Source organism: Curtobacterium sp. MCBD17_003, from assembly GCF_003234885.2.
Taxonomy (GTDB): Bacteria; Actinomycetota; Actinomycetes; order Actinomycetales; family Microbacteriaceae; genus Curtobacterium.
In genome coordinates this window covers 900,183-956,722 of record NZ_CP126275.1, presented here as the reverse complement: position 1 = coordinate 956,722, position 56,540 = coordinate 900,183, and the positions used below count along the sequence as shown (strand labels likewise).

At 72.1% G+C, this 56,540-nt stretch carries 54 protein-coding genes (2 of these 54 cut by a window edge); 14 read left to right on the top strand and 40 right to left on the bottom strand.

Annotated elements, in window-relative coordinates; translation table 11 throughout:
* On the top strand, positions 1-118 hold the final stretch of the coding sequence (locus DEI88_RS04690; protein ID WP_111011123.1) for a class I SAM-dependent methyltransferase. Its footprint begins 494 nt before the window's first position; the window shows 118 of its 612 coding nt (coding positions 495-612); its start codon lies beyond the left edge, outside the window; the stop codon is at positions 116-118.
* A gap of 29 nt (positions 119-147) precedes the next feature.
* On the opposite strand, the gene dapF is transcribed toward DEI88_RS04690, so the two are convergent.
* The 10 genes from dapF to DEI88_RS04640 all read right to left on the bottom strand — a co-directional run bounded on the left by dapF (position 148) and on the right by DEI88_RS04640 (position 10,800).
* A complete protein-coding gene (gene dapF, locus DEI88_RS04685; protein WP_111011122.1) occupies positions 148-1,038 on the bottom strand; it encodes a diaminopimelate epimerase in 891 nt (296 codons plus the stop codon).
* On the bottom strand, positions 1,035-2,009 hold the full coding sequence (gene miaA / locus DEI88_RS04680) for a tRNA (adenosine(37)-N6)-dimethylallyltransferase MiaA (protein ID WP_111072378.1): 975 nt from the start codon (positions 2,007-2,009) through the stop codon (positions 1,035-1,037). The genes dapF and miaA overlap by 4 nt, the downstream gene beginning before the upstream one ends.
* A 98-nt stretch (positions 2,010-2,107) precedes the next feature.
* Entirely contained in the window at positions 2,108-3,631 is a 1,524-nt protein-coding gene (gene miaB, locus DEI88_RS04675; RefSeq protein ID WP_111072320.1) for a tRNA (N6-isopentenyl adenosine(37)-C2)-methylthiotransferase MiaB, read from the bottom strand.
* A 56-nt stretch (positions 3,632-3,687) separates the two neighbouring features.
* Entirely contained in the window at positions 3,688-4,527 is an 840-nt protein-coding gene (locus DEI88_RS04670) for a regulatory protein RecX (protein ID WP_111072321.1), read from the bottom strand.
* 17 nt (positions 4,528-4,544) lie between these two features.
* On the bottom strand, positions 4,545-5,615 hold the full coding sequence (gene recA / locus DEI88_RS04665) for a recombinase RecA (protein WP_111014006.1): 1,071 nt from the start codon (positions 5,613-5,615) through the stop codon (positions 4,545-4,547).
* A 253-nt stretch (positions 5,616-5,868) separates the two neighbouring features.
* Positions 5,869-6,093, bottom strand: a complete 225-nt coding sequence (locus tag DEI88_RS04660) for a DUF3046 domain-containing protein (RefSeq protein WP_111011117.1) — start codon at positions 6,091-6,093, stop codon at positions 5,869-5,871.
* A gap of 147 nt (positions 6,094-6,240) precedes the next feature.
* Entirely contained in the window at positions 6,241-6,552 is a 312-nt protein-coding gene (locus tag DEI88_RS04655; protein ID WP_111011116.1) for a helix-turn-helix domain-containing protein, read from the bottom strand.
* A gap of 152 nt (positions 6,553-6,704) precedes the next feature.
* Positions 6,705-7,241 carry a CinA family protein gene (locus DEI88_RS04650; protein ID WP_258372069.1) on the bottom strand — a complete coding sequence of 179 codons (537 nt, stop codon included), beginning with the start codon at positions 7,239-7,241 and terminating at the stop codon, positions 6,705-6,707.
* Complete coding sequence (pgsA, locus tag DEI88_RS04645) at positions 7,238-7,879, bottom strand: CDP-diacylglycerol--glycerol-3-phosphate 3-phosphatidyltransferase (RefSeq protein ID WP_111011144.1); 642 nt, start codon at positions 7,877-7,879, stop codon at positions 7,238-7,240. The genes DEI88_RS04650 and pgsA overlap by 4 nt, the downstream gene beginning before the upstream one ends.
* Before the next feature lie 5 nt (positions 7,880-7,884).
* Positions 7,885-10,800, bottom strand: coding sequence for an FtsK/SpoIIIE family DNA translocase (locus DEI88_RS04640; RefSeq protein WP_111072322.1), 2,916 nt, complete (start codon positions 10,798-10,800; stop codon positions 7,885-7,887).
* Between the two features lie 109 nt (positions 10,801-10,909).
* Here DEI88_RS04640 and DEI88_RS04635 point away from each other — a divergent pair, with 109 nt between their 5' ends.
* On the top strand, positions 10,910-12,178 hold the full coding sequence (locus DEI88_RS04635; RefSeq protein WP_111011114.1) for an ROK family transcriptional regulator: 1,269 nt from the start codon (positions 10,910-10,912) through the stop codon (positions 12,176-12,178).
* 68 nt (positions 12,179-12,246) lie between these two features.
* Here the strand turns inward: DEI88_RS04635 and DEI88_RS04630 are convergent, their stop codons facing one another.
* From DEI88_RS04630 to DEI88_RS04575, 12 genes are all read right to left on the bottom strand, one after another.
* On the bottom strand, positions 12,247-13,104 hold the full coding sequence (locus DEI88_RS04630) for a 3-keto-disaccharide hydrolase (protein ID WP_111011113.1): 858 nt from the start codon (positions 13,102-13,104) through the stop codon (positions 12,247-12,249).
* Entirely contained in the window at positions 13,097-14,275 is a 1,179-nt protein-coding gene (locus DEI88_RS04625) for a Gfo/Idh/MocA family protein (protein ID WP_111072323.1), read from the bottom strand. Before DEI88_RS04625 ends, DEI88_RS04630 begins: the two co-directional genes overlap by 8 nt.
* Entirely contained in the window at positions 14,272-15,702 is a 1,431-nt protein-coding gene (locus DEI88_RS04620) for a GH1 family beta-glucosidase (protein WP_111072324.1), read from the bottom strand. Before DEI88_RS04620 ends, DEI88_RS04625 begins: the two co-directional genes overlap by 4 nt.
* 1 nt (position 15,703) lies before the next feature.
* Positions 15,704-16,066, bottom strand: a complete 363-nt coding sequence (locus DEI88_RS04615) for a tautomerase family protein (RefSeq protein WP_111011143.1) — start codon at positions 16,064-16,066, stop codon at positions 15,704-15,706.
* A gap of 57 nt (positions 16,067-16,123) precedes the next feature.
* Positions 16,124-17,113: an aldo/keto reductase gene (locus DEI88_RS04610; protein ID WP_181441250.1), complete on the bottom strand. Its 990-nt coding sequence runs from the start codon at positions 17,111-17,113 to the stop codon at positions 16,124-16,126.
* On the bottom strand, positions 17,113-18,000 hold the full coding sequence (locus tag DEI88_RS04605) for a carbohydrate ABC transporter permease (RefSeq protein ID WP_111011110.1): 888 nt from the start codon (positions 17,998-18,000) through the stop codon (positions 17,113-17,115). The genes DEI88_RS04610 and DEI88_RS04605 overlap by 1 nt, the downstream gene beginning before the upstream one ends.
* Entirely contained in the window at positions 17,997-19,028 is a 1,032-nt protein-coding gene (locus tag DEI88_RS04600; RefSeq protein ID WP_111037299.1) for a carbohydrate ABC transporter permease, read from the bottom strand. Before DEI88_RS04600 ends, DEI88_RS04605 begins: the two co-directional genes overlap by 4 nt.
* A 1-nt stretch (position 19,029) precedes the next feature.
* Positions 19,030-20,352 carry an ABC transporter substrate-binding protein gene (locus DEI88_RS04595; protein WP_111011108.1) on the bottom strand — a complete coding sequence of 441 codons (1,323 nt, stop codon included), beginning with the start codon at positions 20,350-20,352 and terminating at the stop codon, positions 19,030-19,032.
* A 174-nt stretch (positions 20,353-20,526) separates the two neighbouring features.
* Positions 20,527-22,203 (bottom strand): ribonuclease J, encoded by a 1,677-nt coding sequence (locus tag DEI88_RS04590; RefSeq protein ID WP_111011107.1) that lies wholly within the window; start codon positions 22,201-22,203, stop codon positions 20,527-20,529.
* A 46-nt stretch (positions 22,204-22,249) separates the two neighbouring features.
* Complete coding sequence (gene dapA / locus DEI88_RS04585; RefSeq protein ID WP_375334634.1) at positions 22,250-23,254, bottom strand: 4-hydroxy-tetrahydrodipicolinate synthase; 1,005 nt, start codon at positions 23,252-23,254, stop codon at positions 22,250-22,252.
* A 35-nt stretch (positions 23,255-23,289) separates the two neighbouring features.
* Positions 23,290-23,799: a dihydrofolate reductase gene (locus DEI88_RS04580; protein WP_111072325.1), complete on the bottom strand. Its 510-nt coding sequence runs from the start codon at positions 23,797-23,799 to the stop codon at positions 23,290-23,292.
* Complete coding sequence (locus DEI88_RS04575) at positions 23,799-24,641, bottom strand: thymidylate synthase (protein WP_111072326.1); 843 nt, start codon at positions 24,639-24,641, stop codon at positions 23,799-23,801. Before DEI88_RS04575 ends, DEI88_RS04580 begins: the two co-directional genes overlap by 1 nt.
* Before the next feature lie 217 nt (positions 24,642-24,858).
* On the opposite strand from DEI88_RS04575, the gene DEI88_RS04570 reads away from it, so the two are divergent.
* On the top strand, positions 24,859-25,761 hold the full coding sequence (locus tag DEI88_RS04570) for a TIGR01777 family oxidoreductase (protein WP_111072327.1): 903 nt from the start codon (positions 24,859-24,861) through the stop codon (positions 25,759-25,761).
* A gap of 43 nt (positions 25,762-25,804) precedes the next feature.
* Here DEI88_RS04570 and DEI88_RS04565 read toward each other — a convergent pair whose 3' ends face one another.
* Positions 25,805-26,248, bottom strand: a complete 444-nt coding sequence (locus DEI88_RS04565; protein ID WP_111011102.1) for a hypothetical protein — start codon at positions 26,246-26,248, stop codon at positions 25,805-25,807.
* A 1-nt stretch (position 26,249) separates the two neighbouring features.
* Complete coding sequence (dapB, locus tag DEI88_RS04560; RefSeq protein ID WP_111011101.1) at positions 26,250-26,996, bottom strand: 4-hydroxy-tetrahydrodipicolinate reductase; 747 nt, start codon at positions 26,994-26,996, stop codon at positions 26,250-26,252.
* Between the two features lie 43 nt (positions 26,997-27,039).
* On the opposite strand from dapB, the gene DEI88_RS04555 reads away from it, so the two are divergent.
* Positions 27,040-27,513 (top strand): GNAT family N-acetyltransferase, encoded by a 474-nt coding sequence (locus tag DEI88_RS04555; RefSeq protein WP_111011100.1) that lies wholly within the window; start codon positions 27,040-27,042, stop codon positions 27,511-27,513.
* A gap of 3 nt (positions 27,514-27,516) precedes the next feature.
* Here the strand turns inward: DEI88_RS04555 and DEI88_RS04550 are convergent, their stop codons facing one another.
* Together DEI88_RS04550 and DEI88_RS04545 are read right to left on the bottom strand one after the other, a co-directional pair.
* A complete protein-coding gene (locus DEI88_RS04550; RefSeq protein WP_111011099.1) occupies positions 27,517-28,119 on the bottom strand; it encodes a histidine phosphatase family protein in 603 nt (200 codons plus the stop codon).
* Between the two features lie 10 nt (positions 28,120-28,129).
* Positions 28,130-29,467 (bottom strand): M16 family metallopeptidase, encoded by a 1,338-nt coding sequence (locus DEI88_RS04545; RefSeq protein ID WP_111072328.1) that lies wholly within the window; start codon positions 29,465-29,467, stop codon positions 28,130-28,132.
* Between the two features lie 263 nt (positions 29,468-29,730).
* Between DEI88_RS04545 and DEI88_RS04540 the strand changes: the two genes are divergently transcribed.
* Positions 29,731-30,390, top strand: coding sequence for a TetR/AcrR family transcriptional regulator (locus DEI88_RS04540; RefSeq protein ID WP_258370221.1), 660 nt, complete (start codon positions 29,731-29,733; stop codon positions 30,388-30,390).
* A 228-nt stretch (positions 30,391-30,618) separates the two neighbouring features.
* Here the strand turns inward: DEI88_RS04540 and DEI88_RS04535 are convergent, their stop codons facing one another.
* A complete protein-coding gene (locus DEI88_RS04535) occupies positions 30,619-32,880 on the bottom strand; it encodes a polyribonucleotide nucleotidyltransferase (protein WP_111011096.1) in 2,262 nt (753 codons plus the stop codon).
* A 365-nt stretch (positions 32,881-33,245) separates the two neighbouring features.
* On the opposite strand from DEI88_RS04535, the gene DEI88_RS04530 reads away from it, so the two are divergent.
* Positions 33,246-34,466, top strand: coding sequence for a coiled-coil domain-containing protein (locus DEI88_RS04530; RefSeq protein ID WP_258370222.1), 1,221 nt, complete (start codon positions 33,246-33,248; stop codon positions 34,464-34,466).
* A 25-nt stretch (positions 34,467-34,491) separates the two neighbouring features.
* Here DEI88_RS04530 and DEI88_RS04525 read toward each other — a convergent pair whose 3' ends face one another.
* The 5 genes from DEI88_RS04525 to DEI88_RS04505 all read right to left on the bottom strand — a co-directional run bounded on the left by DEI88_RS04525 (position 34,492) and on the right by DEI88_RS04505 (position 38,332).
* Positions 34,492-35,115, bottom strand: coding sequence for a CE1759 family FMN reductase (locus tag DEI88_RS04525; RefSeq protein ID WP_111072329.1), 624 nt, complete (start codon positions 35,113-35,115; stop codon positions 34,492-34,494).
* Positions 35,112-36,224, bottom strand: a complete 1,113-nt coding sequence (locus tag DEI88_RS04520) for an LLM class flavin-dependent oxidoreductase (RefSeq protein WP_111011094.1) — start codon at positions 36,222-36,224, stop codon at positions 35,112-35,114. The genes DEI88_RS04525 and DEI88_RS04520 overlap by 4 nt, the downstream gene beginning before the upstream one ends.
* Positions 36,225-36,449: 225 nt before the next feature.
* Complete coding sequence (gene rpsO, locus DEI88_RS04515; protein ID WP_111011093.1) at positions 36,450-36,719, bottom strand: 30S ribosomal protein S15; 270 nt, start codon at positions 36,717-36,719, stop codon at positions 36,450-36,452.
* Between the two features lie 187 nt (positions 36,720-36,906).
* Positions 36,907-37,734: a nuclease-related domain-containing protein gene (locus DEI88_RS04510; RefSeq protein ID WP_111037292.1), complete on the bottom strand. Its 828-nt coding sequence runs from the start codon at positions 37,732-37,734 to the stop codon at positions 36,907-36,909.
* A 157-nt stretch (positions 37,735-37,891) separates the two neighbouring features.
* Complete coding sequence (locus tag DEI88_RS04505) at positions 37,892-38,332, bottom strand: VanZ family protein (protein WP_111037291.1); 441 nt, start codon at positions 38,330-38,332, stop codon at positions 37,892-37,894.
* Between the two features lie 161 nt (positions 38,333-38,493).
* On the opposite strand from DEI88_RS04505, the gene DEI88_RS04500 reads away from it, so the two are divergent.
* A complete protein-coding gene (locus DEI88_RS04500) occupies positions 38,494-39,594 on the top strand; it encodes a glycoside hydrolase family 6 protein (protein ID WP_181441251.1) in 1,101 nt (366 codons plus the stop codon).
* Between the two features lie 12 nt (positions 39,595-39,606).
* On the opposite strand, the gene DEI88_RS04495 is transcribed toward DEI88_RS04500, so the two are convergent.
* The 3 genes from DEI88_RS04495 to DEI88_RS04485 all read right to left on the bottom strand — a co-directional run bounded on the left by DEI88_RS04495 (position 39,607) and on the right by DEI88_RS04485 (position 43,214).
* Positions 39,607-41,898 (bottom strand): HelD family protein, encoded by a 2,292-nt coding sequence (locus DEI88_RS04495; RefSeq protein WP_111072331.1) that lies wholly within the window; start codon positions 41,896-41,898, stop codon positions 39,607-39,609.
* A 108-nt stretch (positions 41,899-42,006) separates the two neighbouring features.
* Positions 42,007-42,843, bottom strand: coding sequence for an aldo/keto reductase (locus tag DEI88_RS04490; protein WP_111014022.1), 837 nt, complete (start codon positions 42,841-42,843; stop codon positions 42,007-42,009).
* Positions 42,843-43,214 carry an FKBP-type peptidyl-prolyl cis-trans isomerase gene (locus tag DEI88_RS04485; RefSeq protein ID WP_111014023.1) on the bottom strand — a complete coding sequence of 124 codons (372 nt, stop codon included), beginning with the start codon at positions 43,212-43,214 and terminating at the stop codon, positions 42,843-42,845. The genes DEI88_RS04490 and DEI88_RS04485 overlap by 1 nt, the downstream gene beginning before the upstream one ends.
* Before the next feature lie 91 nt (positions 43,215-43,305).
* Here DEI88_RS04485 and DEI88_RS04480 point away from each other — a divergent pair, with 91 nt between their 5' ends.
* Positions 43,306-44,688, top strand: coding sequence for an MFS transporter (locus DEI88_RS04480; protein ID WP_349775210.1), 1,383 nt, complete (start codon positions 43,306-43,308; stop codon positions 44,686-44,688).
* 10 nt (positions 44,689-44,698) lie between these two features.
* Positions 44,699-45,793, top strand: a complete 1,095-nt coding sequence (locus DEI88_RS04475) for a YihY/virulence factor BrkB family protein (protein WP_146244097.1) — start codon at positions 44,699-44,701, stop codon at positions 45,791-45,793.
* A 57-nt stretch (positions 45,794-45,850) separates the two neighbouring features.
* Here DEI88_RS04475 and DEI88_RS04470 read toward each other — a convergent pair whose 3' ends face one another.
* Positions 45,851-46,066, bottom strand: coding sequence for a hypothetical protein (locus DEI88_RS04470; protein WP_111011076.1), 216 nt, complete (start codon positions 46,064-46,066; stop codon positions 45,851-45,853).
* Complete coding sequence (locus DEI88_RS04465) at positions 46,063-47,319, bottom strand: inorganic phosphate transporter (protein ID WP_111013887.1); 1,257 nt, start codon at positions 47,317-47,319, stop codon at positions 46,063-46,065. The genes DEI88_RS04470 and DEI88_RS04465 overlap by 4 nt, the downstream gene beginning before the upstream one ends.
* A gap of 188 nt (positions 47,320-47,507) precedes the next feature.
* Here DEI88_RS04465 and DEI88_RS04460 point away from each other — a divergent pair, with 188 nt between their 5' ends.
* Complete coding sequence (locus DEI88_RS04460; RefSeq protein WP_111013888.1) at positions 47,508-49,196, top strand: cation:proton antiporter; 1,689 nt, start codon at positions 47,508-47,510, stop codon at positions 49,194-49,196.
* 234 nt (positions 49,197-49,430) lie between these two features.
* Complete coding sequence (locus tag DEI88_RS04455; RefSeq protein WP_146246083.1) at positions 49,431-50,738, top strand: ABC transporter permease; 1,308 nt, start codon at positions 49,431-49,433, stop codon at positions 50,736-50,738.
* Here the strand turns inward: DEI88_RS04455 and DEI88_RS04450 are convergent.
* Entirely contained in the window at positions 50,704-51,222 is a 519-nt protein-coding gene (locus DEI88_RS04450; protein WP_181434915.1) for an 8-oxo-dGTP diphosphatase, read from the bottom strand. The genes DEI88_RS04455 and DEI88_RS04450 overlap by 35 nt on opposite strands.
* Positions 51,223-51,319: 97 nt before the next feature.
* Here DEI88_RS04450 and DEI88_RS04445 point away from each other — a divergent pair, with 97 nt between their 5' ends.
* Both DEI88_RS04445 and DEI88_RS04440 read left to right on the top strand, forming a co-directional pair.
* Positions 51,320-51,670: a tryptophan synthase subunit alpha gene (locus tag DEI88_RS04445; protein ID WP_111037288.1), complete on the top strand. Its 351-nt coding sequence runs from the start codon at positions 51,320-51,322 to the stop codon at positions 51,668-51,670.
* A 73-nt stretch (positions 51,671-51,743) separates the two neighbouring features.
* On the top strand, positions 51,744-52,634 hold the full coding sequence (locus DEI88_RS04440) for an aminodeoxychorismate lyase (protein ID WP_111049606.1): 891 nt from the start codon (positions 51,744-51,746) through the stop codon (positions 52,632-52,634).
* 106 nt (positions 52,635-52,740) lie between these two features.
* On the opposite strand, the gene DEI88_RS04435 is transcribed toward DEI88_RS04440, so the two are convergent.
* A complete protein-coding gene (locus DEI88_RS04435; protein WP_111011070.1) occupies positions 52,741-53,949 on the bottom strand; it encodes an amidohydrolase in 1,209 nt (402 codons plus the stop codon).
* Between the two features lie 100 nt (positions 53,950-54,049).
* Between DEI88_RS04435 and DEI88_RS04430 the strand changes: the two genes are divergently transcribed.
* Positions 54,050-56,188, top strand: a complete 2,139-nt coding sequence (locus tag DEI88_RS04430; protein ID WP_111072333.1) for a S9 family peptidase — start codon at positions 54,050-54,052, stop codon at positions 56,186-56,188.
* Between the two features lie 99 nt (positions 56,189-56,287).
* On the opposite strand, the gene DEI88_RS04425 is transcribed toward DEI88_RS04430, so the two are convergent.
* A protein-coding gene (locus DEI88_RS04425) for a CYTH domain-containing protein (RefSeq protein ID WP_111072334.1) crosses the window boundary here: on the bottom strand, positions 56,288-56,540 show its end. It continues 1,262 nt past the right edge of the window; 253 of the gene's 1,515 nt are visible here — the last part of the coding sequence; its start codon lies off the right edge, out of view; the stop codon is at positions 56,288-56,290.

The window sequence follows — 56,540 nt, the reverse complement described above, 5'->3', positions numbered from 1 at the left end:
CCTGGGCGGCGACTCGCTGCAGCGGTGGCTGGCCGAGACGCTCGACACGGACCTCGTGGTCACGCGCGCGACGACGGACCGCGGGTACCGCGTCATCCGGGTGCACCGGACACGCTGATCGCGGCGGGTGCGTCACGGCACCGGCCGTCAGACGGTGAGGTCGCCCTCGAACACCAGGTCGGCGGGACCGCTCAGCGCGACGTGCTCGCCGTCCTCCGCAGCGGCCATCCGGACCGTCAGGACGCCGCCGGGCACGCGGACCCGCCAGGTGTCCGGCGCCTGCGGACCGGCCCAGTGGCGGACCGCCAGGGCCGCCGCGACGGCCCCCGTGCCGCACGACAGGGTCTCGCCACTGCCGCGCTCGTGGACGCGCATCGTGATGTGGCCGACGCCGTCGCGCACGAGCGGATCGCCGGGCAGGACGAACTCGACGTTCGCGCCCGCGGGCGGTGCCGGCTCGAGGACCGGCACGTAGGTCAGGTCGAGCCCCGCGAGTTCGTCGTCCGTCGCCACGGCGACGACGACGTGCGGGTTGCCGACGTCGATCGGGAGGCCCGGGCGCGCGCCGTCGAGGTTGCGGGCGCGGACGAGGACCTCGTCGCCGTCGAGACCGGCGATGCCGAGCCCCCATCGTCCGAGGTCGGCCGAGAACCCGTTGGTCGACCGCTGCAGGTCGACCACGCCCTTCCGCGTCCCGATCGCCAGGGTCTCGCCCGGCGCGAGGTCGACCAGTCCGGCGTCGGTCAGGTAGCGCGCGAACACCCGCACGCCGTTGCCGCACATCTCGGCGACGCTGCCGTCGGCGTTGTGGTAGTCCATGAACCACTCGGCCTCGGGAGCGACGCCGGCGATCGATCGGCCGTCCGGCACCGCGGCCGTCCTGACCGCGCGGATCACGCCGTCGGCGCCCACGCCGAAGCGACGATCGGCGATGGCACGGATGCGCTCCGGGGTCAGGTCCACTGTCGCGTCCGGGTCGGCGAACAGCACGAAGTCGTTGCCCGTGCCGTGGCCCTTGGTGAAGTGGAGTTCGGTCACGCCCCGATCCTAGCGAGGGCCTCGGACGCGTCCCCGCGGCCGCGGTCGGCAGCCACGGCGACGGCCACCCGCTCGAGGTCGTCGTGGCCCGCTCCGGTCACGTCGAGCGACTCCGCCTCGCGCAGCCGCCGGAACCAGGAAACCTGTCGGCGGGCGTACTGCCGCGTCGCGACCGCGGTCGACGTCACGGCGCCCTCGAGGTCCGAGCGGCCGTGCAGCACGTCGAGAGCCTGCGCGTAGCCGATCGCCGCGCGGGCGGTCCGTCCGCGCTCCAGGCCGACGTCGACGAGCCCCGCGACCTCGTCGACGAGGCCGTCGTCGAACATCCTCGCGGCGCGCTCGTGCAGCATCGGCACGAGGACCTCACGCCGCCGTTGCAGGTGCAGCACCCGCATCGGTCGCCACGGCCGCGGTGCGGACGGGAGGCGCGGGCGCACCGGATCCCGGTTCGTCGCGACCTCGACGGCGCGGACCAGACGCCGGGTGTTCCGCGGGTCGACCGCTGCCGCCGCCGCGGGGTCGAGGGCACGCAGTCGTTCGAGCAGTGCGGCCGCCCCGTGCTCGTCCGCCTCGCGCTCGAGCGCCGCGCGGAGTTCCGGATCCGTGGCGGGGAAGGACAGGTCGTGGAGCACGCTCGACACGTACAGGCCGCTCCCGCCGACGAGCACGACCGGCGCGCCCGCCCCGACCAGGGCGTCGATCGCCGCCCGGGCGTCACGCTGGTACGCCGCGACGCTCGCCTCGTCGGTCACGTCGAGCACGTCGAGCAGTCGATGCGGCACACCGCGTCGGGCGGCGATCGGGACCTTGGCCGTCCCGATGTCCATCCCGCGGTACAGCTGCATCGCGTCGGCGTTCACGATCTCGGCGGGGAGACCGTCTCGGCGGAGTGCTTCGGCGATGCCGAGCGCCAGGTCCGACTTGCCGGTGCCCGTGGCACCCACGATCGCGATGACGTCCGGGCCCTCCACGCCCGGATCGCTGGCCCGCGCCTCCGACGACGCCGACGCCGACGCCGATGCCGATGCCGATGCCGATGCCCCCGATGATGCAGGCGTCTCGAGCACCGTCAGCGGCCGGAAGGCGCGCCGACCCGCAGCGTCGGCAGCCCGAGCGACACCGGCCGGGGCCCGACCGCGGCGTCCGCCGCACCGGCGTCGGCCGGGACCGGCACGCCACACGAGGCGGCCTGCGCGCGGTCCCACGCGTCGCCCGCGCGGGTGCGGCGGACGCGCAGCGGCGCGTCCGTGTCGGCGATGAGGTACCGGGGTGCGCCGCGCGTGATCTCGAGCGTCACGACGTCGCCCGGGCGCGGAACCTCCGAGCCGGCGGGTACACCGAAGTGCACGAGACGGGCGTCCTCGGCCCGCCCGCTCAGTCGGTGCGTCGCGTCGTCCTTCCGCCCCTCGCCCGTCGCGACGAGGACCTCGACCGTTCGGCCGACCTGCCGTGCGTTCTCCTCGGCGACGATCCGGTCCTGCAGCGCCACGAGTCGGTCGTAGCGGTCCTGCACGACCTCCTTCGGCACCTGTTGCTCCATCGTCGCCGCGGGCGTCCCCGGGCGGATGGAGTACTGGAACGTGAACGCCGACGCGAACCGTGCACGCTCGACGACCCGGAGCGTGTCCTGGAAGTCGGCCTCGGTCTCGCCGGGGAAACCGACGATGATGTCGGTCGAGATCGCCGCGTGCGGGATGCGGGCGCGGACCCGGTCGAGGATCCCGAGGAAGCGGTCGCTGCGGTAGCTCCGCCGCATCGCCCGGAGGATGCGGTCCGAGCCGGACTGCAGCGGCATGTGGAGCTGCGGCATCACGTTCGGCGTCTCGGCCATGGCGTCGATGACGTCGTCGGTGAACGCGGCGGGGTGCGGGCTGGTGAACCGGACCCGCTCGAGCCCCTCGATCGAACCGGCAGCGCGGAGGAGTTTGCTGAACGCCTGGCGGTCGCCGAACTCGACGCCGTACGAGTTGACGTTCTGGCCGAGCAACGTGACCTCGATCGCGCCGTCGTCCACGAGCGCCTGGATCTCGGCCAGGACGTCGCCCGGTCGGCGGTCCTTCTCCTTGCCCCGGAGCGACGGGACGATGCAGAACGTGCACGTGTTGTTGCAGCCGACGGAGATCGACACCCACCCGCTGTGCGTGGAGTCCCGCTTGGTGGGCAGCGTCGACGGGAACACCTCGAGCGCCTCGAGGATCTCGACCTGCGCCTCGCCGTTGTGGCGTGCGCGCTCGAGCATCGCGGGCAGCGAGCCCATGTTGTGGGTGCCGAACACGACGTCGACCCACGGGGCCTTCTCGAGGATGACGTTCTTGTCCTTCTGTGCCAGGCACCCGCCGACGGCGATCTGCAGCCCCTCGTGCTCACGCTTGACCCCGGCCAGGTGGCCGAGGTTGCCGTACAGGCGGTTGTCCGCGTTCTCGCGGACCGCGCAGGTGTTGATCACGACGACGTCGGCCTGCTCGTCCACAGCCGGCACGTATCCGGCCGCCTCGAGTGACCCGCTGAGACGCTCCGAGTCGTGCACGTTCATCTGGCACCCGTAGGTCCGGACCTCGTAGGTGCGGGGGCGCGCTGCGGTGGTGGTCGCCATGGTGCTGTCAGTGTACGGCGGCGTCACCGTCGCCCAGACCGGCAGGCCCGGCCCGCCTACTCGAAGCGCACGCCAGCCCGTCGGCCGCCGCCGTCGAGTGCGATCCGGACGGCGGTCCGCACGACCGATCCGCCGTAGCCCTTGCGCATGAGGAACCCCGAGAGCCGGCGCTCCGCGGTCTCGTGGTCGAGCCCCCGCATCTGTCCGGCGCGCTTGCGGGCCAACTCGATCGCACGCTCGGACTCCGCCGCGTCGTCGTCCTGGTCCGCCAGGGCCGCGTCGATCGCCGCCTGGTCGACGCCCCGCCGCCGGAGCTCCGCCACCACGCCTTGTCGCCCCAGGCCCTTGCGGTCGTGCAGACGGTCGACGAGGTCGGCAGCGAGCCGCACGTCGTCGAGGAGACCGACCCGGGTGAGTCGAGCGATCTCGTGCTCGACGATGTCCTCGGGGAGTTCGCGCCCGAGGAGGGCGGTCCGCAGCTCGGACGTGCTCGTGCCACGGCGGCTGAGCGCCCGGATGCTGATCCGCTCTGCCTCGGCGAGCAACTCGTCCTGCGTGGGTGGTGACTCGACCGTCTCGTGCTCGGCGTCATCGTCCCGGTCGGCAGCCCGCAGTCGGCGCACCGGGGCGACGGGCCCGACGGTCTCGACGGTGGAACCCGTCACCGGAGGGAGCCACGCGTCGGAGGCGTCCGGGCGGTCGACGTCGGTCTCGTCGCGGACGAGACCGACCGGGATCGCGTCATCCCCGTCCGGACCGCCGATGCTCGCGCCGTGTGCGTCGGGCTCGGCAGACGGTGCTCCGCCTTCCGCCGGTCCGCGCCGGCACGACGTCGCCCGTGCCGACGACCGCGCACCGAAGATGTCGGTGACCGGTGCGAGGCCGTCGTCAGGCATGGAGCTGTCTCGGGAGCTCACGCGCCCTTCTTGGCGGCGAGTTTCTTCTCGAGGGACTCGACCGGCGCCGGGGCGTCAGCGGTGGCAGCGGCCGCACCGACACCGAGCTTCGCGAGGATCTTGCGCTCGATCTCGGCGGCGATGTCGCCGTTCTGGATGAGGAAGTTGCGCGAGTTCTCCTTGCCCTGGCCGAGCTGGTCGCCCTCGTACGTGTACCAGGCGCCCGACTTCTTGACGATGCCGTGCTCCACACCGAAGTCGAGCAACGAGCCCTCGCGCGAGATCCCCACGCCGTAGAGGATGTCGAACTCGGCCTGCTTGAAGGGCGGCGCCATCTTGTTCTTGACGACCTTGACCCGGGTGCGGTTGCCCACGGCCTCGGTGCCGTCCTTCAGGGTCTCGATGCGGCGGATGTCCAGCCGGACCGAGGCGTAGAACTTGAGCGCCTTACCGCCAGCGGTGGTCTCCGGGCTGCCGAAGAACACGCCGATCTTCTCGCGCAGCTGGTTGATGAAGATCATCGTGGTCTGCGTCTGGTTGAGCCCACCGGCCAGCTTCCGGAGTGCCTGCGACATGAGGCGGGCCTGGAGGCCGACGTGCGAGTCCCCCATCTCGCCCTCGATCTCGGCGCGGGGCACGAGCGCGGCCACGGAGTCGACCACGACCAGGTCGATCGAGCCCGAACGGACGAGCATGTCCGCGATCTCGAGCGCCTGCTCACCCGTGTCGGGCTGGGAGACGAGGAGCGCGTCGATGTCGACGCCGAGCTTCTTCGCGTACTCGGGGTCGAGGGCGTGCTCCGCGTCGATGAAGGCCGCGATGCCGCCGTTGCGCTGCGCGTTCGCGATGGCGTGCAGCGTCAGGGTCGTCTTGCCGGAGGACTCCGGACCGTAGATCTCGATGATGCGACCACGCGGGAGGCCGCCGATGCCGAGAGCGACGTCGAGCGCCACGGATCCGGTGGGGATGGTGGCGACGGGGGCGCGTTCGTCACTCCCGAGGCGCATCACCGTGCCCTTGCCGAACTGTCGGTCGATCTGGGCGAGTGCGGTCTCGAGGGCCTTCTCGCGGTCTGCGGGTGAGGGCATGATGCGCTCCTTCTGCTCGTGTACGGCGCCTGTAGGCTGTCGCCTTCGCGAGGACCGGTGGGGCAGGGTCCTCGGTTCACCGACAAGGCTCGGATGCTCATCCGATGGACCGAACCTACGACCGGCCACCGACATCACCACGCCGAGAGCAGACCGCTGTGGACGGTACGTCGCCACGAGCATCTGTGCAGGACGGTAGCACCGGATCGAACACCCGTTCGAGCAACACGCCGAAGACGTGTTCGAGTGGGCGTCAGTCGCGCGGAGCGCGGAGGCCCTTGCCGTGCCGCCGTCCGACGGGCACGTCCTGCGCGTCGCACAGGGCCTCCCAGACGTCGCGGGCCGGCACCCCCGCCGCGAGCGCGTCGGCCGCCGACCGTCCGCCCACCGCCCCGAGGACGACGTCGCGCGTGACCACCTGACCGTAGGCCGGACCGAACTCGTCCTCGACCGCCTGCCAGAACTCACTCACGCGCACGGCCCCATGGTAGCCAGGACCCCGGACACGAGGCGGGGCCGGACGCACTCGTCGAGGCGGCCACCGCCGCTGGCCCTGATCGCCGCGCCCCCGGAACGCGGAACGCCCCGGTCCAGCAGGACCGGGGCGTTCCGACGCGGACTGCGCTCAGCGCACCGCGAGGTCGTTGTCGAACTCGGCGACGAGGTCGTCCGGCAGCATGTCCGGAACCGGGGAGGTGATCCCCTCGACGACCGCGAGGCGGTCACCGACTTCGCGCATGATGACCGAGATGGGCGTGTCGAGCGCGTCGGCGACCGAAGCGAGGATCTCGGAGCTGGCTTCCTTCTGACCGCGCTCCACCTCGCTCAGGTATCCGAGCGCGACACTGGCCTTGCTGGCGACCTGACGGAGGGTCCGGCCCTTCTGCAAGCGGAAGTCCCGCAGGACATCGCCGATTTCCTGACGAACGAGAACCATGAGAACTCCTCCTTCCTGTCATCCCGATCCCGCTCGATCCCGGTGACCGAGAACGGGACAGCAACACTATCGCCGCCGGTTCGTGCATGCTAACCAGGGGGCTCTGGGTGGTGCTTGTGAATGCACCACTTGTAACCGGATGGAAACGCGCCCTATTCCCCGGACGTGCTCGCCGTGACCGCCTGGTGCAAGCGTGTGAGGAGTTCGGAGACGGCCCCCGCGCGGATTGCCGCACGGTCACCATCGAGCCGGAGTTCGGACGCCTCCGCGACACCGGCCCGCGCGATCCCGACGAACACCGTGCCGACCGGCTTGCCGTCCTGCGGTTCCGGTCCGGCGACGCCCGTCGTGCTGATGCCCCAGGTCGCCGCAAGGCCGTCGACCGCCGTCGCCGCACGCACCCCGGTCGCCATCTGCCGCGCGACCTCCGGATCGACCGCCCCCCGAGTCGCCAGCAGCGCCGCGTCGACGCCGAGCAACTGGTGCTTCAACGGCGTCGCGTAGGCGACCACACCCCCGCGCACGACCGCGCTCGCACCCGGGACGGCGACGAGCTCCGCCACGACGAGACCGCCGGTGAGCGACTCCGCGACGGCGAGCGTCTCGCCGCGCGCCGCGAGTGCGCGCACGATCGCGACCGCCAGCGAGCCGGGAGGCACGACAGCGTCGGGTGCGTCGGTGACCGTCACCGCGCCTCCCGGCCGTGCCGCCAGGCCTGCCACAGGTAGTCGAGACCGCTCAGGATCGTCGCGAGGAACGCCAACACCATGAGGACGGCGTCGACGACGTGCACCCAACCGCCGAAGACGTTCCAGAAGGGGATGAGGGCCAGGGTGATCGCGACGGCCTGCAGGACCGTCTTGACCTTGCCGCCGCGGCTCGCGGGGATGACCCGGTCGCTCAGCACCGCGAAGCGGAAGACCGTGATGCCGATCTCGCGCACCATGATGAGGACGGTGACGTACCAGGGCAGTTCCCCGAGCACCGAGAGCGAGACGAGGGCGCCGCCGATGAGCACCTTGTCGGCGATCGGGTCGACGAGCTTGCCGAAGTCGGTGACGAGGTTCTGCCGGCGGGCGATGATGCCGTCGGCGCTGTCGGTGACGATCGCGACGACGAACAGCACGGCTGCCCAGATCCGGAGGGGGCCGTCCTGCCCCGCGTCGAGCAGCAGGAAGACGAAGAACACCGGCGCCATCAGGATCCGGATGACGGTGATGACGTTGGCGACGTTCGCGGTCGACGCCGGCCCCGATCCCGATCGGATCACCCGCCCCCGCCACGGGAACCGCTTCTGCGTCGCGGTGGACTCACCGGAGGCGCTCATGGTGATCACTCCCTGCCGGTCAGGCTCCAGGCGTCCTCGTCCGGATCGCTCTCGACCTCATCGTACCCACGGGTCATGTCGGCGACCGGGTCGTCGGACCCGCGGTACCCGGCGTCGCCCTCCGCGCCGTCGCGCGTCGGGGTGACCGGGGCGGCCGGCGCGGGGGGCTCCTCACCCCGGAGTCGCGCGAGGGTCTCGGGAAGCTGCTCGACCGTGATGAGGACGTCGCGGGCCTTCGAGCCCTCGCTCGGCCCGACGATCTCGCGTGACTCCATGAGGTCCATGAGCCGCCCCGCCTTGGCGAAGCCCACGCGGAGCTTCCGCTGGAGCATCGAGGTCGACCCGAACTGCGTCGAGACGACCTGCTCCACGGCCGCGAGGAGGAGCTCGAGGTCGTCACCGATGTCGGCGTCGATCTCCTTGCGCTCGACGACCGCCTGGACGTCCTGGCGGTACTCCGGGCGGGCCTGGCGGGTGACGTGCGCGACGACCTCGGCGATCTCGCTCTCCTGCACCCAGGCGCCCTGCACGCGGACGGCCTTCGACGACCCCATCGGCAGGAACAGTCCGTCGCCCTGGCCGATGAGCTTGTCGGCTCCCGGCTGGTCGAGGATGACCCGGGAGTCCGTCACGCTCGTCACCGCGAACGCGAGCCGCGACGGCACGTTCGCCTTGATGAGCCCCGTGACGACGTCCACCGAGGGACGCTGCGTCGCGAGGACGAGGTGGATTCCGGCCGCCCGGGCGAGCTGCGTGATGCGGACGATCGAGTCCTCGACGTCGCGCGGGGCGACGAGCATGAGGTCCGCGAGCTCGTCCACCACGACGAGGAGGTACGGGTAGGGCTTGAGCTTCCGCTCGCTGCCGGCGGGCAGGACGATCTCGTCGTTCGCCACGGCACGGTTGAAGTCGTCGACGTGCCGGAACCCGAACGACGCGAGGTCGTCGTACCGCATGTCCATCTCCTTCACGACCCACTGCAGCGCCTCGGCCGCCTTCTTCGGGTTCGTGATGATGGGGGTGATGAGGTGCGGGACACCGGCGTAGATCGAGAGCTCGACGCGCTTCGGGTCGACGAGGACCATGCGGACCTCGCTCGGCTTCGCGCGCATGAGGAGCGACGTGATCATCGAGTTGACGAAGCTCGACTTGCCGGACCCCGTGGAGCCGGCGACCAGGAGGTGCGGCATCTTCGCGAGGTTCGCCACGACGAAGCCGCCCTCGACGTCCTTGCCGACGCCGATGGTCATCGGGTGCTTCGACTTCGTGGCCGCGTTCGACCGCAGCACGTCGCCGAGCGAGACGATCTCGCGGTCCGAGTTCGGGATCTCGACGCCGATCGCGCTCTTGCCGGGGATCGGCGAGAGGATGCGGACCTCGTTCGAGGCGACCGCGTACGACAGGTTCTTGCTCAACGCCGTGACGCGCTCGACCTTGACCCCCGGGCCGAGCTCGATCTCGTACCGGGTGACCGTCGGGCCGCGCGAGAACCCGGTGACCTTGGCGTCGACCTTGAACTCGGTGAGGACGCCGGTGATCGCCGCGACCATCTCGTCGTTCGCGGTGCTGTGCGCCGTCGCGGGGGTGCCCGGGCTCAGCGTCGAGGCGGCGGGCAGGCGGTAGGGCGCGGCCGGAGCGTCGTCGGCGGTCGTGTCGGGCAGGCCGTCCTGCTCGTCCTCGTCGAGGGGCAGCACGTCCGTGACGGGCTCGGCCACGGCGGGACGGATGACCTCGGTCGCGGCCTGGGCCTCGTCGTGGCGCACGCGGCCCGGCGCCTGCGCGTCGAACGCACGGAGGGCCTCCTCGGCGCGGTCGAGGTCCTCGGCGACGTCCTGTTCGAGCGAGTCGTTGAGGTTGACCGACACGGGTTCGGCCGGCGTCAGGTCGACGAGGCCCGCCGCGGCGCCGCGGCCGGTGGCGGCCGCGGCGTCGGACGTCTCGGCGTGCGGGAGCACGGGGGTGTCGTAGGCGGGATCCTCCTCGCGCCCGGTCTTGTTGCGCCGCCACCACGGCAGCGCCCCGGGCTCGCCCTCGCCCGAGCCGTCGCCGCTGCCGCCGCCGTCGAGGTCCTCGAACGGGTCGAACGACGACGACGCCGAGGTGTTCCGGCCACGGCGCGGTGCCACGGGCGCGGGTGCGTCCGCGTCGATCGGAGCCGGCCCCGGCGTGCCGAACAGGTACGCGTAGAGCTCGTGCACGCGTCGACCCACGTGGTTCGGGGGCGTCTTCGTGATGATGAACAGCGAGAGCGCGATGAGCGCCACGGCCACGGGGGTGGCGATCCACGCGGTCGCGGCCGCGACGATCCAGCCGATCACCACCCAGCCGATGATCCCGCCCGCCTGTGCGAGCACGGGCATGCCGTCGGACGCCGGGGGCTGACCGCCGTAGATGTGACAGACGGAGGAGATGCCGATGACGAGCAACCCCAGGCCGATGCCGATGCGGGTGTTGTCGTGCACGGACGCGGGATGCCGGAACAACCACCCGGCGAACACGATCATGATGACCGGCAACGCGACCGCGAGCCGACCGAACAGACCACCGAACGTGTAGGCGTCCAGGGCCACCGCGACCGGGTTGGCGGGGTTGAGCCACTCGACCACGGCACCGGCGATCGCGAGCAGGAACAGCAGGAACGGGAAGCCGTCGCGTCGTTCGTCGTGCTCGAGCGACTCCTTGCCGAGCAGCCGGAACACCGCGCCGACACCGTGCGCTGCACCCGTCCAGGCGGTCACGAGGGGGTTCGGCCCGACGACCTCGACCGGTTGCGGGAGCTTCCGGGTGGTCGCCTGGGTCCGGGAGGTGGCGCCGCGGGCCCCCGTGCCGCCGGACCCGCGCGCGGGCGAGGGCGCCCGCGACCCCGAGGACGCGCGGGACCCCGAGGACGCGCGCGACGACGACTTGGTGCTCCCGGCCATGAGCGGAACCCTAACCCGAGCCGGGGACGTCCGGCGGGAGGCCCGCCGTGACGGGCCGCGCCCCCGCACCCGGTACCGTGGGGCCAGGAGCGACGAGGAGGACGACACGATGGTCACGGTCCGCCCCGACGCACCGATCCGTCGCCTCAAGGGCGCCTCGGTCGCCGAGACCCGGAGCGCGATCGTGGACCTCATCCGCTCGAGTGGCACCATCAGCCGCACGGAGCTCGCGGAGCGGTCCGGACTGACGAACGCGACGATCTCGAAGATCGTCCGGACCCTGCTCGACGACGGCCTCGTGTCCGAGGTCGGGTACGCGGAGTCGACCGGCGGCAAACGCGCCGTCCTGCTCGAGCTGAACAGCACCGCCGGCTACGCGGTCGGGGTCGCCCTGGACACCGCGCAGGACGTGTACGTCCTCGTCGACCTCAGCGGTCGCCCGATCGACGCACGGAGCGTCGCGGGGACCGGGACCGAGTCACCCGAGGCCGTCGTGGCCCGCGTCGCCCGGGACGTCGCCGTCATGCTCGCCGACCACGGGATCGACCGCGACACCGTGATCGGGATCGGCGTCGCCGGCGAGGGACGGCTCGACCTGCCCGGTCGGGTGCTCCGGTCCACCGACTCGTGGAGCGAGTGGGACGACTTCGCGCTCGGGCACGCGCTCACCGCGGCGACCGACCTGCCGGTCACGGTCGACAACGACGCGAACTGCGCCGCCCTCGGCGAGTTCTGGTCGGGCCGCGTGCCGTCCACGCGCGACTTCGCCACCGTCTACATGGCGACGGGCATCGGGTGCGGGCTGCTCGTCGGAGGCGACGTCCACCGGGGCGCGTCGTCGAACGCCGGGGAGATCGGGCACATGTCCCTGCGGTGGGACGGGCCGCCCTGCTGGTGTGGGTCCCGCGGCTGCCTCGAGGTCCTCGCCGCGCCCGCCGCCGTCGTCGCACGAGCCCGCACCGACGCGGCCCTCGTCGCGCGGCTCGGCATCGACACCACCACGGACGGCGACGACGCCCGGGCGGTGACGGCCGACGTCCGCGCGACCTTCGCACGCGTCGCGGCCGCGGCCGTCCAGGGCGACACCGGCGCGCTCGCCCTCGTCGAGGAGTCCGCCGAGTACCTGGCGCGGGCGATCCTGAACCTCGTCAACCTGCTCGACCTCGACGAGGTCTACCTCGCGGGCCCGGGGTTCGCCACCGCCGGCGAGCGCTACCTGCGGGCGGTGCAGCGGGAGCTCCACGCGCACGCGGTGATGCGGGGCACGCATCCCGTGCACGTGGCGATGAGCGCCGTCGGCCGGGACGCCGCCGCGCTCGGCGCTGCCGCCGCCGTGCTCCACGCCCGGCTGACGCGGACCCGCGCCGGTCGCGGCTGACGCGGCGGCCCTGGCGGACCCGGCGGCCCCGGCGGACCCCGCGACTCCGGCGGACCCGGCGGCGTCGGTCAGTCGAGCCGCACGACCCGCAGGTCCCGCCACCGCACGACCGCGCCCGGCCCCCACCGCTCGTCCCCGAGCGCGGGGTCGTTGTCGTGCACCTCGAGCGCGATGTGCCCGGCGCGACCGAGCAGGGCGCGGACGGCGGCGCGGTCGAACCGGTCCGGTGGGAGCGCCCCGGTGTCGCACTCGGCGACGAGGAGCCCGTTGACCCAGGTCGTCAGCACCGGCCACTCCCCCACGCACCGGATCCGGAGCTCGTTCCAGTCGTCCCATCGCCACGCGGCGAGGAACGCCTCGGCGCTGGCGGCGTACGTCAGCAGGGCCCGCTTCTCCGGCGTCACCGGCTCGCGGCTCGTCACCGGGTCGTCCTCGGTCAGACCGACCGCTCGCCCGCCGGCGTCGCGGACGGCGTCGACGGCGAACCCGACGGCGTGGAACCCGCCGATCCCGTTGCCGTAGAACCCGCCGATGGAGCCGGACGGCCGGTGGTCGACGAGCACCTGGTACCCCTGCGACCCGAGCGCCGAGGCTCGGAGCATGATCCCGGTGTCCGCGGGCCAGTCCGGTCGCACCAGCACCGTCAGGTCGACGTCACCGAACACCTCGTCGCTGACCAGGTAGCCGCCGAGTCCGCGGCGCTCCTGGCCACCCACGACGGCGCCGTCGACCACGGACCACGCACCACTCGTGGCGAGGGCGTCGCGGACCGCGGGTGACGCGGGGTCCGGTGCCGGGCCTCCCGGCCGTGCGGCCACGGGCGTGCGCGGGACGGCGTGCCAGCCGTCGAGCGTGACGCCATCGAAGAGCGCGGTCGCGACGAACGACGGCGCGGATCGGCCGGGAGGGCCGGCGACGTCACGCACGCGACGTCACCCAGGGCTCGTTCGAGATCGTCACCGCCGTGCCGGTGCCAGCGGCCTCCTCGATGGCGAGCCCGACGTGGTGGTCGTGCAGGCCCTCGGCGAGCGGGTAGGGGCCCGGGGCCTCGTCGCGGGTCCATGCGCCGGTGCGCGTCAGCAGCTCGGCGACGGCGAGGTCGTCGTCCATGAGGCGTCCGCCCTCGTACAGGTTCCGCCACACTGGGCGCCCGTCGAGGCTGATGTGCGTCGTGTCGAGCCCCTCGTAGTCCATGCCGTGGCCGGTCTGCGCCCGCTCGAACCGCGACGTCACCGGGGTCGTGGCGTCGAGCATGCGCACGAGGGTCTCGTCGTGGAGCTCGCCCGTCGACCCGCGGACCGCCAGGTGGTCCGGACGCACCGGGTTCCACCACTGGTTGTCCGTGAAGTCGTAGAGCCCCGTGCGGCCGTCCCCGAGGTCGAGCGTCGACAGGATCGTCCGGGCCGGCTTCGGCTCCGTGTCGTGTGTCCAGCCGTCCGGCGTGATCGGGTCGACCAGGGGCGCGGTCGAGGTCACGGACCGCACGGTCACCGGCCCCGGGGCGACGTCGAGGAACCCGCGGATCATCGACACCGCGTGGTACAGGTGCGTCGAGCTGACGTGCACGGAGGTCGGGGCACCGACTACCCCGTCCCGCACCGCTGCCAGCCGAGCGGCGTGGAGCGGCATGAGCAGGTACTGCTCGGCGACCTGGACGAGGTCCGCCGCGCCGACGTCGGCCCAGAGCGACCGCATGCCGTCGAGGTCCGGCGCCGGCGGCGTCTCGGTGAGCACGGGGACCCCGCGTCCGACGAGCTCGCGGACGAGCCCGGGCGTCACCGGCCACGGGACGCTCGGGACGACGAACTCGGGACGCTCCGCGGCCAGGAGGTCGTCGAGCGTCCGCCAGGTCGGGACGCCCCACCGGCGCTCGAGTTCCGCCCCGGCCTCGGCTCGACGCGTCACCACGCCGGTCACCCGGAACCGGTCGGGCAACAGCTGCGCCACCCGGAGGTAGACCTCGGTGCGCCACCCGTTGCCGACGAGCGCGTACCGGGTCGGTGCGACGGTCGGGAGGCGCTTGGTCGCGACCGCCGGGGTGCGCAGCGGTGGCTCCGTGGCGGCCGGGTCGGTGCGGTCCGTGTCGGTGGTGGTCATGCCTGGGCTCCTGACTGCTCGGTGGTGGTCGCGAGGGGGCCGCCGAGCACGCCCGCCAGCCAGCGGCCGCTCCGCTTGACGGTCCGCTGCTGGGTGGCGTAGTCGACGTGCACGATGCCGAAGCGGCGCGTGTACCCGAACGCCCACTCCCAGTTGTCGAGGAGGCTCCAGCAGAAGTACCCGCGGAGCGGGATCCCCTCGCGGACCGCGTCGGCGCACGCCGCGAGGTGCGCCTCGACGTACGCACGGCGCTCCTCGTCCTCGACGGCACCCGTCTCGTCGACCACGTCCTCGTAGGCCGCGCCGTTCTCGGTGACCGCGATCGGCAGCTCGGGCCGGAGCGTGTGGACCATGCGCAGGACGTCGACGAGGCCGTCCGGGTGGATCTCCCACCCCATCTGCGTGCGCGGTGCACCGGTGTCGACGGTCTCGACGAACTCGCTGCCCGGGTTCGCGCTCACCGCGCCGACGGCGCCACCGGCGTTGGTCGCCGCGCCGGTCCCGCCACCGGCCCGCACGGTGTGCCGGCTGTAGTAGTTGACGCCCACGAAGTCGACGTCCGCCGCGATCTCGGCGGCGTCGGACGCGGGGTTCGCCGCGAACCAGTCCTGCTCCCCGAGGTCACGGACGACGTCCTCCGGGTAGTGGCCGAGGAGCAGCGGCTCGAGGAACAGCCGGTTCTGGAGGCCGTCGATGCGTCGGGCGGCGTCGCGGTCGTCGGCCGAGTCGGTCGCCGACCGCACCGAGTAGAGGTTGAGCGTGACCCCGACCTGCGCGGTCGGCCGGGCGGCAGCACGGATGGCCGGGACGGCACGCCCGTGCCCGAGCATCAGGTGGTGGGCCGCGTGCGCGGCACGGGTCCCGAGCTGCTTGCCCGGCGCGTGCACACCCGACGCGTAACCGAGGAACGCCGAGCACCACGGCTCGTTCAGGGTGATCCAGTGGTCGACGAGGTCACCGAGGCCCGCGACGACGAGGCCCGCGTACTCCGCGAACCGGTCCGCCGTGTCCCGCTCGAGCCAGCCGCCCCGCGCCTCGAGCGCGCTCGGGAGGTCCCAGTGGTACAGCGTCGCCCACGGGGTGATGCCCCGCTCGAGCAGTGACTCCGCGAGGCGGCGGTAGTGGTCGAGCCCCGCCTGGTTCGCCGGCCCGGTGCCGTCCGCCTGGACGCGCGGCCACGCGACCGAGAACCGGTACGCGTCGACGCCGAGGTCCGCCATGATCGCGACGTCCTCGCGGTACCGGCGGAGGTGGTCGTCGGCCGGGTCGCCCGTCGAGCCGTCGGTGATCGCGCCGGGGACGCGGGCGAAGTCGTCCCAGATGCTCGGTCCGCGGCCGTCGACGTCGACCGACCCCTCGACCTGGTACGCGGCCGTGGCGGTGCCGATGACGAAGTCGTCGGGCAGATCGCTCCTGGTGAACGCCACGTCAGGCCTCCTTGTCCGGGGCGCACCAGTCGCTGCCCTCGTTCTCGGTCACGGCGATGAGGACCTCGTCGCGCTTCACCCCGGCACCCACCAGCTCGTCGACCACGCACCCGTACATGCGCTGCTTGTCCTCGGGACCGTAGATGCGGGCGAGCAGGATCTGCACGAAGAGGATGTCGTTGCGGTCCGCGTTCGGGAACGTCCGTGAGTACACGAGCTCCCCGGGCTCGTGGAGCCGGAAGACCTGGAACAGGTCGTCCTCGGGCATCGCGAGCCCGTCGACGAGTCCCTTGTGGATGGCGGCGCTGATGGCCTCGCGACGTGGTGCGAGGGCCGCGTGCATGTCGACGCGGACGAGGGGCATGGTCTCCTGCTTCCCGGGCCCGCGTCGGTGCGGGCCCATGTCGTGGTGCTCGGCGCCTCAGCGGGCGTCGAGCCAGTGCTCCGGAGCCGGCCGGAGGGCGGCGAGTTCCACCCACAGGTCGTCCGGGAGGTCCGTGGTCGCGGCGTCGACGGTCGTCGCGATCCGCTCGGGTCGACTGAACCCGACGATCGTGCTCGCGACCGCCGGCTCCCGCACGGACGCGGCGAGCGCCGCCGTCGCGAGGTCGGTCCCGTACCGGTCGCAGACGTCGGCCATCGCGGTGATGGCGGCGCGAGTGGCCGGAGGCGCGGGGCGGTAGCCGTAGTCGGTCCGGCCACTCCGCGGTGCGGCGAGGATCCCCCCGCCGAACACCGCCGCGTTGACGACCGCGACGTCGGTCTCGGCCGCCCGGGCCACGAGCGACTCGGCGCTGCGGTCGACGAGCGTCAGACGGTTGTGCACGAGGAGGACCTCGAACACCCCGAGGTCGAGGTACCGCCGCATGACGTGGACGTCCCCGCCCGCGAGGCCGATGTGCTCGACGACGCCCTCGTCCCGGAGGGCGACGAGCGTGTCGACCGCGCCACCCGGCGCCGTCATCACGTCGAGGTCGTGGAACTCGGGGTCGTGGAGGTGCACGAGCGGCAGCCGGTCGATGCCGAGCCGCTCCTGGCTCTCGCGGACGGACGCGCGGACGCGGGCGCCCGAGTAGTCGCCGTCCCGGGCGTCCACCTTCGTGACGACGAGCACGTCGTCCGGCAGGCCGCCCGCGCGCGCGATGCCGAGGCCGATGCGCCGTTCGCTCGCGCCGCCCGAGTACCCGTTCGCGGTGTCGATCGTCCGGATCGGGCTGTGGAGGACCTGGTCGACGAGGGCGACCGCGTCGTCCTCCTCGACGGCATGACCGAAGTTCTCCGGCATGCTGCCGAGGGGTGCGGCGCCGAGGGTGACCGCGGAGACGGTGAGCCCGGTCCTCCCGAGGGGCCGCATCCAGCCGCCCGGGGTCACATCGAGGTCGGGATCGATCGTGGTACCGAGGTCGACCATCAGCTCTTCACCGCCCCGAGGGTCATGCCCGCGACGAACTGTCGCTGCATCCAGACGTACACGAGCACGACCGGCACGATCGACAGCGTCAGGCCGGCCGCGAGCGACGGCCAGTCGGTCTGGTACTGCCCGATGAGGCTGAACAGGACCGGCTGGAGCGGGAGTGCCCGCGTGTTCTGCAGCACCGTGTTCGCGATGAGGAACTCGTTCCACGTCGACAGGAACTGGAAGATGACGACCGTCGCGACCCCGGGCCGGGCCAACGGCAGGATCACCCGCCAGAACACCGTGAACTCGCCGGCACCGTCGATCCGCGCGGCCTGGACGAGTTCGTCGGGCAGGGTCTCGAAGAAGGCCCGCATGAGGAACATGGCGAACGGTGCCGAACTGCTGATGTAGAGCACGAGCAGGCCGAACTGGCTGTTGAGCAGCCCGATGTTCTTGAGTTGCAGGTAGAGCGGGATGATGAGCGCCGTCGACGGCATCATCAGGGTCGACAGGAGCGCGACGTAGAGGACGTTCTTGAACGGGAACCGGAGCTTGGCGAAGGCGTACCCGGTCATCGACGCGAACACGAGCACGCCCGCGACCGTCGCCGTGGTGATCCAGAGGCTGTTGAGGAAGTGCAGCCCGAAGTCCGTCGACGTCCACGCCGTGCCGTAGGCCCGCGTCGTGAGCATCGTCGGGAAGAACGGCCCGTTGAACACGGTGTTCTCCGGGCGGAGCGACGTCGCGAGCAGCCACAGCAGCGGGAACACCGTCACCGCGCAGATCGCCACGAGGATGATCGCCGCGACCGACCGGGCGTACGGGACCCGTCGGTGCCGCGGCGCCTGGTCGAGGCGGCGGACGTCGGTCCGGGACACCGGTTGCTTGATGGCGGTCATCGGGCGGCCCTCCTCGCGAGCACGATCTGGACGAGCACGGCGACGCCGCACAGGAGCATGACGACGACGCTGAAGGCGCTGCCGTAGCCGAGTTGCGGCACGGACCCGCCGGTGGACCCGAACGCGAGGCTGTACAGGTAGGTGCCGAACACCTCGGACTGGTGGCTCGGACCACCGCCGGTCATGACGAAGATGATGTCGAACACCTTGAAGCCGTTCATCAGGTTCAGGCTGATCACGATCGCCGTCACGATCCGGAGGCCCGGGATCGTCACGAACCGGAACTGCTGGAACCGGGACGCGCCGTCGACCTCGGCGGCCTCGTAGAGCGAGGGGTCGATGCCCTGGATGCCGGCGAAGAAGATGAGCATGTTCATGCCGATCGCCATCCAGAGTGACACCGCGATGATCGCCGGCAGCACGAGCGACGGGGTCGACAGCCAGTTCGCCGCGAGACTGCCGAGCCCGAGCCCCCGGAGCGTCCGGTTGAGCGTGCCGATGTTCGGGTCGTAGATGAGCTTCCACAGCGCACCCGAGACGACGAACGACACGAGGCCGGGGACGAACAGGATCGTCCGGACCACGACGCTGAGGCCCTTCCACACGTTCGCGACGAGCACCGCGATCACGAGCGGGATCGCGGTCTGGAGGACCGTGGTCACGACCGCGTAGAGCACGGTCACGACGAACGCGTGGCGGGCGACCGGGTCGTTCGCCATGCGGGTGTAGTTGTCGAGCCCGATGAACTGCGGGATGCCGAAGCCGCTCCACCGCGTCAGCGACAGGTAGGCGGCGTAGAGGATCGGCCAGCCGACGAACGCCGCGAACAGCAGGACGGTCGGCGCGACGAAGGTGTACCCGGAGACCCACTCCCAGCGGCGGAGGCGAGCGGAGCCGCCCGCTCGTCCCCGGCCGCGGTTCCGGCCCGGGCCACCGCCCCGACCCGTGCCGCGGGGACCGCGCCCACGCTGGCCCATCTCGTCCGACCGTCCCGCCCGCTCCGGCCGGAGCACATTGGTGACGGCCATGTCAGCCCTTCGCGTTGAGGACGGCGGCCTGCATCTGCTTGGCGACCTCGGCCGGCGAGGCGGTCTGGTCGAAGATCTTGCCGAGGGGGTCACCGGCCGCGCTCGATCCCGCGCCGAACGGGATGTGCGGGCAGCCGTCGGGGAGCCACGACGTCATGAGCTTGATGTGCGGGTCGCTCACGCGGTCCGCGGCGCTCTTGGTCGACGGCATGCTCAGCGAGTCGTTCATGAGCTGCGAGTACTGGGCCGGCTCGTACATGAACTTGAGGAACTCGATCGCGGCGTCCTTGGCCTTGCTCGTCGCGGACACCGCCCAACCGGCTCCGGCCTGGTCGGCGGTCCAGTGTCGGGCCCCGCTCTTGATCGCCGGGGTCCGCATGATTTTGTACTTGTCGAGGAACGCCTTGGGGGCGTCCTGCGCGAGTGACTGCGGGATCCAGGACCCGGCGAACAGCATGGCCGCACCCCCCGTGTAGAACAGCTGGGTCGCCTGGTCGCCCGACGTGCCCGTCGTGCCCTTCTGGAACACGCCCGCCTTGACGATCCGGTCGTTGAGCTGGAGCGCCTCGAGCACGGGCTTGTTCGTGTACGCGTAGCCCTTCTCGAGCTGGTCGAGCTTGAGGTAGTACGTCGGGTCGTCGGTCACCTGGGTGATGAGCGGGAGGAAGAAGTCGAGCGCGCTCGTCGTCGGGTTCGCGCTGAACGCGACGGTGGACTTGCCCGTGGCGTCGATCTTCCCGGCGGCGGCGATGAGGTCGTCCCAGGTCTCCGGCTCCCCGTCCACACCCGCGGCGCTCAGCATGTCCGGGTCGTAGAACAGGCCGAACGTCTGCGCCATGAACCCGAGCGCGTACTGCTTGCCGTTCTTCGTGTACTCCTGGTTGTTCGACGAGAAGAAGTCCTTGAAGAAGCCGGACCCGAGCTCCTTGCGCAGGTCCGCCGAGATCCCCTGTTCGCCGTAGGTGATGGCGCGGACGTGCGGGGCGAAGATCTCGGGCACGTCACCACCCGAGACGGCCGCGGTGAGCGCCGGGAGGTACTGGTCCGGCGTCCCGAAGATCCGGTTCTGGATCTTGATGTTCGGGTGCTTCTTCTCGAACGCGGCGATCACCTTGGGGAACACGTCCCGCTGGCCCGTGTACCAGCTCCACATGCGGACGGTCGTCGTGCCGCTCGACGAGGCGGAGGACCCCGAGGAGCAGGCCGCCAGCAGTTCCGCGAGGGCGACGCTCGCGACGCCGGCGCCGCCGTAGCGGAACAGGGTGCGCCTGCTGATGCCCCGGCCGATCGCCTCAGCAGCGGCGCGCGTGTCGGTGTCGTGCATGGTCTCTCCTTTGAGATAGCCGAACCGCTCCCGCTGCTCTGCGGGAGCCCGTGCGGACTTTCTATCCCAAAGTAACGAAGTCTGTCAACGGATTCGGACGACGACGAGGGCGGGGTCCGTCGGACCCCGCCCTCGTGCTGCCGCGGCTCGTGCCGCTGGCTCGTGCCGCCGCGCCTACGCCTCGATGACCACCGGCACGATCATCGGTCGCCGCCGGTGCTTCGTGTTCACCCAGCGCCCCACCGTGCGACGGACGGCCTGCGTGAACGCGTGCTGGTCACCCGCGCCGTTCGCCGCCGTGTCGGCGAGCGCCCGGACGATCTGCGGCCGGACCTCGTCGAACACGGAGTCGTCCTCGGCGAACCCGCGCGACTGGATCTCCGGGCCGACGATGCACTGGCCGGTGGTGAAGTCGACGGCGCAGAAGATCGAGATGAAGCCCTCTTCCGCCAGCACACGCCGGTCCTTGAGGTCCGCGTCCGTGATCTCGCCGACGGTCGACCCGTCCACGTAGACGTAGCCGAGGTCGAGTTGCCCGGCCACGCGGACCACGCCGTCCTTGAGGTCGACGACGGTGCCGTCCTCGCCGAGGATCACGTTGCGCGGCGGGACCCCCGTCTGGATCGCCAGGTCGGCGCTCGCGTACAGGTGGCGGTGCTCACCGTGCACGGGCATGACGTTCCGCGGCCGCAGGATGTTGTAGCAGTACAGGAGCTCGCCCGCGGAGGCGTGGCCCGACACGTGCACCTTCGCGTTGCCCTTGTGGACGACCTTGGCGCCGAGCTTCGTCAGCCCGTCGATCACCCGGTAGACGGCGTTCTCGTTGCCGGGGATGAGGCTCGACGCGAGGATGACGGTGTCCCCCTCGCCGATCTCGATCTGGTGCTCGAGGTTCGCCATGCGCGCGAGCACGGCCATCGGCTCGCCCTGGGACCCCGTCGACATGTAGACGATGCGGTCGTCCGGCAGGTCCTTGGCCTTCTTGGCGTCGATGAGGACGTCGTCCGGCACCCGGAGGTACCCGAGCTCGGCCGCGATCGTCATGTTCCGGACCATCGACCGGCCCATGAACGCCACCCGGCGGTTGTTCGCCGCGGCGGCGTCGAGCACCTGCTGCACGCGGTGGACGTGGCTCGAGAAGCTCGCCACGACGACGCGGCGGCGCGCACGGGCGATGACGCTCTCGAGCACCGGCCCGATGTCACGCTCGGGCGCGGTGAACCCCGGGACGTCCGCGTTCGTGGAGTCCGGCAGGAACAGATCGACCCCGGCTTCGCCGAGTCGGGCGAACGCGCGCAGGTCCGTGATGCGGTCGTCGAGCGGGAGCTGGTCCATCTTGAAGTCCCCGGTGTGGAGCACACGGCCCGCCGGAGTGGTGATGGCGACGGCGAGCGCGTCCGGGATGGAGTGGTTCACGGCCACGAACTCGAGGTGGAACGGGCCGAGCTGCTCGACCTGGTCCTCGCGCACCGTCAGCGTGTACGGCTTGATCCGGTGCTCCTTGAGCTTCGCCTCGACGAGCGCGAGCGTCAGGGTGGACCCGATGAGCGGGATGTCCTGCCGGAGCTTGAGCAGGTACGGCACGGCGCCGATGTGGTCCTCGTGGCCGTGCGTCAGGACCACGCCGAGGACGTCGTCGAGACGATCGCGGATCGGGGTGAAGTCCGGCAGGATCAAGTCCACGCCGGGCTGGTGCTCCTCGGGGAACAGCACGCCGGCGTCGACGACGAGCAGCTTGCCGTCGAACTCGTACACGGTCATGTTGCGGCCGATCTCGCCGAGTCCCCCGACGGGGATCACGCGGAGGGTGCCGGGTTCGAGCGGCTGCGGCTCGGAGGTCTTCGTGGGCATCTGGTCCTGACGGGTGTGGGCGGCGCACCGGGTGCGCCGCGGGTGGTCAACGGGTGGTGCCTGGCACCTTGGGCAGCGCGCCGCCGGCCGCCGCGTTGCGGTCCGGGCGGAAGTTGGAGAAGTCGGCGCCGGGGATGTCGCGCACGAACTCGAGTTCGGCCTCGATGACGGCGGCCTCGGACTCCTCCGGGCCGACGAGCGGCAGGCGCACCCGCGGGCTCGCGATCCGGCCGAGGCCGTGCAGGATGTACTTCGCCGCGACGGTGCCGGGCACGTGCGTCATGACGGCGCGGACCAGGGGCTCGAGCCGCTGGTGCTCGGCCGTCGCCGCCGCGAGGTCGCCCCGGTTCACCGCGTCGACGATCGTGCGGTACGGTGCCGCCGCGATGTTCGCCGTCACGCCGATCAGACCGGTCGCCCCGATCGCCAGGTGCGGCAGCACGTTGGCGTCGTCGCCCGAGAAGTACATGAGGTCGGTGTTGTTGAGCACCCGGCTGACCTCGCTGAAGGAGCCCTTGGCGTCCTTCACCGCGACGATGTTCGGGTGCTTCGAGGCACGGACGATCGTGTCGTACATGATCGGGACGCCGGTCCGGCCCGGGATGTCGTAGAGGATCACCGGCAGGTCGGTGGCGTCCGCGATCATCCGGAAATGCGTCAGGACGCCGGCCTGGGTCGGCTTGTTGTAGTAGGGCGTGACGATCATGACGCCGTCCGCGCCGGCGCGCTCGCTCTGCTTGTACAGCTGCATCGCGTGCGCGGTCTCGTTCGAGCCACCACCCGTGATGATCTTCGCGCGGCCCGCCGCGACCGACTTGCCGACCTCGACGAGCCGGAGCTTCTCGGGGTCCGTGAGCGTCGAGGTCTCGCCCGTGGTGCCGGTCACGACGATGCCGTCGGCACCCGCCGTGATGCAGTCGTCGATGTGCCGTTCGACGCCCGGCCAGTCCACCTCGCCGTCGGCGGTGAACGGCGTCACGAGCGCGACGAGGACCTGACCGAAGGGATTCTCACGCGAGGACACGCGAACCAGCGTACCGGCAGCGCTCATCCACCGGGACCAGCGATCGGGAGGCCCGGACCGGCTCAGGCACGACGGCGCGACTCGACGAAGCGGTAGCGCAGACCCGTCCGCGACGTCAGCCACTCCGTCGCCGAGGGCGTGGCGGCGACCGTGTGCCAATCGGGTCCGAGCTCGGGTGCCGTGGTGTCCCCGTCGACGTCGATGTCGATCACGGTCTCGAGGACGCGGTCCGCTCGCGACAGCGCCGCCTCGTACACCTGCGCGCCGCCGATCACCCACGTGGGCCCGTCCGCGCCCACCGTGAGGGCGGTGTCGACGTCGTGGACGACCTCGGCGCCGTCCGCCGACCACGACCGGTCGCGGGTCAGCACGACGTTGCGGCGCCCGGGCAGTGGCCGGAACCGCGGCGGGAGCGAGTCCCACGTGCGCCGTCCCATGACCACGGTCGCCCCGTTCGTCACCCGGCGGAACTCGGCCTGGTCCTCCGGGAGGTGCCAGGGGATGTCCCCGTCGGCACCGATCACACCGTCGCGCGAGCGCGCCCAGATCAGACCGACCTCGCCCCGGGGCATCAGACGGCGACCGCGCCGCGGATCGTCGGGTGGTGCGCGTAGTCGACGAGCTCGAAGTCCTCGTACTCGTAGGCGTCGATGCCGTCGCGCGGGGCGATCCGGAGCTGCGGCGGCGCGTACGCGGTCCGCGCGAGCTGCTCGCGTACCTGCTCGACGTGGTTGTCGTAGATGTGGCAGTCGCCGCCGGTCCACACGAAGTCGCCGACCTCGAGCCCGGTCTGCGCGGCCACCATGTGCGTCAGGAGCGCGTAGCTGGCGATGTTGAACGGGACACCGAGGAACATGTCGGCGCTCCGCTGGTACAGCTGGCACGAGAGCGTGCCATCGACAACGTGGAACTGGAAGAACGCGTGGCACGGCGCGAGGGCCATCGACGGGATGTCGGCGACGTTCCACGCCGACACGATGAGCCGACGCGAATCCGGGTTCGTCCGGATCTGCTCGATGACCTCGGCGATCTGGTCGACGTGGTCGCCCGAAGGCGTGGGCCACGAGCGCCACTGCACGCCGTACACGGGACCGAGCTCGCCGTCCGCGTCGGCCCACTCGTTCCAGATCCGCACACCGTGCTCCTGCAACCACCGCACGTTCGACTCGCCGCGGAGGAACCACAGCAGCTCGTACGCGACGGACTTGAAGTGGACGCGCTTGGTCGTGACCAGGGGGAACCCCTGCGCGAGGTCGAACCGCAGCTGCGCGCCGAACAGGCTCCGCGTGCCGGTGCCGGTGCGATCGCCCTTCGGCACGCCCTCGTCCAGCACCTTCCGGAGCAGGTCCTCGTACGGGGTGGCGACGGACGGGTCGGGCTGCTTGACGGAGGTCGGCGACGCGGTGTCGGTCATGGCTCCGAGCCTACGGGCGACCACCGTCCTCCGCGAGCGGCGGCAGGGCGACCGGCGGTAGGGCGAGCCAGCGGCGGCAGGGCGACCGGCGGTAGGGCGAGCGATCGGCGGCAGGGCGACCGGCGGGCGGGCGTGACCCGATCCGGCGGGGGTGCGTCGGGCCTCCCGGTCGCGCGTCGGTCGTCGTCGGTACGGTGGGGCGGTCGAAGGAGGACCCATGGCGGACGCCCCGCTCTCCGTGCTCGTGGCCGGCGCGTCCGGCTTCATCGGCACGCCGCTCGTGGCCGCCCTGCGCGCCGCTGGGCACCACGTGACGACGCTCGTGCGTCGCGAGCCGACGTCGCCGTACGAGTTCCGGTGGCAGCCCGGCGTCGCCGACCTCGACCCCGCGGTCGTCGACGGTGCCGACGTCGTGGTGAACCTGGCGGGCGCGAGCATCGCCCGGCTGCCGTGGACGGCCGCGCGACGACGCGCCGTCCGGTCCTCGCGCCTCGACGCGACCCGGACCCTCGTCACCGCGATGCAGCGCGCGGCGACGCCGCCCAACGCCTTCCTCAGCGGCTCCGCGTCCGGGTACTACGGCGACCGCCCCGCCGACCGGCTCATCGAGTCCGCCGACCCCGGCGCGGGGTTCCTCGCCGAGGTCTGCACCGCGTGGGAGGCCGCGGCCTCCGAGGCGCCCTCCACGACCCGGACGGTCCTGCTCCGCACCGGGCTCGTGCTCGGGCCGGACGGCGGCGCGCTCGCCCCCGTGCTGCCCCTCACCCGACTCGGACTCGGATCGCGGCTCGGCACCGGCGGCCAGTACTGGCCCTGGATCTCGCTCGAGGACGAGGTCGCCGCGATCGTGCACCTCTGCTCGTCCGAGGTCGCCGGGCCGGTGAACCTCGCCGGCCCCACACCGGCGCTCGCCGACCACGTCCTCCGGCGCGTCGCGCAGGACCTGCACCGACCGTACGCGCTCACGGTGCCCGAGACGGTCCTGCGCCTGGCGCTCCGCGACGCCGCGGACGAACTCCTGCTCGCGAGCCAGCTGCTCGTCCCGGCGGTGCTCCAGGCCGACGGCTACACGTTCCGGCACGAGACGGTGGAGCAGGCGGTCGACGCGCTGCTCGGCTGACACCCGGCCGCGGGCCGCGGGCGGCACGCCGCGGGCCGGCAGGTCAGTGACCGGCCGACAGCCGGAGTGCCGTGCGCATCGCGTCGCGAGCGCGGCGCCGGTCGCCCGCGGCGTCGTACAGGACTCCGAGGCGGAACCACGCCCGCCAGTCCTCGGGCGCCGCCTGGACGGCGTCGCGGTAGCGCGCGAACAGCGCGTCGGCCGCCGCGCGGTCCGGGCGGCCCGACGGCCGGAGCGGGACGACGTCGTCGGGGGCGCCGCCCTCACGCTCGAGTCGGGTGGCGAGCCGCGTGACGCGGAAGCCGAACCGCAGCTCGAGCACGAGGAGCACGGCGCCGATCGCGGCCACGACGAGCAACGCGACCCCGATCCCGACACCGATGCCGAGCCCGGTCGCGATGAACGCCACCGCGCGCTGACCGACGAGCACGAGGTACAGGACGAGGAGCGCGGCGATGAGCGCGACGCCGGCGAAGCGCGAGCGCACGTCAGGCGATGCCGAGGACGCTGTCGAGCCCGACCGTCAGCCCCCGGAGGGAGGGCACGGCACGGAGCGCGGCGCGGACACCCGGCGTGTAGGCGACGTCGTCCGTCGTGTCGTGCCGGATCGTCAGGGTCTCGCCGACGCCGCTGAGCACGACGTCCTGCTGGGCCCGGACGCCCGGTAGCCGGAGGCTGTGCACCGGCACGCTGGCCACCTGCTGTCCCCGCGCGCGCTGGTCCACGTGCGGCGCCGCGACCGGCCCCACGTCGCGTCGGGCCTCGGCGATGCGTTCCGCGGTCCGGACGGCCGTCCCCGACGGCGAGTCGACCTTCGCCGCGTGGTGGGCCTCGACGATCTCGACCGCGTCGAACCAAGGCGCCGCGATCGTCGCGAGGTGCGTCGCGAGCACGGAGCCGATCGAGAAGTTCGGGACCACCATCGCCCCCTGCTCCGGCCGGTCCCCGAGCACGGCGCGGAGGTGCGCGAGCCGGTCCGCGGACCACCCCGAGGTGCCGACGAGGACGTTGGCACCGCTCGCGAGCGCGGCGTCGACGATCGCCGGGCTCCGCGCCGGCACCGTGACGTCGACCACGACGCGAGCGCCGGCGAAGACGTCCGGACCGGCGTCCTCCACGTGGTCCCCCGACCCGAGCGAGGCGACGAGGTCGAACCCGTCGAGCGCCTCCACGACCGAGACGACGAGGCGACCGAGGCGACCGGATGCACCGACCACGGCGACGGGGATGCTCATGGGCCCATCCAACCATCCCCCGGTCCGCCCGTAGGATCGTGAGGTGGTCTCCGTGCGCGCCGTCCCCGCCGATCTGCCCGAGGTCGACGTCCTGCTCGACCACTACCTCGACGAGCGGGCCGCGACGTTCCCCGTCGCGCAGGGGTCGTACCGACGCAAGCGGACCGACCCGCGCGAGTTCGTCCCGCCACACGGCACCTTCGTGGTCGCACACGACGGCGAGGACGCCGTCGGCTGCGGCGGCCTCCGGCGCATCGACGACGACGGCGAGGACGTCCGGTTCGAGGTCAAACACGTGTTCGTCGAGCCCGCCGCGCGAGGGGCGGGGGTCGCGACCGCGATCATGGACGCGCTCGAGCGCGCTGCCGTCGACCTCGGCGCCACGAGCGTCGTCCTCGACACGAACGACAGTCTCGTCGCCGCTGGCGCCATGTACCGCGGCCGCGGGTACGAGCGGATCGCGCCGTACAACGACAACCCGAACGCGACCGCCTGGTACCGGCGGCGGGTCGGCTGACCGTCAGAGCGGCTGCGGGACCGGGAGGCCCGTCCGCAGTTCGACGGGCAGGTGCGCCGTGTCGTTCAGGGTCACCAGCTCCGGCGGCTTCGCCGACCGGACGCGGACGATGGTGAGCGCGGTGTGGGCGACGCTCGTCCCCATCCAGCGCCAGTCCGGCGCCTGGAACACCTCGCGCACGAACCAGGCGATCACCGCGTTGTGGGTGATGAGGAGGTCGTGGCGGTCCTCGATGGAGGGCGTGAACCACTCGGCGACGGCGTCACCCATCTGGGCCTGGCCGGCCGCGATCTCCTCTTCCGTCACGCCGCCGAAGAAGCTCCGGTAGGCGTGCGGCATCTCGGACGTCGGGCCCGAGGGCACGCAGTCGAACAGGAGCGTCGAGGCCTCGGGCACGATCGCCGGGAGCCGTTCACGCATGATCCTGGCGGTCTCGGCCGGCGCTTCGAGCGGCGAGTGGCAGACGGAGTCGAACGGGATCCCGCCGAGACGGTCCGCGATGAGCGTCGCCTGCCGCTTGCCACGCTCGGAGAGCTTGCCGTCGCGCAGGCCGTGCTCGGCGTCCTGGTGTTCCCCGTGCCGGACGAGGTAGAGGTAGTGCGACATGCCGGACCGGTCAGACGTCGTCCGCGCCGGGAGCGCCCTCGAGGTCGGCGCGGTCGACGGCGCCGACCACGCTCGTGACCACGGGGCGGGTCAACAGGTCGCGCGCGAGGTCGAGGACGTCGTCGGTGCTCACGCGATCGACGCGCTCGAGGGCCGTCGCGAGGTCCGTGAACTCCCCCACCCCGAGCTCGGAGCGGCCGAGCCGCGTCATGCGCGCGTCCGTGTCCTCGAGCGACAGCGTCAGCGCGCCCTCGATCTGGCCCTTCGCACGCGCGAGCTCGTCGGCTGAGATCCCGCTGTCCGTCATCTTGCGGAACTCGTCGTCGACGATGCCGAGCAGCGCCCCGACGTTGTCGGGCGCACAACCGGCGTAGACCCCGAACGCGCCGTTGTCGAGGTACGCCGGGGCGAACGAGGACACGGCGTACGCCAGACCACGGCGCTCGCGGACCTCTTGGAACAGGCGCGAGGACATGCCGCCACCGAGCACCGCGTTGAGCACGCTGAGCACCGGGCGGCGGTCGTCGCGGAGGTCGAGCCCGTGCGAACCCCGGATGAGGCTGACCTGTTCGGTGGGACGACGGATGAGTTCCAGGCGGGGCTCGACGCCCTCCGCCGGGACCTCGGCCGAGCGACGGGGGTTCGGGGTGGCCGGCGGGACGTCCCCGAAGGCCGCCGCGACGAGTTCGACGAGCTGGTCGTGGTCGATCGCGCCCGCGGCCGTGACCACGATGCCGCTCGGCATGTAGTGCTGCCGGTAGTGGTCCAAGACCTCGTCGCGCTCGACCGCACGGATGCTGTCCGGCGTGCCACCGATCGGACGCCCGAGCGCGTGGCCGGCGAAGGCGGCGGCGAAGAAGGCCTCGCCCGCGAGGTCGGCCGGGTCGTCGGCAGCCATCGCGAGCTCCTCGAGGATCACCCCGCGCTCCACGTCGAAAGCCTCCGGGTCGAGGACCGAGTTCGTCACCATGTCGCCGATCACGGCCACGGCCATCGGGACGTCGAGATCCCGGACGCGGGCGTAGTAGCAGGTGTACTCCTTGGCGGTCGCCGCATTGTGCTCGCCGCCGACCGAGTCGAACGCCACGGCGATGTCCAACGCGCTGCGTTCGCGTGTGCCCTTGAAGAGCAGGTGCTCGAGGAAGTGGGTCGAGCCGTACTGGCCGGGTTGCTCGTCGCGCGAACCGACCCCCACCCAGTACCCGATGCTCGTCGACCGCGCCGACGGGACGGCCTCGGTGAGCACGCGGACGCCCGAGGCGAGGACCGAACGCCGGACGAGGGTCCCCCCTGCGGTGGGGAAGGCGGTCTCCGGCGCTTCGAGCGGCAACGGCACGGGGCGGTTCATCGCGTCGAGCCTACTGAGTCTCCACGGACGTGACTCAGGAACGGCCTGCGCTTGTGGACAGCCCGCGGATGACCCGGGAACGGGGTACACACGATGCGGACATACGGACTCGTCTGTCTGTCCTCCTCGTGCTACAATGACGGCACCGGAACGGCACCGCCCCCTCGATGCCGGTCCGGCGGCTACCGGACAACCGGGTCCTGGTGCGACACACGTCCCCCCGCGGTGTCGCGACAGCCGACGTTGTCCCGAGGAGCCACGCTGTGACGGTCGATTCCCCCCAACCGACCGTCCAGCGTCTCCCGGGACCGACGACACCCGGGTCGAGCGAAGCTCCCCGGACCGGCGCCGCGCGTCCGACCGGCGGCGCGAAGCTCCGGATCCTCGAGACGGCGGCCCGGCTCTTCTACGAAGAGGGCATCCGTGGCGTCGGCGTCGACCGGCTCATCGCCGAGGCGAGCGTGACGAAGGCGACCTTCTACAAGCACTACGGCTCGAAGGACAACCTGATCCTCGCCTACGTGCGGAGCCGGCACGAGCAGGTCAAGCAGGCGATGGACACCATCATCGCCGAGGCACCCGACGCACGGACTGCGGTCGGCACCTGGGTCGACACCGTCGTGGACACCACCAACGACCCCGACTTCCGGGGCTGCGCGTTCCTCAACGCCGCGGCGGAGTACCACGACCCCCGGCACCCCGTCCGTGAGGTCGTGTCGGCCCACCGCGACTGGTACACCGATCAGCTCGCCGAGCTCCTGCAGCAGGCCGGCCACCCGCTCCCGGGCGACGGCGCCGACGAGCTCATGCTCGCGCGTGACGGCGCGATGGTGGGGTCGTACGCCGGGGACACGATCGCGGCGTGCGCTGCTCTGGGCCGCGTGGCGAGTCGCGTGCTCGGCACCGACGCACCCGCCGCCTGACCTGCCGCGCGGCCGCCGTGCCGCCCGGCCGCCCGGCCGCCCTGCGACTCTCCCGCCGAGATCGCAGTCGTTGCCGCTCTGCCGCGGGGCGGAGCGGCAACGTCTGCGATCTCGCGGTGTCCGGACGGCGGCCGGAGGACGGCGGCCGGAGGACGGCGGCCGGACCGCAGACGCGGAACGGCCGCCGGCCCCCGTGGGGACCGACGGCCGTTCCGTCGAGCGCGAGCGTCAGACCGTGGCGCCCTCGGCGTCCGCGGACTCGGTCGCCGTGTCGGCTTCCTCGGCGATCACGGGCGCGAGCGACAGCTTGCCGCGGTCGTCGACCTTCGTGACCTCGACGAGGACCTTCTGGCCGACCCCGAGGACGTCCTCGACGTTCTCGACGCGCTTGCCACCGGCGAGCTTGCGGACCTCGGACACGTGGAGGAGTCCGTCTCGGCCCGGGAGGAGCGAGACGAACGCACCGAAGGTGGCGATCTTGACGACCGTTCCGAGGAACTGGTCCCCGATCTCCGGGTTGGTCGGGTTCGCGATCGCGTTGACCTGGGCGCGAGCGGCCTCGGCCGAGGGACCGTCGACCGCACCGATGTAGACCGTGCCGTCGTCCTCGATCGAGATGTCGGCGCCGGTCTCGTCCTGGATCCCGTTGATCGTCTTGCCCTTCGGGCCGATCAGCTCGCCGATCTTGTCGACCGGGATCTGGACGCTGATGACGCGCGGCGCGGTGTCGGCCATCTCGTCGGGGGCGTCGATCGCCTCGGTCAGGACACCGAGGATCGCCGAACGGGCCTCCTTGGCCTGCTTCAGGGCGGCGTCGAGGACCGACGACGGGATGCCGTCGAGCTTCGTGTCGAGCTGGATCGCGGTGACGAACTCGCTCGTGCCGGCGACCTTGAAGTCCATGTCGCCGAGGGCGTCCTCGGCACCGAGGATGTCGGTCAGGGCCGCGTAGCGGGTCTGGCCGTCGACGGTGTCGGAGACGAGGCCCATCGCGATGCCCGCGACCGGCGCGCGCAGCGGCACACCGGCGTTGAGGAGCGACAGGGTCGAGGCGCACACGGAGCCCATCGAGGTGGAGCCGTTCGACCCGAGGGCCTCGGACACCTGACGGATGGCGTAGGGGAACTCCTCGCGGCTCGGCAGGACCGGCACGAGGGCCCGCTCGGCGAGGAAGCCGTGTCCGATCTCGCGACGCTTCGGCGAACCGACGCGGCCGGTCTCACCGGTCGAGTAGGGCGGGAAGTTGTAGTGGTGCAGGTAGCGCTTCTTCGTGACCGGGCTCAGGGAGTCGATCTGCTGCTCCATCTTGAGCATGTTCAGCGTCGTGACCCCGAGGATCTGGGTCTCGCCGCGCTGGAAGATCGCCGAACCGTGGACGCGCGGGATGACCGCGACCTCGGCGTCGAGCGGACGGATGTCGGCGAGGCCGCGGCCGTCCATGCGGACCTGCTCGGTGAGGATCCGGCCGCGCACGACCTTCTTCGTCACCGACTTGTAGGCGGCGGAGACCTGACCGTTGGCCTCGGCGGGCAGGGTGCCGGCCTCGACCTGGGCCGCGACGGCCTCCTTGACGCGCGCCTTGAGGGCATCGTCGGCGTCCTGGCGCTCGAGCTTGCCGGCGATCTGGTACACGCCCTTGAGCTCGTCGAGGGCGAGCCCCTCGACCGCCGCGTAGACCTCGTCGGAGTACGCCGGGAACACCGGGTAGTCCTGGATCTCCTTGGCGGACTGCGCGGCCATCTTCGCCTGGGCCTCGACGAGGACCTTGAGGAACGGCTTGGCGGCCTCGAGGCCCTGCGCCACGACGGACTCGTCCGGCTTGACGGCGCCACCCTGGATGAGGCCCCAGCTGTTCTCGGTGGCCTCCGCCTCGACCATCATGATCGCGACGTCCTCGTTGCCGGCCTCGTCGGTGACGACCCGGCCGGCGACGGTCAGGTCGAACACGGCCTGCTCGAGCTGCGAGTGCTTCGGGAACGCGACCCACTGGCCGTCGATGAGCGCGAGGCGCACACCGGCGATCGGGCCGGAGAACGGCAGACCGGAGATCTGCGTGGAGGCCGACGCCGCGTTGATCGCGAGGGCGTCGTAGAACTCGTCCGGCGCGATGCTCAGGACCGTGATGACGATCTGGACCTCGTTGCGGAGCCCGTCGACGAACGACGGACGGAGCGGGCGGTCGATGAGCCGGCAGACCAGGATGGCCTCGGTCGACGGTCGGCCCTCGCGGCGGAAGAACGAGCCGGGGATCTTGCCGGCGGCGTAGGAGCGCTCCTCGACGTCGACGGTGAGCGGGAAGAAGTCGAAGCCCTCCCGCGGGTGCTTGCCGGCGCTCGTGGCGCTCAGCAGCATGGTCTCGTCGTCCAGGTACGCGGCGACGGCGCCCTGCGCCTGCTGCGCGAGACGACCGGTCTCGAACCGGACGGTACGGGTACCGAAGCGACCGTTGTCGATCACTGCCTCGGCGAACTTGATCTCGGGACCCTCCAAAGGGGTGCCTCCTCGTGTGCGTGACGGCCACGCACACTCGTCGAGCGTGCGTGGTGGTGTCGGCGTCGTGGTCGACGCCGCATGGTGTGTGTGCAGCAGGGCCGGGGGTCGAGGGCACGGTGTGCACGTGCGCCCACACGACAGCGGGACGCATGCCTGGCCAGCAGTAGAAATCCACGGCGCCGCTCGCCCCGCGTGGGGGACGGTCCCGTAGGTCACCACCGATGACCAGCTTCGTGCCGGCCTGCTCCGGTTGGTTCCAGATCGATGACGGATACGTCACCGACGGCCACGAGCCTAGCATCCGGGTCCGCCGCTCCGGCATGGCTCGCGGCGAACACGCGGTGGGTCGTTAGCCTGGGCCCATGCGTCACTCCTCCCCCACGCGTGCCGCCGCGCCCGGACGTGCGCGCCGTCGGCTGCTCGTGACGGGCCTCACCCTGACCGTGTGCGCGTTCGTCGCGCCGGTCGTCGGAGCCCTCCCGGCCCAGGCCACGACCTACCCGTCGTGGGCGGACGTCCAGGCGGCGAAGGGCAACCAGGCGGCCACGCAGGCCGAGGTCGCGAAGGTGCAGGACGCGCTCAAGGGCCTCCAGTCGGTGGCCGCGCAGAAGTCCGCCGCCGCGCTCACCGCGTCGGCCCAGGCCGCCGCGGCCGAGTCCGACCTCCGGGCGGCGACCCAGACGGCCGACGACCTGACCGCCAGGGCAGCGGCCGCCGCCGAGACCGCGGCGCGCGCCAAGGACCGGGCGGGGCAGCTCGCCGCGCACCTCTACCGCTCGGGCGACAGCGACACGATCACGAGCCGCATCGTCGGTTCCAAGAAGCCCCAGGACCTCCTGTACCAACTCGGCACCCTCGACCAGTTGTCGGACACGTGGGCCGGTGTGATGAGCGACGCGAGCGTGGCGGCGAACACGGCCACGTCCCTCCACGACCAGGCGCAGCGGGCCGAGGCGGAGCGCCAGCGCCTCGCCGACGCCGCGGAGACCAAGTCGACGGCGGCGGACGCCGCGGAGGCAGCGGCGAACGCCGCGGTGTCGAGCACGCAGCAGCACAGCGACGAGCTGTACGCGCAGCTCGCCACCCTCAAGGACACGACGGCGAAGGTCGAGCGGCAGTACGCGATCGGCCAGGCCGTGGCCGCCCAGGTCGCGGCCCAGAAGCGGGCCGCGCAGCTCGCTGCGGAGCGCGCGGCCGCCCAACGCGCCACGTCCGCCGTCGCGGCGGCCGCGCCCACGACGTCATACCCGGATCCGTCCGGCGTCGGCGCGGACCCCGCAGGCGCGCAGGCGTACGCGCGAGGCGCGATCGGTGCCTACGGCTGGGGTTCCGACCAGTTCTCATGCCTCGTGTCACTGTGGACGCAGGAGTCGGGCTGGCGGGCGAACGCCCTCAACGTCTCGAGCGGCGCCTACGGCATCCCGCAGGCCCTGCCCGCGTCGAAGATGGCCACGGCGGGCGCGGACTGGCGCACGAACCAGGACACCCAGATCAACTGGGGCCTGGCGTACATCAAGGACGCGTACGGCAGCCCCTGCGCCGCCTGGAACCACGAGATGAGCGAGAACCCGCACTGGTACTGAGCGGGTCTCCCCCTCCGCGCGCCCCCTACTGACCGAGGCCCTCGAGCAGACTCCCGAAGTCGACGACGTCGGGCTCCGTCACGGGGACACGACGCCGGGAGGTCCGGACCATGTGGGCGAGGTCGGCCCCCGCCCGGCGGATCCGACCGTCGAGTGCCGCCACGCCCTCGGCGTCGCCCCAGTCCTCGGTGGCCGCGAACACCGCGGTCGGCGCCACGGCGGCGCGCAGATAGCTGAAGACCGGTCGGAACCCGTGCTCGACCGTGAGCGAGTGCCGCGGGGAGCCACCGGTCGCACCGAGCAGCACGGGCATGTCGACGAGTGCGTCCGTCTCGAGGACGTCGAGGAACGACTTCGCGAGCCCGCTCATGCCCGCGGTGAACACCGGCGCGACGAACACGACGGCGTCCGCCTCGACGAGCTCGGCGACCGCCGCGCCGAGCGCGGGCGGTGTGAAGCGCGTCAGCATCGCGTCGGTGATCTCGTGCGCGAGCGGGCGCAGGTCGACGTGCACGACGCGCGTCGCGCCTCCCGGCACCCCGTCGGGGTCACCGAGGGCGGTCACGGCGGCATCCGCCAGCCGGTCGGCCAGGAGGCGCGACGACGACGGTTCGGACAGCCCCGCGGAGACGACGGCGATGGTGGTCATGCGCGCACCTCCGCGACGTCGCTGGCGACGGCGGCCGACTGCGCGGCCGCGACGAGCGAGGCGTGGGTCGGGGCGTCGGGGACGCCCGGGGCACGGCGGGCCTCGAACTCCTTCCGGAGCACGGGCACGACCTCCTCGCCGAGGATGTCGAGCTGCTCGAGCACGGTCGTGAGCGGCAGCCCCGCGTGGTCCATGAGGAACAGCTGGCGCTGGTAGTCGCCGACGTACTCGCGGAAGCCGAGGGTCCGGTCGATGACCTCCTGCGGGCTGCCGACCGTGAGCGGGGTCTGCCGTGTGAAGTCCTCGAGGCTCGGGCCGTGGCCGTAGACCGGCGCGTTGTCGAAGTACGGGCGGAACTCCGCGACGGCGTCCTGCGAGTTCTTCCGCATGAACACCTGGCCGCCGAGCCCGACGATCGCGTTCGCGGCCGGCCCGTGTCCGTGGTGCTCGAACCGCTCGCGGTAGAGCCGGACCATGTTCGCGGTGTGGCTCGCGGGCCAGAAGATGTGGTTCGCGAAGAACCCGTCGCCGTAGTAGGCCGCCTGCTCGGCGATCTCGGGGGTGCGGATCGAGCCGTGCCAGACGAACGGGGCGACGCCGTCGAGTGGGCGCGGCGTCGCGGTGAAGCCCTGCAGCGGCGTGCGGAAGTGGCCCTGCCAGTCGACGACGTCCTCGGTCCAGAGGCGGCGGAGGAGTGCGTAGTGCTCGATGGCGAGGTTGACGCCCTGTCGGATGTCCTGCCCGAACCACGGGTAGACGGGCCCGGTGTTCCCGCGGCCGAGGATGAGGTCGGTGCGGCCGCCGGACACGTGCTGGAGCATCGCGAAGTCCTCGGCGATCTTCACCGGGTCGTTCGTCGTGATGAGTGTCGTGCTCGTGCTGAGGACCAGCCGCTCGGTCTTCGCGGCGAGGTAGCCGAGCATGGTGGTCGGCGAGGACGGCACGAACGGCGGGTTGTGGTGCTCGCCCGTGGCGAAGACGTCGAGGCCGACCTCCTCCGCCTTCTGCGCGATGGTCAGGACCGCCTGGATCCGCTCGGCCTCGGTCGGCGTCCTGCCGGTCGTCGGGTCGGTGGTGACGTCACCCACGGTGAAGATGCCGAACTGCACGATGCGCTCCTCTTTCGATGCGTTTGCATGTACATGGTAGCCGAACGGCGGTGCAATGCACGCTATTCCCGCTCCGTGCGAACGCGCGGGGAGACCACCGCACCCGTCGGGAACGCAGAACGCCCCGCCCCTCCGGTGGGAGGGACGGGGCGTTCGGTCAAGACCGAATCCCCCGCCTGGCGGAGGCACTTCGATCGTCGACCGCAGTGACCGACAGAGCAGTGACTAGCGACGCAGGCCGAGGCGCTCGATGAGCGAGCGGTAGCGGTTGATGTCGACGTCGGCGAGGTAGCCGAGGAGACGACGACGCTGCCCGACGAGGAGCAGCAGACCACGACGCGAGTGGTGGTCGTGCTTGTGCTCCTTGAGGTGCTCGGTGAGGTCCTTGATGCGCTGCGTGAGCACGGCCACCTGGACCTCGGGGGATCCCGTGTCGCCCGGGTGGGTCGCGTACTCTTCGATGATCGCCTTCTTGACGTTCGATTCGAGTGCCATGGGTGATCCCCTTCCTGTTGCTGCGCGGTGCACCACACCGGATGTGTGGGCGCTCTGTGTCCGCGGCCGTTCGACGGCAACCTGACGATGATACCCCACCGGCCCGTCGCCGGACGACCCCGACGGGCCCCGTCCGGCACCGGCCCGTCGCCGGACGACCCCGACGAGCCCCACCCGTGCCCCGGAGTCAGCTGAACAGTGCCCCGACGAGGCCGGGGACGGCCGCGACGACCGCGACGAGGCCGGCCGCGACGCCCGCACACGCGGCACCCGCCCACGCGAGACGCGCAGCGCGGGCGACCCGCACCTCCCGTCCGAGCGCTGCGAACCGTGCCACGACGTCGGCGGGCTCACCCTCGGGCCGCACGCCCCACGTCTCGGTGGAGGTCACGGCCCCGGCGAGCGCCCACACCGCGTCCTGACCGAGGACCGTCGGGAGCCGGCGGAGCGTCCGGACGAGGTGACGGGCGTCGACGACGCGGACGTCCTCGGGCGCGCGTCGGACCTGCACCCGGGCGGCGTGCACCACCGCGACGAGACTCGTCACCGGTGCGACGGGGAGCGTGAGCGCCGCCAGGGCACGCAGCACGCGCGTCCGATCGCTCCGTGCCGCGTGCACGTACGGCCGGCGCTGACCCGCGACGAGCACGGTGTCGCCGCCGACCCACACGCGGGCGTCGCGGTGGTGCTTCGTGTGCACCGTGACGACACCCATGGGTCCGACGACGAGGTGGTCGATGTCCGTGCCCGAGTCCGTCACCGGGATGGAGTGCAGTACGACGTGCTCCGGTCCGAGCCCCTCGAGGAGCCGCGCGGTCACGCGCTCCCCCACCACGCCGACGTACCAGGACCGCGCCGCGTCGGTGAGCACGCGCGCGCCGACGACGCGTGCGAGAGGACCCCGCGGTGGCGCGGCCGCCTGCTCGGCGAGGCAGGCCGCCATGAGCGTCTGCCCCGGGACCCGGTCCGTGAGGTCGTCGAGTCGTACCGCCCCCGGGACGTCGTGGGTGGGCACGCGGTGGTCCTCCTGTCGGGCCGTCCTGCACGGCCCACCACCCAGGGTGTCGGACCCGGGCCGGCCGGTGCCAGCTCCAGAAGGGGTGCCCCCCGGACGGCCGGACCAGGGGACGGACGGGAGGACCGGGGTCGACCGGTCGCGCGACGCGCGGCCGTCAGACCATGCGCGGGCGCCGGCGGCGGCGTTCGGGCACCGCCGACCGAGCCAACCCGATGAGCGTGGCGCCGAGGAACCCCCCGAGTCCGTTCGAGAGGACGTCGCGCGGATCGGCGACGCGACCCGGCAGGGCGACGTGCTGCGTCCACTCGATGCCCACCGAGAGTCCGACGGCGAGCATGCCCGCGAGGAACCACGCCCGCCGGGGCAGCCACATCGCCGCGATCGCACCGACCGGGACGAACATCGCGATGTTCGCCAGGAACTCCGCGCGGTCGTAGGTGACCCACGCCGTCGCCGCGTGCTGCTGGGCCAGCCGGAGGACGAGGGCGACCGCATCACTGCCGGAGCGGGAGAACAGCTGGGGTGTCAGCGTCATCCGCCACACCACCCAGGCGTAGCCGGCGGTGACGACGAGCAGCAGCAGTCTCCGGAACATCCGCACAGTCTGGGGCAGCAGCCTGCCGCACCCCTGTGCCCTGGCTGGACACCGACCGCGCCGCGCCTGGCAGATCGCACACAGCGGACCGGCGAGTGGCCGCCGCGGGGCCGGTGATGCGAGGCTGGTCCGACCGACCCGTGAGGACGAGGAGGACCGCCATGCCCACGGAGCGGCCTGACCCTCGCCCGCCGGCCGGCCACCACCGGTCGGGGCGCCGCCAGTGGGCCGTCCTCGGCGCGGTCGCCGTGGGGCTGGCGCTGCTGCTCGTGCTCGCGTTGACGGTCGTCCTGCCCCACGCCGACCGGAACGGAGGCTCCATGTCGACCCCCGAGGCCACCCCCACGCCGACGCGCGTCGTCGCGACCCGCAGGACCGCGGCCGAGGCCTTCCCCGGCGGACTCGCCGTGCAGCCCACGAGCGTGAACCACCCCGCCCGGTCCGAGTCCGCCGCTCGCACCCGCGGCGACGTCGCGACGGCGAACGCGCTCTCGGTGATCGCGGACCAGCCGATCGCCACGTGGCTCACGGGCGCGGGGTCGACCGCCGACACCGTGCGCACGGTCCGCGCGGTGCTCGAGAGCGCGCAGACGCACCAGGCGACCCCGACGTTCGTGCTCTACGCCGTGCCGGACCGCGACTGCGGCGGGTACTCGAAGGGCGGCCTCAGCACGGCCGCCTACGGCCCCTGGGTGCGGCACGTGGCCGACGCCATGCGGGGATCGCACGCCGTCGTGCTCGTCGAACCGGACTCCCTCGCCCAGATCTCGAACTGCCCCCGCATCGGGACGAGCCGCATCCCGGTGATCCGGCAGGCCGTGCACACCCTCGTCGACGCCGGGCTCACGGTGTACCTCGACGGCGGCAACGAGGACCGCGTCCCCGTGGACACCATGGCGCGGCGCCTCCGCGAGGCCGGTGTCGACGAGGCCCAGGGCTTCTCGACGAACGTGTCGAACTTCTACCGCGTCGACCAGGAACGCGCGTACGCCGACCGGCTCGCGGACCGCATCGGGGGCGACCCGCACTTCGTCATCGACGTGTCCCGCAACGGCCGGGGGTGGCTCGGCACCTGGTGCAACCCGCCGGGCGCCGGGCTCGGGCAGACCCCGCACGTCACCGCCGGCTCCACCCGACTCGACGCCCTGCTGTGGGTGAAGACCCCCGGGCTGAGCGACGGCACGTGCAACGGTGGACCGGCCGCCGGACAGTGGTGGCAGCAGTACGCGCTCGACCTCGTGGAGCACCGGAAACGGGACTGACCGCCGGCGAGATCAGGCCGCGACGTCCCCCGCCTCCGCCGCACCGGCGTCCTCGTCGGTCGCGATGACGTCGAGCACGACGAGCCGCCGGGTCGGCCGCGTCATGGCGACGTACACGGCGGCGGCCGCGCGGGCAGCGTCGGCGCCGACACCGTCCGGGTCGACGAGCACCACGCCGTCGAACTCGAGCCCCTTGGCCTCGGCACCGGTGAGGACGGTGACCGCGCCGGGCCGTGGCGCCTCGAGCGAACGGAGGTCGTCCGTGGTCGCCGCCAGCCGTTCGCGGATCTCCGCGATCGCGTCGTCGGGCGCGATGACGCCCATGGTGCCCGTGCCGATCCGACGCCGCTCGGCCCGGACCTGCTCGACGACCGCGTCGACGAGGCCGGCGCGGGACACCGCGACGTGCTCGACCGGATCACCGTCACGGACGGCGCGGGTGGCGGTGACGGCGAGCCCGGCGTCCTCAGCGAACCGACCGGCGGCTTCGACGATCTGCCGCGGCGTGCGGTAGTTGACGGTGAGGTACTCGATCCGGTGGTCGAGCGGCACGCGGGGAGCCCGGCCTCGACGACGGCGGGCGAGGGCACCGAGCACGTCGTCCCAGCTCCGCGCGGCGGCGGGCGACGACCCCTGCGCCATGTCCCCGACGATCGTGAAGGACCGCAACGGGTTCCGCCGTGCGAGCACCCGCCACTGCATCGGCGAGAGCTCCTGGGCCTCGTCCACCACGATGTGGCCGTAGGTCCACTCGCGGTCCTCCGCTGCACGCTCCGCGGTGGTGCGCGGGTCACCGCCCTCGGCGAAGGACCCCGCGACCTGCTCCGCCGTCACGATGCCCTCGACGCCCATGTTCTCGATCGCGATGCGGGCGTTCTCGACGTCGCGCTGTCGGGCCGCCTTCGCCTGCCGCCGGGCGCCGCCGCCCGAGGGGTCGAACGGGCCGAGGAGCTCGGCGGCCTCGTCGAGCAGCGGGACGTCCTCGACCGTGAACCCGGCACCGCGCGAGCGTCGGAGCAACGCCCGCCGGTCAGCGGACCAGTGCGGGGTCAGCGAGGCGAGCCAGTTCGGGCGCGCGTAGAGGTCCTCGACGAACTTCTCGGCCGGGAGCGGCATCCACGCGCCGTTCAGCAGCACCCGCACGTCGTACGACGAACGGATGTCCTCGCGGAGGACCTTCTCGTCGGCCTCGTCCACCGTGGTCCCGCGCTCGCGCAGCTGCTCGGCGAGCAGACCGGTGAGGGCATCGAGTGCCGCCTTGTTGAAGGTCACCCGCGCGACGTTGTGCGGCTTGCCCCGCTCCTGGGCCTTCCGCATCGCCGCGGCGATGAGCGACGGCGGGACCACGAGACGCTCGCCCTCGATGTCGACCGTGACGGTCTCGGTCGGCACGATCTGCCGCGACCGCACCGCGCGGCGGAGCAGGTCGGCCATCTCGGCCGACCCCTTGACCGCGGCGGCCCGCGCGCCGTCGTGCCGATCGGTGTCGACGCCCGGGTACAGGGACCCGAGGGACGCCATGACGACGCCCGTCTCGCCGAGCGACGGGAGGACCTGCTCGATGTACGTCAGGAAGGCCGGCGACGGACCGACGACGAGCACGCCGGAGCCGCGGAGACGCTCGCGGTGCGAGTACAGCAGGTAGGCCGCCCGGTGGAGTGCGACGGCGGTCTTGCCGGTGCCGGGGCCACCCTGCACGACGAGCACGCCCTCGATGGCGGACCGGATGATGCGGTCCTGCTCGCCCTGGATCGTCGCGACGATGTCGGTCATCCGGCCCGTGCGGTCCGCGCTCACGGCGGCCAGCAGCGCGCCCTCACCCTGCAGGTGGGTGCGCTCGCTGTCGTAGAGCGTCGCGTCGAACACCTCGTCCTCGACGCCGACGACCTCGCGACCGGCCAGCGTCAGGTGCCGACGCGCGCGCATGCCCATCGGGTGGGCCGCCGTCGCCTGGTAGAACGCGCTGGCGCCGGGGACGCGCCAGTCGAGCAGCAGCGGCCGGTGCTCGGCGTCCCGGAGCCCGACGCGGCCGATGTAGCGGAAGGCGCTCTCGTCCTGCTCCGGGTCCGCGACCTCGAGGCGGCCGAACACGAGCCGGTCCCCGACGCGCTCGAGCGTCGCGAGGGTGTCCTCGTAGAGGCGGGCGAAGGCGTCACGTTCGCTGCGGCTCTGGTGGTTCCCACCGACGGACTCACGACGGGTCTCGGCCAGTCGCCGGGCGGCGTCCGCGGACAACTCGTCGAGCCGTGCGAACAGGCCGTCGACGTACTGACGTTCGCGGTCGACTTCTGACTCCTCGGTCACGCAACACCCTTCGGGACGGGGGTGACAAGTGTAGCCCCGCGCGCGCCGTGGTGGGAGGTGTCGACGTGGAGGTGCGACGGGGCCGGTCCGACCGGCCCCGTCGCGGGCTCACATCTCCTCGTGCGAGTCGGGGTCGCCGCCCCAGAGCCGGCCACGCTCGAGCCCGGAGATCGCCGTCATCTCGTCGTCGGTGAGCTCGAACGCGAACACGTCGATGTTCTCGCGCTGCCGTCCAGGGTCGCCCGACTTCGGCACCGGCACGGCGCCGAGCTGCACGTGCCACCGCAGCACGACCTGCCCCGGGGTGACCCCGTGCGCCGCCGCGGCGTCCGTGACGACGCGTTCGGTCAGGAGCTCGCTCTGCTTGGCGAGCGGGCTCCAGCTCTCGGTCACGATCCCGAGGCGCTCGTGCACCGCGCGGAGGGCGCCCTGGGGGAAGTACGGGTGCAGCTCGACCTGGTTGACCGCGGGGGCCACACCGGTCGCGTCGACGATGCGCTGCAGGTGCTCCTCGGTGAAGTTCGAGACGCCGATGGAGCGGACGACGCCGCTGTCCCGGAGGTCGACGAAGGCCTTCCAGGTGTCGACGAACTTGTCGACGGACGGGTTCGGCCAGTGGATGAGGTACAGGTCGACCGAGTCCAGCCCGAGGTTGCCGAGGGTCTCCTCGATCGATCGGTGGGCCTCGTCGTACCCGTGGTGTCGCCCGGGCAGCTTCGAGGTGACGACGAGGTCCTCACGCGGGAGACCGCACTCGCGCACGGCACGGCCGACGGCGTCCTCGTTGCCGTAGTTGAGCGCCGTGTCGAGGAGCCGGTAGCCCGCGTCGATGCCGGCACGGACCGCCGCCACGCCCTCGTCGCCGTTCAGCCCGTACGTCCCGAGCCCGAGGCGCGGGAAGGCGGTGCCGTCGTTGAGCTCGACGGTGGGGACCGCGGTCGGCATCAGCGCACGCCGAGGAGGTCGATGACGAAGATCAGGGTCTTGCCGGACAGGAAGTGCCCGCCACCGGCCGGCCCGTAGGCGAGCTCCGGCGGCACGACGAGCTTGCGACGGCCGCCGACCTTCATGCCGGGGATGCCCTCTTGCCAGCCGCGGACGAGCGCCGCGAGCGGGAAGTCGATCGGCTCGCCGCGGTTCCAGGAGCTGTCGAACTCCTCGCCGGAGTCGTACTCGACGCCCGCGTAGTGCACCTTGACGGTCGATCCGGGCTGGGCCTCCGCGCCGTCGCCCTCGACGATGTCGGTGATGACGAGCTCGGTGGGGGCGGGGCCCTCCGGGGCGTCGAACTCGGGCTTGCTGTTGAGGTCAGTCATGTCGCCATCCAACACGACGAGGGTGACACCCGCATGGCGGCCGGTCCCACCGGGCGCGTCCGGATGCGGGGGACGGCAGAATGGTCCCACCGTGACTCCACATCCGGCCGACGACGGCCCCCACGATCAGACCCCCACCACTCCGACCCCTCCCGCGTCCGTCGACACCGAGCCGACCCGGCACCGGTCGCTCCTCGCCGACCTCACGCCGCTGCGCCGGTCCCCCGCGTTCGCCCGCCTCTGGGTCGGGAGCTCGGTCGCGGGCATCGGGACCCAGATGACGACCGTGGCCGTCGGCCTCGAGGTGTACGACATCACCCGGTCGACGTTCGCGGTCTCGCTCGTCGGGGTCATCTCGCTCGTGCCGATGATCGCGGCCGGGCTGTACGGCGGCATGCTCGCCGACGCGTTCGACCGCCGCGCCGTCGCCCTCGCGAGCGCGGTCCTCGCCTGGGTGTCCACCGCCCTCATCGCCACGCACGCCTGGCTCGGCCTCGAGAACGTGGCGCTGCTGTACGTGCTCGCGACGGTGAACGCGGTCGCCGGGACGGTGATCGGGGCCTCCCGCTCCGCGATCATCCCGCGGCTCATCGGCACCGACCTGCTGCCGGCCGCCGGAGCGCTCAGCGGCATCGGGACGGGATTCGCCGTCACGGTGGGGCCCGCCGTCGCCGGCGTGCTCGTGGCCGCCGTCGGGTACGCGCCCACCTACACGATCGACGTCGTCCTCTTCAGCTTCGCGTTCACGGGGATCATCACGCTGCCGCGCATGGCGCCGGAGCACGACGCACAGCGCCCGGGGCTCGGGTCGCTCGTCGAGGGTGCACGGTTCCTCCGGCGCTCCCCGACGATCACGATGACGTTCGTGCTCGACATCATCGCGATGACGTTCGGCCAACCCCGCGTCCTGTTCCCCGCGATCGGGGCGCTCGTCATCGGCGGCGGCTCGATCACGGTCGGCGTGCTCACGGCCGCGTACGCCGTGGGGGCACTCGTGTCGAGCGTGTTCTCCGGCCCGCTCGGACACGTCCGACGCCAGGGTGAGGCGGTGGGTTGGGCGATCACGGTCTACGGGGCCTCCATCGCCGTGTTCGGCATCGTGATCGCGGCCGCCCACGCGCTCGGCGGCCGCGCCCACGTCGGGTTCGGCATCGGGATCCTGCCGGCGCTCGTGCTCGCGTCCGCGGCGCTCCTGGTGTCCGGTGGCGCGGACAACGTGAGCAGCGTGTTCCGCGGGACGATCCTCCAGGCCGCCGCACCGGACGGCATGCGCGGCCGACTGCAGGGCATCTTCGTCGTCGTGGTGACCGGCGGTCCCCGGATCGGCGACCTGTACGCGGGCCTCGTCGTGGCCGTCGGCATCGCGGTCCCGCCGATCGTCGGCGGCGTCGTGATCATCGGACTCGTGGCGCTCCTGCTGCGCCTCGTTCCCTCGTTCCGGCGGTACGACGCCCTCCGCCCCGCGGACGGCTAGCGTGGGCGGCATGCAGGACGCCGACTCGCGTGCCCTCAAGCGCACCGGGTTCCGGGCGGTCGTCCGGCGGACGACCCACCAGGTCATCCGGCACCGGGTCGTCGACGCCGCTGCCTCGCTCACGTTCTTCGCCACGCTGACGGCGTTCCCCACGGCCCTGACCGTCGTGTCGGCCGTGTCGATCCTCGACCGCTCCGGTGACACGATCACCGACATCATCCAGATCCTCGGCGCCATCATCCGCCCGGAGACCGCGCGACACCTCGAGACGCCGCTCCGGCAGCTCACCGCGCTCGACAGCCCGGAGCTCGCGTTGGCCATCGGCCTCCTCCTGACCCTGTGGTCGCTGTCCGGGTACGCGACCGCGTTCGGCCGCGCGATGAACACGGCCTACGAGGTCGAGGAGGGGCGACGGATCTGGAAGTTCCGCAGCATGATGCTGCTCGTCACGATGCTCATCATGGTCGGGGGCGCCGTGGCGATCACGATCCTGCTCGGCACCCCGACGGCGGTCGCCACGGTCGTGCACCGGATGGGGTGGCCGGCCTGGCTCGAGGGCCTGTGGGACGTTGGCAAGTGGCCCGTCCTCCTCGCGACCCTCGTCGTCATGGTCGGGGTGCTGTACTACGCGACGCCGAACGTCCGGGCACCACACCTGCGGTGGGTCTCGGCCGGAGCCGGGTTCGCGATCGGCACCTGGGCCCTCGCGACCCTCGGGTTCGTCGTGTACGTCAAGACGATCGGGTCCATCAACCACGCGTACGGCTGGCTCGGTGGAGCGATCCTGCTGCTCGTCTACCTCTACATCTCGAACTTCGTGCTCGTGGTCGGGGGCGAGCTCGACTCGGAGATCATCCGGATGCGGCAGCTGTTCGCCGGCGTCGAGGCGGACGCCACGATCCGCCTCCCCCTCCGGGACGTGCGCCGCAACTTCGCGCTGGCACGGTGGCACGACCACGACGTCGCGACCGCGCGGCAGGTGCGCCTGGCCGCCGCCGAGCTGCCCGAGCCCGATCCCGAGACCGAACGTGAGGAACAGCGTCTGCGCGACCTCGCGAACCAGGTCCGCGTGCGCGCCGACGAGCGGCCGCTGCCGACGGACTGACGGCCGGGAGGCCCGACCCGCGCCCGCTCCGTCGGTCTCGTGACCGGGCCGACGGGGCTACTGGTGGAACTGCGGGACGATCAGGTACACCCCGTACAGCACCGTGGCCGCGCAGACCGCGAAGCACAGCACCGCCGCCGCACGCGCCGACCGCGCGCGGCCGTCGCGCCCGGTGACCCACAGACGGAGTCCGAGCCCGTACACCGAGGTGACGAAGCACGCGGAGATCAGCGCGACGAGCACGACGAGCAAGAAGCCTCCCCAGTCGATCATCGACGGCCTCCTCTCCGTGCGGCCATCCGGCGCAGGGTCTTCTCGCGGCTCAACGCCACCCGGCGGGCCGCGACCTCCTCCGCACGCTTCCGGCGCTGCAGGTCGCGGCGCTGCTTGCGCGTGAGGACCGAGTTCGCGGCGACGTCGACCTCGATCGCCGCGGCCTGCTCGACCGGGTTCCGCCGCGACCACAGGAACAGCCCGGCGATGATCACGGCCCCGAGCACGGCGTCGACGACGAGCCCGGCCGTGCCGATGCGGGCGATCGCCGACGCCACCGCGCCGACGGCTGCCGAGGCGGGCAACGTGATGAACCACGCGATGACGATCTTGCCCGCCGTCGACCACTGGATCTTCGACCCGCGGCGACCGAGCCCCGCACCGATGATCGATCCCGACGACACCTGCGTCGTCGACAGGGCGAAGCCCACGTGGCTCGACGCGAGGATGGTCGCGGCGGTCGAGGCCTCGGCGGCGAAGCCCTGCGTCGCGCGGATGTCCGTGAGCCCGCTGCCGAGCGTCCGGATGATGCGCCAACCGCCCGTGTACGTGCCGAGCGCGATCGCCATGGCGCAGGCCACGATCACCCAGAGTTCCGGGCCCGACCCGCTGCGCTGGAACCCGCCCGCGATGAGCGTGAGCGTGATGACGCCCATGGTCTTCTGGGCGTCGTTCGTGCCGTGGGCGAGCGACACCATGGACGAGGTGAAGATCTGACCGATGCGGAAGCCGCCGCGTTCGTTCGGCGCGCCCTTGCGCCGCGTGACCGTGTAGGCGATGCGGGTCGCCAGGAACGCGACCACCGATGCGATGACCGGCGAGAGGACGGCCGGGATGATCACCACCGTGAGGAGCGAGGCGTAGTTCACCGAGCCGAATCCCGCGCCGACGATGGCCGCGCCGATGAGACCGCCGAACAGCGCGTGGCTGGACGAGGACGGCAGGCCCCGGAGCCAGGTGATCATGTTCCAGGTCACGGCACCGATGAGCCCCGCGAAGATCATCGCCGGGGTGATCGCGACGCCACCCGGCCCCTCGTTGATGAGGCCGTGCGAGATCGATGTCGCCACCTCGGTGCTGAGGAACGCCCCGACGAGGTTGAGCACCGCCGCGACGGACACCGCGACCGTCGGCTTCATCGCGCCGGTCGCGATCGGGGTCGCCATCGCGTTGGCGGTGTCGTGAAAACCGTTCGTGAAGTCGAAGAAGAGGGCCAACGCGATGACCAGGACGACTATGAGTGTGAGATCCACCGCCGACGAGTCTCCCAGTTCCGGGCACCGCGGGGCAACCTGATGTCCAGCCCCCGTCCACCGGCGTCCACTCTGTGGGCGAGCACCGCCCGTCCTCGTCCGCTGTCGTCGCGCTCAGGGCCCGTCCAGCCCGCACCATGCGGTCTCTGAGAAGATGGACAGGCCGACGACGAGAGGACTCCCGCCCGATGGACATCGCCGAACTGCTCGTGGTCCTCGTGGTGTCCCTCGCGCTCACCGCGTTCGCCCGCGCCAAGGGCCTGCCCGCGCCGCTCCTCGTCACCGCCGCCGCGCTCGCCGCCTCGTTCGTCCCCGGGCTGCCGCACATCGAGATCGACTCCGACGTCATCCTCACCGTGGTGCTGCCGCCGCTGCTGTACTCCGCGGCGCTCGACGTGACGTGGCAGAGCTTCCGGCAGTCGCTCCGGCAGATCCGTCGGCTCGGGATCGTGCTCGTGATCGTGACCGCGATCGTCGTCGGCGCCGTCGCCTACCTGCTCGTACCGGACATGACCCTGCCCGCCGCGATCCTCGTCGGCGCGATCGTCGCCCCGCCCGACGCCGTGTCGGCCGCGGCGATCGGCCGGAAGCTCGGGCTCCCCCGCCGCGTGATGACCGTGCTGTCGGGCGAGAGCCTCATCAACGACGCGGCGTCCCTGACCCTCGTCCGCGTCTTCACGCTCATCATCGCGGGCGAGTCGCTGACCCTGTGGGAGGACGCCGGGATCTTCGCCCTGGCGATCGTCGTGGGACTCGTGGTCGGCGGGGTCCTCGGCGTGCTCGTGCACTGGCTCCGGATGCGGCTGGGCGACCCGGTGATCGCGACCATCATGAGCATCCTGCTCCCGTTCGTGGCCTACATCCTCGCCGAGGAACTCGGCGGCTCAGGTGTGATCGCGGTCGTCACGGCCGGCCTGTACATCGGGTACAACTCGCCGAAGGAGGGCTACGAGACCCGTCTCCAGGAGCGCCCACTGTGGACGAGCGCCGACGTCATCCTCGAGGGCTTCGTGTTCGCGCTCATCGGGCTGCAGCTCAACACGGTCGTGCACGAGACGCTCGCCAGCCACCGCAGCCTGCTCGAGAGCGTCGGGGTGGCCTTCGTGGTGCTCGGCGTCGTCGTGCTCGTCCGTCCCGCGTTCGTGTTCCTGTCGTACTGGCGGCGCCGCGTGAACGGGCGCTGGCTCCGACCGCTCGTCGTGCGCGCGACCCGGGGCAGGCCGCGCCTCCGGTGGCTCCGCGGCGCGGCCGAACCACGGATGACCTGGCAGGAGCTCACGGTGATCTCGTGGACGGGGATGCGCGGTGTGGTCACCCTGGCCGCCGCCGTCGCCGTCGTGTCCTCGCCGACGCACATCCCCGCGCAGGACACCATCTTCCTCATCGCGTTCGTCGTCACCGTGGGGACCCTCCTGCTGCAGGGGCTCACCCTGCCGATCGTCATCCGCCGTCTGCACGTCCACGACCCGGGCGAGCACGAGCGCGACACCGCGGCCGAGCTCCTGTTGTCCCACCGCACGACCGAGGCGGCGATCGACCTGATCCGCGAGCGGCAGGACGTCTGGGCGGAGCGGTACGGACGGGAGGCCGTGGACGCGACCGTGGGCCGGCTGCGGCGGCGCTTGGAGCGACAGGCCGAGGACTTCCAGCACGACGCCGAGGACGAGCGCCTCGACGCCCGCGAGGCCCCGTCCCGGCTCACCGCCGCCGAGGTCCAGGCGGTCCGGCGCGAGCTCCTCGCCCGCCGGCGCGAGGTCGTGCTCCGCGAGCGCGAGCACGGCGCCCTGGACGAAGAGGTCATGCGCCGCGTCCTCATCAGCCTGGACGCCGAGGAGCTCGCGATGGACTCGTCCCAGGCGGGCCGCAGCCGGTCCTGACCGCGCGGCCCGCACCTCCCGGCCATGTGGGCTCGAAGCGGCGGCGGCGTACCCTGGAAGCCTTCGTCCGAAGCCCAGAGAGGTGGCCCAGCCCGCGTGAGCACACCGCGCAACAACGACGTCCCGGACCGTGCCGGAGTGCACCGCAGCACACCGACGGCCCGCACCACGAGGCCGGCGACCCGGGGATCGTCGCCGCGTCGGGGTACCCGCATCGCCGGGCGGGGACGGACCGTGACCCGTGCGCCGGAGCCCCAGCACATCAGTCGCTACCGCCGCTGGTACGGAACCCTCCACCCCTCGCTGCAGCTCATCGGCCTGCAGCTCTGGATGCCCCTGTTCTTCATCGTCGGGTTCTGCCTGTGCTACATCGCGGCGTTCCACGCACCCCATCCGCACGACGTCCCGATCGCGCTGGTCGGGTCGGACCCGGCACTCGTCGCGGCCGTGCACAAGGCCCTGCCCGGCGAGTACGTGTTCCACACGGTCGACTCGCTCACCCGCGCGAAGCACGACGTGGTGAGCGGACTCATGGCGGTCGCCTACGACCCGTCGTCGAACACGGTGTTCAAGGCGAGCGCGCACCAGTTCCAGGTGGCGAGCCTCGTCCCCGCGACCCTGTCGTCGGTGATCACGGCCGGTGGGGGTCCGGCACCGACGATCACCGAACTCGCCCCGTTGCCACGCTGGGACGAGTACGGCACCGTCGCCATGTACGTCATGCTCGCGTGGTGCATCGGCGGGTACATGGTGGCCATGTTCATCGGCATCATGGGCGGCCCGCTGCGCCACCGCACGCGCGTCGCGGTCATCGTGGTGGGCGGGATCGTCATCTCCCTCATCACGAACACCTTGGCCGGCCCGGTCGTCGGCGCCATCCACGGACACTTCGCCGCGCTCGTGCTCATCGCCTGGGGCTGGATCGTCGCCATCGGACTGACCGTGAACGGCCTGAGCTACTTCGCCGGGCGGTTCATCGCCGCACCCGCCATGATCTGTTTCGTCTTCCTGTCGATGCCGTCGTCGGGTGGCGCCTACCCGAAGTGGTTCATGCCGGAGCCGTTCGCCTGGCTGAACCACGTCGTGGTGGGCTCGAGCATGGTCGAGATGATCAAGCACACGGTGTACGGGGTCGGACCCTCGTACGAGCGCGGGCTGGTCACGATGGCCTCCTACGCCGTGGCCGGGATCGTGCTCATGGTCGTCGGCAAGATGTGGTGGGAGCACCGCCGCATCCGGATGATCGTCACCGGTCGCACGACGATGTTCGGGGACGCACAGACCGCGAACCGCGATTTCCTGGGCCAGCAGCGCGACGAGGAACTCGCGCGGCACGGACTCCAGTCGACCGAGACGGGCACGCTGAGCACCATCCGCCCCGGCCGAGGCGACGGTGACGACCACCACGACGCGGGGTTCCAGGACGCCCGGATGACGGGCGACGTCTTCACGGGCGGGCTCGAGGGCCTCGAGGGCACCGCCGCACCCCGCACCGGCGCCGTCGCGATCAGTCGACCGCCGCACGGACGCCGGACCCGGTGAACCCGGACACGGTGGCACAGTCCTCGCCGAAGGTGAACCGCGCACGGACGCTCCCACCGCGCAGGACCCCCGGCAGCCAGTAGCGGGCGTCGTCCCACATGGCGTCGTAGGGCACGGCGTCGACGGGGACCCAGCCCGGTTCGAGCTCGTCGCCACCGCGCGGCTCGCCGTCCCACCGCTCGGCGACGAACACGTCCGAGACCTGACTCCACGACGGCCGGAACGGGAACCGGTAGTCGAGCGTCCCCCGCGGCTCGAGGTCCTCGGCACGGACCTCGAGCCCGACCTCCTCCGCGACCTCACGCACCGCGGCCGAGCGGGCGTCCTCGCCGGGCTCGAGCTTGCCGCCGGGGCCGACGAGCCGTCCGACCCCGAGCCCCCGCCGCTTCCGTCCGAGCAGGACCTCGACCCCGGCGGGCCCGGATCGGAGCAGGTAGACGACACACACCCGCGGGTGCTGGTCCTTCGACGCGACGTGCGGCACGCTCCGAGTCTGCCCGAGCACGCCGGGGAGCGCGGCGTCGATGTCCCCGAAGGCGTGGCGTAGGCTCGCTCCATGGCAGCGCAGGTACGGGCACACCGTGGCTGAGTCCCGGAACGCGGGGCGGAGCCTCGAGGTGCTCCGTGCCGAGGCGGCGGAGGAGATCGCCGTCATCGTCGAACACCGCTGTCGCCAGGGTGACGACCCGTGGGAGTTCATGCACCTGATCCCGACGGTCGACGAGCAGGTCGTGCTCATCCTCCGCGCCGAGGCCATCGAGGTCGACTCCCGCATCGAGCACCGTGCCGGCGGACGCACCCAGCACCCGTCGTCGGGGTCGGGTACGGCACACGGCGAGGAGTACCACCGCCTCCGGCGCATCGCGCTCGCGCACCCGGAGCTGTCGAGCGCGGTCTGGAAGCTCATGGGCGCGATCCCCGAGGGCCGCTGACCCGGTCCGACGCATCCGCGGACACCCGCGAACCAGGCCCGGGGGCCGGCAGCGGATGCGCTTGACTGACCGCATGACCGAAACCGTCCTCGCGATCCTGAACCGTCCCTCCCAGCACGCCGAGGCGCACGACCCCGGCGCCGACGCGTTCACCTTCGAGGGTCCGATCGAGCCGCACGTCCAGGTGCTCGACCTCGGCTTGGTCCGCGGTGACGGCGTGTTCGAGACCCTCAACGTCACGGACGGTCGACCGCAGGCACTCGAGGCACACCTCGACCGTCTCGCCCGCTCGGCCGCGATGCTCGACCTGCCCGCACCCGACCTCGACGTCTGGCGCCGCGCGGTCGAGGCCGTCGTCGCGGAGCTCGATCCGGTCCGCGAGGCCTACTGCAAGACCGTGATGTCCCGCGGCGTCGAGGGCGACGGCCGACCGACGGGCTACGTGTACGCGGCCCCGGCCGAGGAGTACACCATGCCCCGCGAGCAGGGCATCGCCGTCGTCACGCTCGACCGCGGGTACCGCCACGACGTCGCCCGCACGAGTCCCTGGCTGCTCCAGGGCGCCAAGACCCTGTCGTACGCCGTGAACATGGCCGCCCTGCGTGAGGCGGCTCGCCGCGGGGCCGACGACGCCCTGTTCGTCTCGACCGACGGCTACGTCCTCGAGGGCCCGCGCTCGACGCTCCTGCTCCGACGCGGCGACGACCTCGTCACGCCCCGGACCGACATCGGCATCCTCGCGGGGACGACGCAGGCGGACGTCTTCACCTTCGCCGAGGACCGCGGGATCGCGACCTCGTACGAGCTCGTGACGCTCGACGACCTCCGTGCCGCCGACGCACTGTGGCTCGTGTCGAGCTCCCGGCTCGCTGCCCCGATCCGTTCCGTCAACGGCGACGTGCGCGACATGGACCTCGAGCTCACCGCCGCGATGAACACGTTCCTGCTCGACCGCACCGCGTAGGCGCCGGACGCCGTGACCCGGCGGACGGCCGGGAGGCCCGAGCCGCGCCCGGCACGGCGGTCGCGATCCGGGCCTCCCGACCGGCGCCACGGCGGGCGGCCGGGAGTCAGAACCGCGGCACGGTCACCCCGCGGTGCGCCTCCGCGTCCCACGTGTAGACCTCGGCGCCGTCGATGAAGACGCGGAGCGCCCGCGAGGTCGCGTCGAGCGGGTCGCCCGACCAGAGCACGAGGTCGGCGTCGTAGCCGGGTGTGATCTGACCCACGCGGTCGCCGAAGCCGAGGAACGTCGCCGGGTTCGTCGTCAGCGCCTCGAGCGCCGTCTGCCGGGGCAGGCCCTCCTTGACCGCCATCGTCGCCTGCAGCACGAGCATGTTGATCGGCACGACGGGCGCGTCCGTCGTGATCGCGACCCGCACCCCGGCCGCCGCGATCTCGGCGAGGTTCGTGATCGCGCGGTCCCGGAGCTCCACCTTCGAGCGACTCGTGAACAGCGGGCCGTACACGACGGGGATGTCCTTCTCGGCGAGGAGACCCGCGAGCTTGTGCCCCTCGGTGCCGTGGTTGACGACGAGCCGGTAACCGAACTCCTCGGACAGGCGGATCGCGGTGGCGATGTCGTCGTGGCGGTGCGTGTGCTGGTCCCAGGCGAGCTCCCCGTCGAGGACGCGCGCGAGCGTCTCCTTGGTGAGGTCGCGTTCGAACGGCTCGCCCTTCCCCGCGGCGGCCGCACGGGCGGTGCGGTAGTGGTCGGCGGCGACGAAGGCCTCGCGGATCACCTTCGCGACCCCGAGGCGGGTCGACGGCGTCTGGTCCTTCGCCCCGTAGACGCGCTTCGGGTTCTCGCCGAGCGCGCTCTTGACGCTGACACTGTCCGAGATGAGCTGCTCGTCGATCGTCCGGCCGCCCCAGCTCTTGATCGCGACGGTCTGGCCACCGATGGGGTTGCCCGAGCCGGGCTTGACCACGATCGCGGTGACGCCGCCGGACAGCGCGTCCCGGAAGCCCTCGTCGTCGATGTCGATCGCGTCGATCGCGCGGACGGCGGCCATGTTCGGGCCGGTCATCTCGTTCGTGTCGTTGCCCGCGACGCCGTTGGCCTCCTCGTGGATGCCGACGTGGCCGTGCGCCTCGACGAAGCCCGGCACGAGCCACGTGCCCGCCGCGTCGACGACCGGTAGCCCCTCGGGCACGGCGACGTCCGGGCCCGCCGCGGTGATGCGTCCGTCCTCGACGACGACCGCGCCGCCGTCGAACTCGTCCCCGACGACGGGGACGACGTGGGCACCGGTGATGACGAAGGATCGTTTGCTCATGCGGACCACGCTACCGACCGGCGGATGCGATCTCGGTCACCAGCACCGGGCCTCCCGGACCGTCCAGGTGCACTGCCGGAGCGCGTCCTAGGCTGGGCCGGTGAGCTCCGACGCGTCCTCGACCACCCCTCCCATCGCCGCGAAGCACCCGGTCACCCGGACCCACCACGGGGTCCGGTTCGTGGACGACTACGAGTGGCTCCGTGACAAGGAGTCCCCGGAGACGCTCGCGTACCTCGAAGCCGAGAACGCGTACACCGACGCGGCGACCGCGCACCTCGCCCCGCTGCGCGACCGGCTGTTCGACGAGATCCGTGCCCGGGTGCAGGAGACCGACCTCAGCGTGCCGGTGCGGATGGGCCGGTTCTGGTACTTCACGCGCACGAGCGAGGGCAGCCAGTACGGCGTCCACTGCCGCGCGCCGATCACCGACGAGGACGACTGGACCCCGCCCGAGGTCGAGGCGGGCGCCGAGGTGCCGGGCGAGCAGGTCGTGCTCGACGGCAACCTGCTCGCCGCGGGGCACGACTTCTTCGCGCTCGGCACGTACGACGTCAGCGACGACGACGAGCGCCTGGTCTACGGCATCGACACGGCCGGCGACGAGCGGTACACGCTGCACGTGCGCGACCTCACGAGCGGTGAGGACCTGCCGGACGTCATCGAGGGCACGGGGGCCGGTGCCGCGTTCGACCCGTCGGGCCGGTACGTGTTCTACCCCACCGTCGACGAGTCGTGGCGTCCGGACACCATCTGGCGGCACGAGGTCGGCGGGACCGGCGAGGACGTCGCCGTGTTCCAGGAGCCCGACGACCGCTACTGGGTCGGCGTCGGCGTCACCCGGTCGTCGCAGTACATCGTGATCGAGCTCGGGTCGAAGATCACGTCCGAGGTCCACCTGCTCGACGCGGCGGACCCGACGGGCGAGTTCCACGTCGTCTGGCCGCGTCGCGAGGGCGTCGAGTACGACGTCGAGCACGCGGTCGTCGGCGGGAGCGACCGGCTGCTCGTCCTGCACAACGACGGCGCCGAGAACTTCGAGCTCGTCGACGTGCCCGCGGACGACCCGACGTCGACGAGCGACCGCCGCGTGGTCATCGCGCACGACCCGGAGCGCCGCATCGAGTCGGTGGACGCGTTCGCCCACCACCTCGCGGTGGAGTACCGGTCCGAGGCGCTCCCCCGCGTCGCGATCGTGCCGATCGAGGGCGACGGGTACGGCGACGCGCACGAGGTCCCGTTCGACGAGGAGCTGTTCTCGGCGGGCTTCGGCGGCAACCCCGAGTGGGACCAGCCCACCCTGCGTCTGACGTTCACGTCGTTCGTGACCCCGTCGACGGTCGGCGACCTCGACCTCGCGTCGGGCGCGATCACGGTGCGGAAGCGCCAGCCGGTGCTCGGCGGCTACCGCTCCGAGGACTACGTGCAGGAACGCCAGTGGGCGACCGCACCGGACGGCACGCGCGTGCCCGTCTCGCTCGTGTGGCGCCGCGACGCGGTGCCGGCCGGGAGGCCCGCTCCCGTCCACCTGTACGGCTACGGCTCCTACGAGCACAGCATCGACCCCGGTTTCAGCGTCATGCGGCTGTCGCTGCTCGACCGCGGCGTCGTGTTCGCGGTCGCGCACGTCCGCGGCGGCGGCGAGATGGGCCGGCACTGGTACGAGCAGGGCAAGACCCTGACCAAGAAGAACACGTTCACCGACTTCGTGGCGGTCGCCGACCACCTGATCGCGACCGGCCGCACCACGCCGGACCGCATCGTCGCCGAAGGCGGCAGCGCCGGCGGGCTGCTCATGGGCGCCGTCGCGAACATCGCACCGGACCGGTTCGCGGGCATCCTGGCGGCGGTCCCGTTCGTCGACGCGCTGACGAGCATCCTCGACCCGGACCTGCCGCTCACGGTGATCGAGTGGGACGAGTGGGGCGATCCCCTGCACGACCCCGAGGTCTACCGGTACATGAGCGAGTACACGCCGTACGAGAACGTCCGCGACGACGTCACCTACCCGCGGATCCTGGCGGTCACGTCGATCAACGACACCCGGGTGCTGTACGTCGAGCCCGCCAAGTGGACGGCGCGCCTGCGCGAGGTCGGTGCGCCGGTGCTGCTCAAGACCGAGATGGCGGCGGGACACGGCGGGGTGAGCGGCCGCTACGACTCCTGGCGCGAGCGGGCCTTCGAGCTGGCGTGGCTGCTCGACGTGCTCGGTCTGGCCGAGGCCGAACCGCGGTCCTGACGGCGCGATCCCCGACCCGCGAGATCGCAGTCGTTGCCGTTCCGGGAGCGTCCTGAGCGGCAACGACTGCGATCTCGCGGGAGAGGGTGACGGGCTGGGTCAGACGCGCGAGAGGGCCTGCACCGCGTCGTCGTAGGACTCCTCGGCACGACGCACGCGGTCGCCCGCGAGCACGCCGTAGCCGAAGGTGTCCTCCCCCGCGCGCGTCGCGATGCCGGCGACGTGTCGGAGCTCCTCGAGCGCGTGCAGGGACTGCGCCCGCTCGGTGAGGACGTCCGCCGCGACGGTGATCCGGCGGCCGAGTGCGTGCGGGAAGGCCTCGTCCCCGAGGACGTCCATCGCGATCCGCATC

What these genes read in the sequence shown, in the direction of transcription:
- DEI88_RS04470 (WP_111011076.1), bottom strand. Translation starts at nt 46,066, where the DNA reads ATGATCGACTGGGGAGGCTTCTTGCTCGTCGTGCTCGTCGCGCTGATC.
- dapA (WP_375334634.1), bottom strand. Translation starts at nt 23,254, where the DNA reads ATGAGCGCTGCCGGTACGCTGGTTCGCGTGTCCTCGCGTGAGAATCCC.
- DEI88_RS04655 (WP_111011116.1), bottom strand. Translation starts at nt 6,552, where the DNA reads ATGGTTCTCGTTCGTCAGGAAATCGGCGATGTCCTGCGGGACTTCCGC.
- pgsA (WP_111011144.1), bottom strand. Translation starts at nt 7,879, where the DNA reads ATGAGCGCCTCCGGTGAGTCCACCGCGACGCAGAAGCGGTTCCCGTGG.
- DEI88_RS04575 (WP_111072326.1), bottom strand. Translation starts at nt 24,641, where the DNA reads ATGACCGACACCGCGTCGCCGACCTCCGTCAAGCAGCCCGACCCGTCC.
- rpsO (WP_111011093.1), bottom strand. Translation starts at nt 36,719, where the DNA reads ATGGCACTCGAATCGAACGTCAAGAAGGCGATCATCGAAGAGTACGCG.
- miaB (WP_111072320.1), bottom strand. Translation starts at nt 3,631, where the DNA reads ATGGCGACCACCACCGCAGCGCGCCCCCGCACCTACGAGGTCCGGACC.
- DEI88_RS04625 (WP_111072323.1), bottom strand. Translation starts at nt 14,275, where the DNA reads ATGACCACCACCGACACGGACCGCACCGACCCGGCCGCCACGGAGCCA.
- DEI88_RS04670 (WP_111072321.1), bottom strand. Translation starts at nt 4,527, where the DNA reads ATGCCTGACGACGGCCTCGCACCGGTCACCGACATCTTCGGTGCGCGG.
- DEI88_RS04500 (WP_181441251.1), top strand. Translation starts at nt 38,494, where the DNA reads ATGCCCACGGAGCGGCCTGACCCTCGCCCGCCGGCCGGCCACCACCGG.
- DEI88_RS04525 (WP_111072329.1), bottom strand. Translation starts at nt 35,115, where the DNA reads ATGACCACCATCGCCGTCGTCTCCGCGGGGCTGTCCGAACCGTCGTCG.
- DEI88_RS04580 (WP_111072325.1), bottom strand. Translation starts at nt 23,799, where the DNA reads ATGCCCCGGGGCGAGGTCGGTCTGATCTGGGCGCGCTCGCGCGACGGT.
- DEI88_RS04485 (WP_111014023.1), bottom strand. Translation starts at nt 43,214, where the DNA reads ATGACTGACCTCAACAGCAAGCCCGAGTTCGACGCCCCGGAGGGCCCC.
- DEI88_RS04530 (WP_258370222.1), top strand. Translation starts at nt 33,246, where the DNA reads ATGCGTCACTCCTCCCCCACGCGTGCCGCCGCGCCCGGACGTGCGCGC.
- DEI88_RS04605 (WP_111011110.1), bottom strand. Translation starts at nt 18,000, where the DNA reads ATGACCGCCATCAAGCAACCGGTGTCCCGGACCGACGTCCGCCGCCTC.
- DEI88_RS04600 (WP_111037299.1), bottom strand. Translation starts at nt 19,028, where the DNA reads ATGGCCGTCACCAATGTGCTCCGGCCGGAGCGGGCGGGACGGTCGGAC.
- recA (WP_111014006.1), bottom strand. Translation starts at nt 5,615, where the DNA reads ATGCCCTCACCCGCAGACCGCGAGAAGGCCCTCGAGACCGCACTCGCC.
- DEI88_RS04635 (WP_111011114.1), top strand. Translation starts at nt 10,910, where the DNA reads ATGGTCACGGTCCGCCCCGACGCACCGATCCGTCGCCTCAAGGGCGCC.
- DEI88_RS04545 (WP_111072328.1), bottom strand. Translation starts at nt 29,467, where the DNA reads ATGAACCGCCCCGTGCCGTTGCCGCTCGAAGCGCCGGAGACCGCCTTC.
- DEI88_RS04550 (WP_111011099.1), bottom strand. Translation starts at nt 28,119, where the DNA reads ATGTCGCACTACCTCTACCTCGTCCGGCACGGGGAACACCAGGACGCC.
- DEI88_RS04440 (WP_111049606.1), top strand. Translation starts at nt 51,744, where the DNA reads ATGACCGAAACCGTCCTCGCGATCCTGAACCGTCCCTCCCAGCACGCC.
- DEI88_RS04490 (WP_111014022.1), bottom strand. Translation starts at nt 42,843, where the DNA reads ATGCCGACCGCGGTCCCCACCGTCGAGCTCAACGACGGCACCGCCTTC.
- dapB (WP_111011101.1), bottom strand. Translation starts at nt 26,996, where the DNA reads ATGAGCATCCCCGTCGCCGTGGTCGGTGCATCCGGTCGCCTCGGTCGC.
- DEI88_RS04595 (WP_111011108.1), bottom strand. Translation starts at nt 20,352, where the DNA reads ATGCACGACACCGACACGCGCGCCGCTGCTGAGGCGATCGGCCGGGGC.
- DEI88_RS04475 (WP_146244097.1), top strand. Translation starts at nt 44,699, where the DNA reads ATGCAGGACGCCGACTCGCGTGCCCTCAAGCGCACCGGGTTCCGGGCG.
- DEI88_RS04570 (WP_111072327.1), top strand. Translation starts at nt 24,859, where the DNA reads ATGGCGGACGCCCCGCTCTCCGTGCTCGTGGCCGGCGCGTCCGGCTTC.
- DEI88_RS04615 (WP_111011143.1), bottom strand. Translation starts at nt 16,066, where the DNA reads ATGCCCCTCGTCCGCGTCGACATGCACGCGGCCCTCGCACCACGTCGC.
- DEI88_RS04505 (WP_111037291.1), bottom strand. Translation starts at nt 38,332, where the DNA reads ATGTTCCGGAGACTGCTGCTGCTCGTCGTCACCGCCGGCTACGCCTGG.
- DEI88_RS04460 (WP_111013888.1), top strand. Translation starts at nt 47,508, where the DNA reads ATGGACATCGCCGAACTGCTCGTGGTCCTCGTGGTGTCCCTCGCGCTC.
- DEI88_RS04435 (WP_111011070.1), bottom strand. Translation starts at nt 53,949, where the DNA reads ATGAGCAAACGATCCTTCGTCATCACCGGTGCCCACGTCGTCCCCGTC.
- DEI88_RS04640 (WP_111072322.1), bottom strand. Translation starts at nt 10,800, where the DNA reads ATGGCCGGGAGCACCAAGTCGTCGTCGCGCGCGTCCTCGGGGTCCCGC.
- DEI88_RS04590 (WP_111011107.1), bottom strand. Translation starts at nt 22,203, where the DNA reads ATGCCCACGAAGACCTCCGAGCCGCAGCCGCTCGAACCCGGCACCCTC.
- DEI88_RS04610 (WP_181441250.1), bottom strand. Translation starts at nt 17,113, where the DNA reads ATGGTCGACCTCGGTACCACGATCGATCCCGACCTCGATGTGACCCCG.